The sequence below is a fragment of the Streptomyces sp. NPDC025618 genome, from assembly GCF_055558795.1.
This window is the reverse complement of record NZ_JBVHLW010000048.1, coordinates 1-41,991: the sequence shown is the minus strand read 5'-3', so window position 1 is coordinate 41,991 and position 41,991 is coordinate 1. Positions and strand designations below refer to the sequence as shown.

The 41,991-nt window shown below is 73.2% G+C and carries 33 protein-coding genes; 18 read left to right on the top strand and 15 right to left on the bottom strand.

What is annotated here, in order from left to right; genetic code table 11:
- Positions 1 to 224: 224 nt before the first annotated feature.
- Positions 225 to 2,285: a HelD family protein gene (locus ACZ4A5_RS27795; RefSeq protein WP_467589972.1), complete on the bottom strand. Its 2,061-nt coding sequence runs from the start codon at positions 2,283 to 2,285 to the stop codon at positions 225 to 227.
- Between the two features lie 278 nt (positions 2,286 to 2,563).
- Between ACZ4A5_RS27795 and ACZ4A5_RS27790 the strand changes: the two genes are divergently transcribed.
- Positions 2,564 to 2,698 carry a hypothetical protein gene (locus tag ACZ4A5_RS27790; RefSeq protein WP_467589969.1) on the top strand — a complete coding sequence of 45 codons (135 nt, stop codon included), beginning with the start codon at positions 2,564 to 2,566 and terminating at the stop codon, positions 2,696 to 2,698.
- Positions 2,699 to 2,735: 37 nt separating this feature from the next.
- Here ACZ4A5_RS27790 and ACZ4A5_RS27785 read toward each other — a convergent pair whose 3' ends face one another.
- Positions 2,736 to 4,385 carry a DNA repair helicase XPB gene (locus ACZ4A5_RS27785; protein ID WP_398868143.1) on the bottom strand — a complete coding sequence of 550 codons (1,650 nt, stop codon included), beginning with the start codon at positions 4,383 to 4,385 and terminating at the stop codon, positions 2,736 to 2,738.
- A gap of 461 nt (positions 4,386 to 4,846) precedes the next feature.
- Positions 4,847 to 7,336, bottom strand: coding sequence for a helicase-associated domain-containing protein (locus ACZ4A5_RS27780; RefSeq protein ID WP_467589964.1), 2,490 nt, complete (start codon positions 7,334 to 7,336; stop codon positions 4,847 to 4,849).
- A gap of 397 nt (positions 7,337 to 7,733) precedes the next feature.
- Here ACZ4A5_RS27780 and ACZ4A5_RS27775 point away from each other — a divergent pair, with 397 nt between their 5' ends.
- Complete coding sequence (locus ACZ4A5_RS27775) at positions 7,734 to 8,639, top strand: hypothetical protein (protein WP_467589963.1); 906 nt, start codon at positions 7,734 to 7,736, stop codon at positions 8,637 to 8,639.
- Between the two features lie 2 nt (positions 8,640 to 8,641).
- On the opposite strand, the gene ACZ4A5_RS27770 is transcribed toward ACZ4A5_RS27775, so the two are convergent.
- From ACZ4A5_RS27770 to ACZ4A5_RS27760, 3 genes are read right to left on the bottom strand one after another with little or no spacing between them, the layout of a single operon-like run.
- Positions 8,642 to 9,466, bottom strand: coding sequence for an ABC transporter ATP-binding protein (locus tag ACZ4A5_RS27770; RefSeq protein ID WP_467589960.1), 825 nt, complete (start codon positions 9,464 to 9,466; stop codon positions 8,642 to 8,644).
- The gene (locus ACZ4A5_RS27765; RefSeq protein ID WP_467589957.1) at positions 9,463 to 10,515 is read right to left on the bottom strand and encodes a FecCD family ABC transporter permease; all 1,053 of its coding nucleotides are present in this window, start codon (positions 10,513 to 10,515) and stop codon (positions 9,463 to 9,465) included. The genes ACZ4A5_RS27770 and ACZ4A5_RS27765 overlap by 4 nt, the downstream gene beginning before the upstream one ends.
- A complete protein-coding gene (locus ACZ4A5_RS27760) occupies positions 10,512 to 11,546 on the bottom strand; it encodes a FecCD family ABC transporter permease (RefSeq protein WP_467589954.1) in 1,035 nt (344 codons plus the stop codon). Before ACZ4A5_RS27760 ends, ACZ4A5_RS27765 begins: the two co-directional genes overlap by 4 nt.
- Positions 11,547 to 11,808: 262 nt before the next feature.
- Here ACZ4A5_RS27760 and ACZ4A5_RS27755 point away from each other — a divergent pair, with 262 nt between their 5' ends.
- Positions 11,809 to 12,489 (top strand): HAD family hydrolase, encoded by a 681-nt coding sequence (locus ACZ4A5_RS27755; RefSeq protein WP_467589951.1) that lies wholly within the window; start codon positions 11,809 to 11,811, stop codon positions 12,487 to 12,489.
- On the opposite strand, the gene ACZ4A5_RS27750 is transcribed toward ACZ4A5_RS27755, so the two are convergent.
- Entirely contained in the window at positions 12,432 to 12,704 is a 273-nt protein-coding gene (locus ACZ4A5_RS27750; protein WP_398868137.1) for a hypothetical protein, read from the bottom strand. The genes ACZ4A5_RS27755 and ACZ4A5_RS27750 overlap by 58 nt on opposite strands.
- 209 nt (positions 12,705 to 12,913) lie before the next feature.
- Between ACZ4A5_RS27750 and ACZ4A5_RS27745 the strand changes: the two genes are divergently transcribed.
- Positions 12,914 to 13,297: a cold-shock protein gene (locus ACZ4A5_RS27745; protein WP_046926517.1), complete on the top strand. Its 384-nt coding sequence runs from the start codon at positions 12,914 to 12,916 to the stop codon at positions 13,295 to 13,297.
- 51 nt (positions 13,298 to 13,348) lie between these two features.
- Here the strand turns inward: ACZ4A5_RS27745 and ACZ4A5_RS27740 are convergent, their stop codons facing one another.
- The 4 genes from ACZ4A5_RS27740 to ACZ4A5_RS27725 are packed head-to-tail and all read right to left on the bottom strand — an operon-like array spanning position 13,349 to position 17,026.
- Entirely contained in the window at positions 13,349 to 14,200 is an 852-nt protein-coding gene (locus tag ACZ4A5_RS27740; RefSeq protein WP_467589946.1) for a 1,4-dihydroxy-6-naphthoate synthase, read from the bottom strand.
- Between the two features lie 54 nt (positions 14,201 to 14,254).
- Positions 14,255 to 15,031: a futalosine hydrolase gene (locus tag ACZ4A5_RS27735; RefSeq protein WP_467589944.1), complete on the bottom strand. Its 777-nt coding sequence runs from the start codon at positions 15,029 to 15,031 to the stop codon at positions 14,255 to 14,257.
- Between the two features lie 19 nt (positions 15,032 to 15,050).
- A complete protein-coding gene (locus tag ACZ4A5_RS27730) occupies positions 15,051 to 15,518 on the bottom strand; it encodes a DUF2771 domain-containing protein (RefSeq protein ID WP_398868134.1) in 468 nt (155 codons plus the stop codon).
- 26 nt (positions 15,519 to 15,544) lie between these two features.
- Positions 15,545 to 17,026: an MFS transporter gene (locus ACZ4A5_RS27725; protein WP_467589978.1), complete on the bottom strand. Its 1,482-nt coding sequence runs from the start codon at positions 17,024 to 17,026 to the stop codon at positions 15,545 to 15,547.
- Positions 17,027 to 17,319: 293 nt separating this feature from the next.
- On the opposite strand from ACZ4A5_RS27725, the gene ACZ4A5_RS27720 reads away from it, so the two are divergent.
- From ACZ4A5_RS27720 to ACZ4A5_RS27710, 3 genes are all read left to right on the top strand, one after another.
- Positions 17,320 to 18,231 carry a DUF3027 domain-containing protein gene (locus ACZ4A5_RS27720; protein WP_467589941.1) on the top strand — a complete coding sequence of 304 codons (912 nt, stop codon included), beginning with the start codon at positions 17,320 to 17,322 and terminating at the stop codon, positions 18,229 to 18,231.
- Between the two features lie 559 nt (positions 18,232 to 18,790).
- Entirely contained in the window at positions 18,791 to 21,883 is a 3,093-nt protein-coding gene (locus ACZ4A5_RS27715) for a sacsin N-terminal ATP-binding-like domain-containing protein (RefSeq protein ID WP_467589975.1), read from the top strand.
- 50 nt (positions 21,884 to 21,933) lie between these two features.
- A complete protein-coding gene (locus tag ACZ4A5_RS27710; protein ID WP_467589938.1) occupies positions 21,934 to 22,125 on the top strand; it encodes a DUF1059 domain-containing protein in 192 nt (63 codons plus the stop codon).
- A gap of 130 nt (positions 22,126 to 22,255) precedes the next feature.
- Here the strand turns inward: ACZ4A5_RS27710 and ACZ4A5_RS27705 are convergent, their stop codons facing one another.
- Positions 22,256 to 24,625 carry a cation-translocating P-type ATPase gene (locus tag ACZ4A5_RS27705; protein ID WP_467589935.1) on the bottom strand — a complete coding sequence of 790 codons (2,370 nt, stop codon included), beginning with the start codon at positions 24,623 to 24,625 and terminating at the stop codon, positions 22,256 to 22,258.
- A 606-nt stretch (positions 24,626 to 25,231) separates the two neighbouring features.
- Entirely contained in the window at positions 25,232 to 25,516 is a 285-nt protein-coding gene (locus tag ACZ4A5_RS27700; RefSeq protein WP_467589932.1) for a DUF2530 domain-containing protein, read from the bottom strand.
- Between the two features lie 216 nt (positions 25,517 to 25,732).
- Here ACZ4A5_RS27700 and ACZ4A5_RS27695 point away from each other — a divergent pair, with 216 nt between their 5' ends.
- The 5 genes from ACZ4A5_RS27695 to ACZ4A5_RS27675 all read left to right on the top strand — a co-directional run bounded on the left by ACZ4A5_RS27695 (position 25,733) and on the right by ACZ4A5_RS27675 (position 32,416).
- Positions 25,733 to 27,202 carry an NCS2 family permease gene (locus tag ACZ4A5_RS27695; RefSeq protein ID WP_467589929.1) on the top strand — a complete coding sequence of 490 codons (1,470 nt, stop codon included), beginning with the start codon at positions 25,733 to 25,735 and terminating at the stop codon, positions 27,200 to 27,202.
- Between the two features lie 211 nt (positions 27,203 to 27,413).
- Positions 27,414 to 27,866 (top strand): MarR family winged helix-turn-helix transcriptional regulator, encoded by a 453-nt coding sequence (locus tag ACZ4A5_RS27690; RefSeq protein WP_366006809.1) that lies wholly within the window; start codon positions 27,414 to 27,416, stop codon positions 27,864 to 27,866.
- A 30-nt stretch (positions 27,867 to 27,896) separates the two neighbouring features.
- Positions 27,897 to 29,261, top strand: coding sequence for an MFS transporter (locus ACZ4A5_RS27685; protein WP_467589926.1), 1,365 nt, complete (start codon positions 27,897 to 27,899; stop codon positions 29,259 to 29,261).
- A 165-nt stretch (positions 29,262 to 29,426) separates the two neighbouring features.
- The gene (gene thpR / locus ACZ4A5_RS27680) at positions 29,427 to 30,017 is read left to right on the top strand and encodes an RNA 2',3'-cyclic phosphodiesterase (RefSeq protein WP_467589923.1); all 591 of its coding nucleotides are present in this window, start codon (positions 29,427 to 29,429) and stop codon (positions 30,015 to 30,017) included.
- Positions 30,018 to 30,817: 800 nt separating this feature from the next.
- Positions 30,818 to 32,416, top strand: a complete 1,599-nt coding sequence (locus tag ACZ4A5_RS27675; RefSeq protein ID WP_467589920.1) for a BACON domain-containing protein — start codon at positions 30,818 to 30,820, stop codon at positions 32,414 to 32,416.
- A 422-nt stretch (positions 32,417 to 32,838) separates the two neighbouring features.
- Here ACZ4A5_RS27675 and ACZ4A5_RS27670 read toward each other — a convergent pair whose 3' ends face one another.
- Positions 32,839 to 33,696 carry a DUF3109 family protein gene (locus tag ACZ4A5_RS27670; RefSeq protein ID WP_467589917.1) on the bottom strand — a complete coding sequence of 286 codons (858 nt, stop codon included), beginning with the start codon at positions 33,694 to 33,696 and terminating at the stop codon, positions 32,839 to 32,841.
- A gap of 45 nt (positions 33,697 to 33,741) precedes the next feature.
- Here ACZ4A5_RS27670 and ACZ4A5_RS27665 point away from each other — a divergent pair, with 45 nt between their 5' ends.
- From ACZ4A5_RS27665 to ilvD, 4 genes are all read left to right on the top strand, one after another.
- Positions 33,742 to 34,674: a Ppx/GppA family phosphatase gene (locus ACZ4A5_RS27665; RefSeq protein WP_467589914.1), complete on the top strand. Its 933-nt coding sequence runs from the start codon at positions 33,742 to 33,744 to the stop codon at positions 34,672 to 34,674.
- Between the two features lie 87 nt (positions 34,675 to 34,761).
- Positions 34,762 to 35,586, top strand: a complete 825-nt coding sequence (locus tag ACZ4A5_RS27660; RefSeq protein ID WP_467589911.1) for a sugar phosphate isomerase/epimerase family protein — start codon at positions 34,762 to 34,764, stop codon at positions 35,584 to 35,586.
- Positions 35,583 to 36,215, top strand: coding sequence for a TetR/AcrR family transcriptional regulator (locus ACZ4A5_RS27655; protein WP_467589908.1), 633 nt, complete (start codon positions 35,583 to 35,585; stop codon positions 36,213 to 36,215). The genes ACZ4A5_RS27660 and ACZ4A5_RS27655 overlap by 4 nt, the downstream gene beginning before the upstream one ends.
- A 149-nt stretch (positions 36,216 to 36,364) precedes the next feature.
- On the top strand, positions 36,365 to 38,215 hold the full coding sequence (gene ilvD, locus ACZ4A5_RS27650) for a dihydroxy-acid dehydratase (protein WP_467589905.1): 1,851 nt from the start codon (positions 36,365 to 36,367) through the stop codon (positions 38,213 to 38,215).
- A gap of 314 nt (positions 38,216 to 38,529) precedes the next feature.
- Here the strand turns inward: ilvD and ACZ4A5_RS27645 are convergent, their stop codons facing one another.
- A complete protein-coding gene (locus ACZ4A5_RS27645) occupies positions 38,530 to 40,776 on the bottom strand; it encodes a protein kinase domain-containing protein (protein ID WP_467589902.1) in 2,247 nt (748 codons plus the stop codon).
- A 147-nt stretch (positions 40,777 to 40,923) separates the two neighbouring features.
- On the opposite strand from ACZ4A5_RS27645, the gene ACZ4A5_RS27640 reads away from it, so the two are divergent.
- Complete coding sequence (locus ACZ4A5_RS27640; protein ID WP_467589899.1) at positions 40,924 to 41,259, top strand: SH3 domain-containing protein; 336 nt, start codon at positions 40,924 to 40,926, stop codon at positions 41,257 to 41,259.
- Positions 41,260 to 41,300: 41 nt separating this feature from the next.
- A complete protein-coding gene (locus ACZ4A5_RS27635; RefSeq protein WP_467589896.1) occupies positions 41,301 to 41,783 on the top strand; it encodes a hypothetical protein in 483 nt (160 codons plus the stop codon).
- The last annotated feature ends 208 nt before the right edge of the window (positions 41,784 to 41,991 follow it).

Genomic DNA, 41,991 nt, shown 5'->3' with positions numbered 1-41,991 from the left:
GGGGCACCTCTGGGGGCACCCCCGGACGGAGTCTGGGGGAGGTAGCTGGGGGAGTTTGAGGACAACGCGCGAAGCGTGTTGCGGGGTCTGGGGCGGCAGCCCCAGTTTCGGGAAGGGGCGGGGCTGGGGAAAAAGCCCGCCGCAGGCGCCGGCCGGCCCGCGGCCGGGGACCCGGGGCACGCGCCCCCCCACGCGGCGGAGCCGCACATCAGACGCGGCCGGGCCTACATCAATTCGTTCGGCAGCGGCGCCGCGTGAATGACCGTCAGACCCGACACCGCTCGGGTCAGCGCCACGTAGAGGCGGCGCAGACCCGTCCGTTCGTCCGGTTCTCCTGATACCACCCGCTCCGGCTCGTCCAGGACGACGTAGTCGTACTCCAGGCCCTTCGCGAGCGTCGCCGGGACCAGGGTCAGGCGGGCCTCCGCGCTCGTCTCCTCGCCCGGGGCGAGGTAGGGCAGGCCCGCCTCCTCCAGCGCCGCGGCCAGCGCGGGGACGCGGGAGTCCGCCGCGATCAGGCCGGTCGAGCCCTCGTGGGCCAGGGCCGCCCGGCACGCTTCGATCACCGCTGTGTCCAGTTCGTCCGCGGCGACGGAGCGTACGGAGAAGTCGCCCGCCGCCTCGCGTACGGACGTCGCCTCGCCCAGCTCCGGCGCGATCGCGGGCAGGAGGCGGGACGCGTACGCGATGACCTCGCGGGGGACGCGGAAGCCCTGCGTGAGCTCCTCCACGGTGGCGTCCGGCTTGCCCAGGTGGGTGAGGGCCTCCGTCCAGCTGCGGGTGGCCCACGGGGTCGTGCCCTGCGCCAGGTCGCCGAGGATCGTCGCCGAACCCGTCGTGCAGCGCCGGCCCACTGCTCTGTACTGCATGGGGGAGAGGTCCTGCGCCTCGTCCAGGACCACGTGCCCGAGCGAGGGCGTGCGGGCCACGAGGTCGGCGGCCTCGTCGATCAACACCGCGTCCGCGGCGGTCCACTTGGCGGACTTCACGCTCCGGGCCGGCTTGTCCATGAGGATCTCCGCCTGCTCCTCCGGCGTGAGGAGGCCCTCCGCGTGCTCGGCCAGGAACTCCGCGTCGGTGAGCAGCCGGAGCACCAGCTTCGCCGGATCGACCTGCGGCCAGACCGACTTGACCACCGCCTTCACCGCCGCGTTGCGGGCCACCGCGTCCTGCACGCGGTCGTCGGGCGCCTCGCCCGCCGCCTCCATGCGGACGAGCACGGCGTGCGCGACGCGCTGCGGCAAGGCGTCCCGCGCCGCCCCGTAGCGGATGTCGCGGGCCAGCAGCTCGCGGACGATCTCCTCGATCTCGTACGCCGGGACCCGCCACCGGCGCGAACCGCGCACGACGACGAGCGGCTCCACCGGCATCGTCACCCCGGACCGCACGGCCCGCCGCAGCACCTCGGCCATGCGGGCGTCGCCCTTGACGCACGCCGCGGCGGCGGAGTCCGTGCCGCGGACCTCGACGTGGGCGACGAGGTCGTCGACGGTGGCCTGGGCGACGTTCAACTCGCCCAGCGCGGGCAGGACCTGCTCGATGTAGTGCAGGAACGACCGGTTCGGCCCGACGACCAGTGTGCCGGTGCGGGCGAGGCGCTCGCGGTGCGCGTAGAGCAGATAGGCCACACGGTGCAGGCCGACGGCGGTCTTGCCGGTGCCCGGGGCACCCTGGACGCACACCGTGCCGCCGATGTCCGCGCGGACGATCTCGTCCTGCTCCGGCTGGATCGTGGCGACGATGTCCCGCATCGGGCCGACGCGCGGCCGCTCGATCTCCGTCTGGAGCAGCTGACTCGTCCGCTCGGCGCCCGCCGTGTCGGTGAGGTCCTCGTCCTCGTACGCCGTCAACTCGCCGCCGGTGTAACCGAACCGGCGGCGCGTCGCGACGTCCATCGGGTCCTTCTTCGACGCCCGGTAGAACGGCTGGGAGACCGGCGCGCGCCAGTCGATCACCATCGGGTCGCCGTCCGCGTCGTGCACGTGCCTGCGGCCGATGTAGAACCGCTCGCCCTCCGCGCCCTCCGCCTGATCGGCGCCCGGCGCGTGCAGATAGTCGAGGCGGCCGAAGAAGAGCGGGGTGTGCGCGAGGTCGGCGAGGGCGGTGATGCGGTCGTCGATCTGGCGTTGCAGGACAGCCGCGTTGACCCAGTTCGCGGTCACGTCCTTGATGTCCAGGGACTCGACGTCGGCACGCATCGCGCGCAGCGCCGCCCGGGAGGAGGAGAGATGGGCGCGCTCGCGCTCGAGAGGGGCGTCGGTGTCGGTCACTTGCTGCGCGGGCACGGCATGGCCTCCGGGAGAGTGCTGTGGACGAGCGGGACCCGCCGGTTTCCGACCGGACGGGGGCGCTCCCGGAGCGTGCGGGAGGCGGCAGGACGGGCGATTGTAACCAGCACGCAGAAGGCGCGCGAATGAATTTCCGACGCGCCCCTGGCCCTTCTCAGGGTCGCTCTCCGCCTCCCGTAGGGGACGGCATGGGCCTTGGGTCGTACGGCAGCGCCGCGGGGTTTACACCGGCAGGGCGATGTGCCGAGGGGCGCCCGAAAACCATCATGGACGACATGACCACCGCATCCGCAACCCCGGACACCACGCCCTTCACCTTCACCGCCGCCCTCCGCGCGATCAAGGCATTCGCCGGCGCGGCCGTCAGCGTCGTCCTCCTCGGGCAGTACACCGACGAGCGGCGCGTCTGACCACGCGCCGCCCGGCCCGCTCCCGGACGCCGGTCCGCTACGCGTCCTCGCCCGCGAGCAGGGAATCCGCGTCCACGATGCGGTACGCGTAGCCCTGCTCCGCCAGGAAGCGCTGGCGGTGCGCCGCGAAGTCCTGGTCGACCGTGTCACGCGCCACCACCGAATAGAAGCGCGCCTCGTGGCCGTCCGCCTTCGGCCGCAGGACGCGGCCCAGACGCTGCGCCTCCTCCTGGCGGGAGCCGAAGGTGCCCGACACCTGGATGGCGACCGTCGCCTCCGGCAGGTCGATGGAGAAGTTGGCGACCTTCGAGACCACCAGGACGCTCAGCTCACCCTCGCGGAACGCGCCGAAGAGCTTCTCCCGCTGGGCGTTGGTCGTCTCGCCCTTGATGACCGGCGCGCCCAGGTGCTCGCCCAACTCGTCGAGCTGGTCGATGTACTGGCCGATGACCAGCGTCTGCTCACCCCGGTGCTTGGCGACCAGCGCCTCCGTGACCCGCCGCTTGGTGGCCGTGGTCGCGCAGTAGCGGTACTTCTCCTCCGTCTCGGCCGTCGCGTACGCCAGCCGCTCGCTGTCCGTCAGATTGACGCGGACCTCGACACAGTCGGCGGGCGCGATGTAGCCCTGCGCCTCGATCTCCTTCCAGGGGGCGTCGAAGCGCTTCGGGCCGATGAGCGAGAACACGTCCGACTCGCGGCCGTCCTCGCGCACGAGCGTCGCGGTCAGGCCGAGGCGGCGGCGCGCCTGGAGGTCGGCGGTGAACTTGAAGACCGGCGCGGGCAGCAGGTGCACCTCGTCGTAGACCACCAGACCCCAGTCGCGGGAGTCGAAGAGCTCCAGGTGCGGGTAGATGCCCTTCCGCTTCGTCGTCAGGACCTGGTAGGTGGCGATGGTGACCGGCCGGATCTCCTTCTTCGTGCCGCTGTACTCGCCGATCTCGTCCTCGGTCAGCGACGTCCGCTTGACCAGCTCGTGCTTCCACTGCCGCGCGGAGACCGTGTTGGTGACCAGGATCAGCGTCGTGGCCTTCGCCTGCGCCATCGCGCCCGCGCCCACGAGCGTCTTGCCCGCGCCGCAGGGCAGCACGACGACGCCGGACCCGCCGTGCCAGAAGCCCTCCACGGCCTGTTTCTGGTACGGGCGCAGCGACCAGCCGTCCTCGCGCAGCTCGATGGGGTGCGCCTCGCCGTCGACGTAACCCGCGAGGTCCTCGGCGGGCCAGCCGAGCTTCAGCAGCGTCTGCTTGATCTGACCGCGCTCGGACGGGTGCACGGCCACCGTGTCCGGGTCGAGCCGGGCGCCCACCAGCGGCTGGATCTTCTTCGACCGCAGGATCTCCTCCAGCACCGGCCGGTCCGTGCACTCCAGGACCAGACCGTGCGTGGGGTGCTTCACGAGCTTGAGCCGCCCGTAGCGCGCCATCGTCTCGGCGATGTCCACGAGCAGGGCGTGCGGCACGGGATACCGGGAGTAGGCCACCAGGGCGTCGACGACCTGCTCGGCGTCGTGCCCGGCCGCCCGCGCGTTCCACAGCCCCAGCGGCGTGACCCGGTACGTATGGATGTGCTCCGGCGCGCGCTCCAGCTCCGCGAACGGGGCGATGGCCCGACGACACGCGTCCGCCTGCTCGTGGTCCACTTCCAGCAGCAACGTCTTGTCGCTCTGGACGATCAGGGGTCCGTTCAACGCTTCACCCATTTCTTTCGGCCAAACGTCCAGTGTGCCTGATCGCTGCGCTTGGCTGGGCTTGGTTGGGGGTTCGCCGTTGTCTGGTGCGGGTCCGTTGTGCTTTCTGTGGGGTGGCCTCAAGCGCCGGCCGGGCTGGTTTGTGGTGGGTGCCGGGGGTGGGTCTTCTGGGCTGAGGACCTGGAACGCGGTGCGGGCACCGTGCTTTGTATTGGGTGCCCTGACGACGCACCGCGTTCCAGAACCCCACCCTCCAGCCCCACCCCCTCCCACCGGAGAGCAAGTGCGGGCTGTACTTCAGCCCGTCCGGCGCTTGAGGACAACGCGCGAAGCGTGTTGCGAGGTCTGGGGCGCGCCACGTTGTGGGGGTCTGGGGGCTCGCCCCCAGTTTCGGGAAGGGGCGGGTAGGGGAAAAGCGCCGCAGGCCCACGGACCCGCAGGCGGGGGCTGGGGCGCGGCCCTTACGCCGGGTCGTCCGCCAGCTCCGCCACGCCAGTGATCCGGTGCAAGGGATACGTGCGGATCTCATCCGCCGTGTGGTCGTAAGCGGTCACGAAGCCCCCTTCCACCCGAACCGGCGCGATCACCCGCTGGCTCGCCGAGCCCTCCGCGTTGACGTAGCCGATCCAGACCGGCGTGCCCGTGAGGACCGCGGCCTGGACCGCGGCGAGGGTGTCCGCGGAGGTCGTGCGGGGGAGCCGGCCGGGGGCCGTGTCGGGGAGCGGTTTGCGTTCGGCCGTGGCGGCCAGGTCGCCCGCGCGGATGGCTCGTACCGCCGCGCCGAGGAGCGTCGCGTCGGGCGCGGGCGGGCCCTCGGCGACGGGGGCCGGGGCCGTGCGGGGAGGGGTGCGGTGGGCGTCGGCGCGGGCGATCAGTACGTCGCCCTCGGCGGACTCCGCCGCCGGCGCGTACCCCATGTCGCGCAGCCCCGCGAGGAGCGCGTCCGGTGCCGCCTGCGCGGCCAGCACCGTCGGGGCGAGGCGGCGCAGCCGCAGGGGCGCGGAGCGGCGGTCGGCGAGGATCTCGGCGAGGACGGCCTCGTCGTCGCAGCGGAGGTAGGAGGAGGCGGCGCCCACCCGCAGATGGCCGTGGCGGCGGGCGACGTCGTCGACGAGATAGGCCAGCGGCTGCGGCACGGGCGTGCGCGAGTGGGCGGTGAGGAACGCCTTCAGGTCGTCGGCGGTCCGCCCGGCGTCCAGGGCCCGCCGCACGGAGGCGGGGGTGAAGCGGTAGACCGTGGCCCCGCCCTTGGACTCGATGTCGGCGAGCACGCCCAGCGTCTGGGCCAGCGGCCGGACGAGCGGGCCGGGGGCGACGGCCGTGAGGTCGGCCTGGAGCAGGATGTGGTCGAGCGGCTCCGGCAGCAGCGGGGCGAGGAGGGCCGCGGCCCGTACGCCCGCGGCGCCCAGCTCCGGGTCGGTCGGCGGCCGCCACACGGCGTGCGCCTCGTCGGCGGGCGGGAGCAGGGCGCGGCCGTGGGCGGAGAGGGCGCCGCGGTTGACGACGCCGAGCAGTTCGGCCTCGGTCAGGGCCCAGCGGGCGAGGCGGGTGCGCAGGTCCTCCTCGGCGCCGGTCGTGACGCGCGGCGGGCGCTCCCAGTGCAGCCGGGCCAGGAGCGTGTCCGGGGAGACGGAGGCGCCCGGCGGGAGGGTGGCCAGCAGCGCGAGGACGCGGTGGCGGACCTCGGGGGCCGGGCCGCGGTCGAGGTCGGGGCCGAGCGCGGCGAGCGTACGGGCCTTGGCGTCCCGGCCGCCGACGAGCCCGGCCGCGCGGGTCGCCGCGAGCCAGGCGGTGGCCAGGCGGGCCCAGCGCTGCTCGGCGGGCAGCTTGAGCCAGTCGTCGTAGGCGGGCGTCGGGGCGTACCGCTCGTCGACCTCGCCGTCGGAGGCGAGCAGCCCGGCCGCGTACGCCAGCTCCACCCAGAAGGCCGCCGTCTGTTCAGGGGTGTCGAGGACGGCCGCCGTGCGCTTGAGGTCGCGGACGCTGAGGCCGCCCGCGCGCAGCACCAGCGGGCCGCCGGTCTCCCACTCCTTGAGCAGCTCCTCGACGGTGGCCAGGGCGGTGAACGCCTGGCCGGCCGCCGCCGCGTCCACGGTCCGCTCCGCGTGCCGGGTCACCGGCGCGAGCTCCGGAGCCACCGGCTCGGGTGCGCGGTGCGCTCGCCCGGCGCGCAGGTGGAGGGCGACTTCGCGGGGCAGCACCACATTGCCGGGCCCGGCGGAAAGCAGCAGGCCGCGGTCCAGCAGCCAGCGCAGGTGCGGGGCGGGGTCGGCGGTGACCGTGCCGTACGGCGGGCCCCACAGCAGCTTGCCGAGCACGGCCGTCGCGTCGGCGGGGGCCCCGGCGAGGAGCGCGGCCATGCGCGTACGGTCCTCGAACAGTTCGGTCAATGCCTCGACGGCCGTCACCGGATCGTGTGTCGCGGGCAGTCCGGCCGCCGCGATGATCTGCTGGACGCGGCCCGGGGACATGCCCGCCGTGGCCTCCGCGACGGACGGTCCGAGGCCGGTGGGGGAGGGGTGCGCGGCGCTCGGCGCGAGCAGTTCGCGGGCCGTGCGGACCAGGCGCAGCCGGTCCTCGCCGCCCCAGACCAGGGCCTGGTCGCGCAGCGTCCCCAGGGCGTGCGGCAGTTCGCGGGAGACGCGGGAGTCCGCGGCCTCGTCACCGCTCAGCAGCGCGTCCAGCGTGGCGTACGGACAGGGGTCCGGGGCGACCGCGAGCGCCTCCGCGACCTGCAGGGCGAACCGGTCCAGGCGCTCCAGCGCGCGGGCGACGGAGGCGCGGGTGCCGGCGCGGGTGGCCAGCTGCGTCAGGTCGCCGGGGACGGGGTTGAGCAGGTCGGGCCGGGCGACGAGGAGGGCCGCGAGGGCGTCGTCGGGCCTGCCGCGCAGCTCTTCCGCGAGGGTGCGGGGGGCGCCGGTTCTGTCGGCGGGGCGGCGCGGGGTGGTCATTCTGCTTACGGTACCGGTCCGCTGCGCTTTGCTGCTGATCTGCTCGGGGGTGCGGGTCGCTCGCGCCTGCGGCGCTTTTTCCCCAGCCCGCCCCTTCCCGGCTGCGTCTGATGTGCGGCTCCGCCGCGTGGGGGGGCAAGCCCCCAGCCCCCTGCAACACGGCTTCGCCGCGTTGTCCTCAATCGCCGGACGGGCTGATTTGGCTGAGCTCAGCCATATCCAGCCCGTTGGGGGCACCTCCCAGCGTTAGCTGGGGGAGATCGAGGACGCGGCCGCAGGCCGCTCCCGTCGCAGGCGTAAGCAACCCGCACCCCCGCAACCCACAGAACCCCGAACAACCCCGCCCGCCCCGCAGGGAACCGGTACCGTCAAAGGACGAGCGGTCTTAGGGGATTCGGTGGGGATCGAGAGCGATCAGCTGGTTTTTGACTACCTGAGCCGAGTCGGCGACATCGCGCAACGCACCGCGCTGACCTCCGCCGACCGCATGCGGCTCGTGTCCCGTCTGCGTACGGAGATCGAGCGCCGCAGATCGTCCGAGGGGGCGGACACCCCCGCCGCCGTGCAACGCATCCTGTCCGGGTTCGGCACTCCGGACGAGGCCGTGGCGGACGCGAACGGGTTCGTCACCGCCGAGAGCGGCAGGGTTCCGGCGCAGCGCCGCGAGGACGAGGCCGCCCGGGGCGTGCCCGCCGTGGCGCCGCCGCACCTCGCGCCCGCGGAGGAGCTCGGCCCCGCCGGCGAGGTGCCGGACTGGTGGCGGGTGGACCCGGGGCCGTTCGGCAAGGGGGAGGCGGTGCACGGCTTCGTCGGCGGCATCGAGATCCCCGAGATACTGAAACCACCGTCCCGCGAGCCGGCGGCCGAGGTGCCGGCCGAGGCCGTGGAGGCGGAGGCGGAAGAGGAGGCGGAGGAGGAGACCGGGGAGACCCGGCGCCGCCCCAGCCTGCTGCGCCGCCCGGACGGCGAGCCGGTGAGCGTGCTGCTGCTCCTGGTGGCCCTGGTGCTGCTGGTGGGCGCGGTGCTGGGCAACTGGTTCGTGCTCGCCGCCGGCTGGGCGCTGGCCTATTTCACGCGCAAGCTCTCGCACCACGAGTCACAGTGGGCGGTCATGGGCGTCCCTGGCCTGACGCTCTCGGCCTGGGCGGTCTGGCTGTGGGGCCGTACGGAGGGCCGCTGGGGCGACCCGGTGCCGGAGGGCGGCCTGGGCGCCGCGCTGTCGGACTCCTGGCCCTGGGTCGTGCGCGTGGCGGCCGTCACCTCGGCGCTGTACGTGTTCTGGCGCTCGCGCCGCCCCGGCTGACCTCAGACGGCGGCCCGGTCCGACTCCCACGGCCGGCCCGCCACCACCAGCGGACTGCCCGTCACCGGGTCCGGGACGACGACCGACTCCAGGCCGAAGACGTCGCGTACGAGATCGGCCGTCACGATGTCCGACGGCGCGCCCTGGGCCACGATCCGGCCCGCCCGCATCGCTATCAGGTGGTCGGCGTAGCGGGCCGCCTGGTTGAGGTCGTGGAGGACGGCGACGACGGTGCGGCCGCGCTCGTGGTTGAGGCGGCGGCAGAGGTCGAGGACCTCCACCTGGTGGGATATGTCGAGATAGGTGGTGGGTTCGTCGAGGAGCAGCAGATCCGTCTCCTGGGCGAGGGCCATCGCGATCCACACGCGCTGCCGCTGCCCGCCGGAGAGTTCGTCGACGGAGCGCTCGGCGAGGGCGGCCGTGTCGGTGCGGGCCAGCGCCTCGGTGACGGCGCGCTCGTCGTCGTCGGACCACTGCTGCCACCAGCGCTGGTGCGGCTGGCGGCCGCGGGAGACGAGGTCGGCGACGGTGATGGCCTCGGGGGCGACGGGCGTCTGCGGGAGCAGGCCGAGGGAGCGCGCGATGGTGCGGGTGGGGATGCGGGACAGTTCGGTGCCGTCGAGCAGGACGGAGCCGCGGGCCGGCTTGAGGAGGCGCCCGAGGGCGCGCAGCAGGGTCGACTTGCCGCAGGCGTTGGGGCCGACGATGACGGTGACGGCGCCGTCCGGGATGTCCACGTCGAGTCCGTCGACGACGGTGCGGTCCTCGTAGGCGAGGGTCAGGTCGCGGGCGGTGAGCCGGGCCGTGCGGCCGCTGGTCTCGGTCACGCTTTTCCTCCGGTGCGGCCCCTGATGATGAGCCAGATCAGATAGGGGGCGCCGACGGCGGCGGTCAGAACGCCCACGGGCAGCTGGGTCGGCTCGAAGAGCCTGCGGCCGAGCAGATCCGCGACGATCACGATGACCGCGCCGGTCAGCGCGGAGCAGAGCAGCGGGATCTGGGCCGTACGCGTCATCCGGCGGGCCAGCTGCGGGGCGAGCAGGGCGACGAAGTCGACGGGCCCGGCGGCGCCGGTGGCGATGGAGGCCAGCACGACGCCGAGGACCGCGAGGCCGAGCCGGACCCGGTTCAGGCGGATGCCGAGCGCGGTCGCGGTGTCGTCGTCCAGCGAGACGGTGCGCTGCGCGCGGGCCGCCCAGCAGACGAGGGGCGCGAGCAGGAGCAGCGCCCAGGCCACCGGGACGGCCTCGTCCCAGCCGCGGTCGCCGAGCGACCCGGTCATCCACACCTTGGCCTGCTGGGCGACGAGGTAGTCGCCCTTGGTCATGAAGAGGTTGGTGAGCGACCGCAGCGCGACCGCGAAGCCGATGCCGATGAGGACGAAGCGGGTGGCGTGCAGCCCGCCGCGCCACGCGAAGACGTAGACGAGGGCCGCCGCGAGCAGTCCGCCGATGACGGACAGATAGGGCAGGAAGGCGTACGACGTGACGCCGAAGGTGAGCGCGCCGACGGTCAGCGCGCTCGCGCCCTGGGTCACGCCGATGATGTCGGGGCTGGCCAGGGGATTGCGGGAGACGGTCTGGATGAGCGCCCCGGCCACGCCGAAGGCCGCGCCCACGAGCAGGCCCACGGTCATCCGGGGGAGCCGGAAGGTGCCGACGGTGAGCTCCTCGGGCGACGGCTGTCCGAGGACGACCTTCAGGGCCTCGGCCGGTGACACGAAGGACTGGGCGGCGCAGAGGTACGCCAGGCACGCGGCGGCCAGCAGCGCGGTCAGCGCGAGGGCGACACCGGTGGCCCGCCGGTGGACGAGGAAGGAGGCGCGCCCGGCGCGTACGAGGGTGTATCCGGCGGGGCGGGACACGGCGAGCGTCACGCGGCCACCGCCTTCTTGCGGCGGACGAGCGCGATCAGGAACGGCACCCCGACGAGCGCCGTCATCACCCCGGACGGGACCTCGCTCGGCGGGAAGACGATCCGGCCGACGGTGTCCGCGACCAGCAGCATCACGGGCCCGATGAGCGCGGCCATGGGCAGCAGCCAGCGGTGGTCGGTGCCGACGATCGCGCGGGCGATGTGCGGGACGGCGAGGCCGACGAAGGCGATCGGGCCGGCCGCCGCGACGCCCACGCCGGTGAGCACCGTGGCACCGACGCCGCCGACGATCCGTACGGTCGCGACGTTCTGGCCGAGCCCCTTGGCGACGTCCTCGCCGAGCGCGAGCGCGTCGAGGCCGCGGGCCACGCTCAGCACCAGCACCACGCCGGCCAGCAGGAACGGCCAGATCTGGCCCGCGATCCCGGTGTCCTGGCTCGGCAGCGAGCCGACCTGCCAGAACCGGAAGCGGTCCAGGACGGCGGCGTGGGTGGTGAGGACGCCGTGCACGACGGACAGCAGCAGCGCGTTGATCGCGGCACCGGCCAGCGCCAGCTTCACCGGGGTGGCGCCGCCCCGGCCGCGCGCCGCGACGGCGTAGACGGCGACGGAGGCGAGCGCCGCGCCCGCGAAGGCCCACCACACATAGCCGGACAGCGTCTGCACCCCGGCGAAGGTCATCGCGAGGACCACGCCCAGCGAGGCGCCGTGGCTGATGCCGAGGATGCCGGGGTCGGCGATGGGGTTGCGGGTGATGCCCTGAAGAACCGTTCCCGCGATGGCGAGCGCCGCGCCCACCATCACCCCGACGACCGTGCGGGGCAGCCGCATCTCCCGCACGACGGCGGTGGCCTTGCCGGGGGTGCCGTGCCAGAGCGCGTCGAAGACCTGGGAGGGCGGGGTCGTCCGGGCCCCCACGGCGAGGCTGAACAGCACCGCCGCCAGCAGGGCGACGACCGCGGCCGCCGTCCAGCCGACGCGGCGCCGGACCCGTGGGGACCCTGGGCTGCTGATCGGGACGGCGGCTGACATCGCTTCCACTCATGGCTCGTACGGACATCGGGCGCGGCGGTGCCCTCGATCGCCGGACGGCCCGGGGGCGCCGCGGACCGTCGGTCTCGTGCGGCACACCTGGCCCGCCCCGCGGCCGGGACCACGTCCGCCGGACGGAGTCCGCGGGGGCTCCGCCGCGGGCGCCGGCCGGCACGCGGCTCGGCACACCGGCCCCACCGGCCACGGCCGAGGTTAGGCGACGCTAAGTGTACGGGTCGGGCATCGCGGCAGAATGTGGGGCATGACCTTGCATCCGCGGCCGCCGGCCGACGCCCCGTTCACCGTCGGCTTCGACCTCGACCTGACCCTCATCGACTCCGCGCCGGGCATCCGGGCCGCGTACGAGTCGCTGGCCGCCTCGACGGGCACGCGCATCGACGTCGACCTGGTGTGCAGCAGGCTGGGGCCGCCGCTGGAGCAGGAGCTCGCCAACTGGTTCCCCGCGGACCGCGTCGCCGCGGCCGCCGCCGACTACCGCGCGGTCTACCCCACGCTCGCGATCGCCGCGTCACCCGTGATGCCGGGCGCGCGCGAGGCGCTCGACGCCGTACGGGAGCTGGGCGGCCGGTCGGTCGTCGTCACCGCGAAGTACGAGCGCAACGCACGGCTGCACCTCGACCACCTCGGACTCGCCCCCGACGCGCTCGTCGGCGACCTCTGGGCGGAGGGCAAGGCCACGGCGCTGCGCGCGCACGGCGCGAGCGTCTACGTCGGCGACCACACCGGCGACGTGCGCGGCGCGCGTACGGCGGGTGCGCTGTCCGTAGGGGTCGCGACGGGTCCGTGTGACGAGGAGGAACTGCGCGCCGCCGGGGCCGATGTGCTCCTCGCCGACCTCACGGCCTTTCCTCGCTGGCTGCGCGGCTACCGCGAGGCGGCCGCGCCGTCCGGGACCGCGGCCGGCAGCGAGGCGCGCGCCTGACGGCGCTGCGCCGCGACGGAACGCAGCACTCCGGCGGCCGCGATCAGGAATCCGACCCCCATCAGCATGCAGACGAAGTACGCTGCCGACGGCAGCGGACGGGCGCCCAGGAAGAGGGGCGCGACCGTCGCCAGGGTGGCCACCGCGCCGACGAGGAAGACGATGGCGCCGACGCGTACCAGCAGATCCCCGTCCCGGGGAGTTTCGCTACTCACCTGACCAGGGTAGATCCATAGCCGACGGCGCGGTGGCACCTCTCGCCCCCGGCGCCGTACGGAAAAAGGACGTCTTGTCACCGGGCCCGGGACCATTAGCCTTGGGGGTAGCGGGTCTTACGACCCGCTGTAGTGCTATCAAGAGCTGTTTTTCCGTTGATTGCAGACGTTTTCCGTATTTCCGACGAGACACGAGGACGAGGACAGACGTGCCTACCGGCAAGGTCAAGTGGTTCAACAGTGAGAAGGGCTTCGGCTTTCTCTCCCGCGACGACGGCGGAGACGTCTTCGTCCACTCCTCGGTGCTCCCGGACGGGGTAGACGCCCTCAAGCCCGGACAGCGGGTGGAATTCGGTGTCGTGGCCGGCCAGCGCGGCGACCAGGCGCTCACGGTGACGCTGCTGGACCCCGCCCCGTCGGTCGCGGCCGCCCAGCGCCGCAAGCCCGATGAGCTGGCGTCGATCGTCCAGGACCTCACCACGCTCCTGGAGAACGTCACCCAGCAGCTGGAGCGCGGCCGTTACCCCGACAAGGCCCATGGCGCGAAGATCGCCGGAATGCTGCGGGCGGTGGCCGACCAGCTGGACGTCTGACCACCGCTCCCGCTCGCGAGAGGTGCGGGTGACCGCCCGACGGGCCGACCGTCAGGCGAACTCCAGTGCCTCCGGGCCGAGGGGCGGCACCAGCCCCTCGGCCGCGGCGCGGGTCAGCAGCCCGCGCACCGCGGCGTAGCCGTCCTCGCCGAGGTCGGCGGTGAACTCGTTGACGTAGAGCCCGATGTGCTGGTCGACGACCGCCGGGTCCATCTCCTGGGCGTGCGCCAGGACATACGGCCGGGAGGCGGCCGGGTCCTCCCAGGCCATCCGCACCGACGTCCGTGCCGCCCGCGCCAGTTCACGCAGCCGGGCCGCGCCCAGCGAGCGCTTGGCGATGATGGCGCCGAGCGGGATCGGCAGGCCCGTCGTCGACTCCCAGTGCTGCCCCATGTCGGCCAGGCAGTGCAGCCCGTACTGCCGATACGTGAACCGCGCCTCGTGGATCACGAGTCCGGCGTCCACCTTGCCCTCCCTGACGGCGGGCATGATCTCGTGGAACGGCAGGACGACGACCTCGCCGACCCCGCCCGGCACCTCCGCCGCGGCCCACAGCCGGAACAGCAGATAGGCCGTCGAGCGCTCGCTCGGCACCGCGACCGTCTTCCCGGCCAGCCCGGCGGCCCCGCCCGGCTCGCGGGTCAGCACCAGCGGACCGCAGCCCCGGCCCAGGGCGCCGCCGCACGGCAGCAGCGCGTACTCCTCCAGGACCCAGGGCAGTTCCGCGTACGACACCTTCAGCACGTCGAACTCGCCGCGCTCGGCCATGCCGTTGGTGATGTCGATGTCGGCGAAGGTGACGTCGAGGGCGGGCGCGCCGGGGACGCGGCCGTGCGCCCAGGCGTCGAAGACGAAGGTGTCGTTGGGGCAGGGCGAATAGGCGATCTTGAGCGGTTCACTCATGGGGTCCTCCTCGCGTGCGGTGACGGTGCTGCGGGGACCGGCGCGGGCCGGGCCTTACGGAAGGTCGGTGACGTGCGGGAAGACATCCGCCGCCGCCCCGAGGGCCCCGGGCAGCGCCGCGAACGCGTCCGCGAGGGCGGCGAGGGCGTCGCCGATGCGCCAGGCGGCGCGGTCGCGCGGGCCGACGGGGTTGGAGACCGCGCGGATCTCCAGCACCGGCACCCCGTGCGCCGCGGCGGCCTCGGCCACGCCGAAGCCCTCCATGGCCTCGGCCAGCGCGCCGGGGCGCAGCTTCGCCAGCGCGCGGGCGCGCTCCGCGGAACCCGTCACCGTCGACACGGTCAGCACCTCACCGCGCCGGGCGCCGGTCGCGCCGGCCACGGCCGCCACGAGCGCCTCGGGGGGCCGGTGCTCCACGGTCCCGAAGCCCAGCTCGGTGACGGGGAGGAAGCCCTCGGGCGTCTCGGCGCCCAGATCCGCGGCGACGATCGCGTCGGACACGACGAGGGAACCCACCGGGGCCCCCGCGGGCGCGCCCGTGAAGCCGCCGCCGATGCCCGCCGAGATCACCAGGTCGTACGGGCCGCCGGAGACCGCCGCGGCCGTCAGGGCCGTCGCGGTGCCGGCCGCCGCGGCGGCCGGGCCGACACCGGCGGCCAGCGCGTCGACCACCAGCGGGACGGCACCGGCCGCGGCGGCGCCGACGGTGCGCCGCAGCACGAAGCCCGGCACGGCGAGCTCCGCGGTCTCCGCCGTGCCGCCGGCCCCCGCCGTGCCGCGGGTGACCGCGTCACGCTCCGCCGCGACGGCGGTGACGACGAGTACGCGCATCAGCGGGACCTCCGGGCCGTCAGTCCTTGTCGAGCTCGAGCTTGACGCTCCACACGCCGTTCTTGCTGACGACCGACAGGACCGTGGACTTGTCCAGGGTGCCCATCTGCTGGTTGTAGAAGAGCTGGTCGCCCTCGAGCGAGGTGTACGTCTGCTTCGTCTGGTTCGAGCGCGGCTGGTTGCCGGCCACCACGAACCAGCTCTCGTCGGCGATCTTCGGCTCGACGCCCACGCGGATCTTGTCGCCCTGCTTCACCTTGATGCTCTTGACCGACTTGTCGGCCAGGCACTTCTGGAGGGCCGACTGGTCGAGCGTCTTGCTCTCGTCGAAGCAGGCGGCCTCGGTGGTCACCGTGGTGGAGCCGACGGACACCGTCGCCAGGGGCGTCGGCTTGTCGCAGGCGGAAAGGGCGACGAGGCCGAAGGCGACGGCGCCGACAGCGGCAGCGGCACGTCGGCGCTTGCCCTGGAAAAACGCATCGGTCATGCGCGCAGGCTATCGGGCCCGTCCACTCACGCCACGCGCGGGTGCGGCGAGCCGCGCCGGGCCGCCGTCAGCAGACCCCGCACAGCGGTGGCCACACCCAGCGCCAGCACCCCCGCGGCCACCGACATGCCGAGGGTGCCGTTGAGCGGGAGCACGATGCCGATCGCCCCGCCGGCCACCCAGGACATCTGGAGCAGCGTCTCGGAACGCGCGAACGCCGACGTCCGCACCTCCTCCGGCACGTCCCGCTGGATCAGCGAGTCCAGCGACTGCTTGCCCAGCGCCTGCGCGATGCCCGCCACGGCCGCCACGACCGCCACGAAGAAGGCGCTGAAGAAGGCGGCCGCGGCCACCGTCGCGCCCAGGGACAGCGTCAGCACCAGCGCGATCGTCTTCTCCGGGCCGCGCGAGCGCAGCAGCGCGCCGATCGCCGTGCCCAGCGCGTTGCCCCCGCCCGCCGCGACCGCCACGACACCCAGGGAGAACGCCGGGCTCAGCCCCCCGATCGGGTGTACGCGCAACAGGAAGGCCAGGAAGAAGGTGAGGAAGCCGGAGAGCATGCGCATGGCGCTGTTGGCCTGGAGAGCGTGCAGCACCGAGCTGCCGACGGTGCGCAGGCCCGGCCGGGGCGCCTTGCCGTTCTTCTGCCGCTCCTTCCGGCCGGTCTTCCGCCGTACGGTGCTCCGGTGCCGTTCCAGCGCGGGCCGCAGCGCGGAGCGGTGCTCGCCGGAGACCAGCTGCGCCCTCGCCTCGCCCTTCGCCGAGTCGACCTTGTGCGGCAGCGAGAACGACAGCAGCGTGCCCCCGGCGAACACGACGAACGCCCCGTACAGCGGCCACGCCGGCCCCAGCTGGTGCAGCCCCGCGCCCAGCGGGGCCGCCACACCCGTGGCCAGCAGCCCGCCGAGCGTCACTCTGGAATTGGCCTTCACCAAGGAGATGCGCGGTGGCAGCAGCCGGGGCACGACCGCCGACCGCACCACGCCGTACGCCTTCGACGCCACCAGCACGCCCAGCGCCGCCGGATACAGCTCCAGGCCGCCGCTCGCCACCGCGCCCGACATCGTCAGCGCCAGCAGCGCCCGCGTCAGCATCGCCCCCGCCATCGCCGCCCGGCGGCCGTGCGGCAGCCGGTCCAGCAGCGGCCCGATCACCGGGGCCAGGAGGGTGAACGGCGCCATCGTGACCGCCAGATACAGCGCCACCCGCCCGCGCGCCTGATCCGTGGGCACCGAGAAGAACACCGTCGACGCCAGGGCCACCGTGATCAGCATGTCGCCCGCCGAATTCACGGCGTGCAGCTCGATCAGCTTGCCCAGCCCCGACTCGCCCGCGCCGTGCGCGTGCGTGGCCCTGCGGACGCCCCGCGCCGCCCCCGTGAACGGGCTGCGCAACACGCGGCCGGCGCCCCGGGCCGCACGGCGGAGCGGACCGCCTTCGGCTGACCGGATGGCTCCCACCACGCCATACTGCCCCAACTGCCACCGGGCGTGGCACTTTCCGCCCATCCGTGGGGCGCGCCCGGCGCCCTCTGTGCCCTCCCCGCCCGGGGGCTCGCCGAAGCCCGGGTATCCCCCGGGTGTCCTGGCGGGGTAGCGTGCGTAGCGCGCCACCGGTGGTCGTTCTTGGCCGCGCCCCGAGTCTCCATCCCGCAGAATGGGAGTGACTAGGTGCGCCCGAGGCCGTTCGGGCGCGGACGTCGACGCGGTCCTCCGGTCCGCTCCGTCCGCCGACCCGGCCGTTCGGCTGGCGCACTCGTGAGACGGCGTGGAAGAGAGAATCGATTCTTGTGAGTGCTGCGATGCGAAGCCGTACCCCGGACCGCCTGTGCGCCGAGGCGGTCGAACTCGCCCGTACGGCGGCCGAGGAAGCGGCGCTGCCGGGCATGGTCGGCGACCATGTCGAGGTCGCCGCCGACGGGGACCGCGTCGTCACCCACTACTTCGCCTGCCTGGACCCCGGCTACCGCGGCTGGCGCTGGGCCGTCACCGTCGCCCGCGCCTCCCGCGCCAAGGTCGTCACGCTCGACGAGACCGTCCTGCTGCCCGGCCCCGATGCCCTCCTGGCCCCCGAGTGGGTCCCCTGGAGCGAGCGGCTGCGCCCCGGCGACATGGGCCCCGGCGACCTCCTCCCCACCGAGGCCGACGACCTGCGCCTGGAGCCCGGCTGGACCGGCGAGGACGCCCCGCCGCCGAACTCTGCCCTCGCCGAGGAGATGGACCGCCTCGCCGAGGCCGAGGACGCCGACGTCACCGTCGGTTCCCCTGCCGTCCAGGCCACGCCGCCCGCCCGTGGCTCCATCGCCGCCGTCGCCGAGGAACTCGGCATGCGGCGCGCCCGCGTCCTCTCCCGCTACGGCCTCCACTCCGCCGCCGACCGCTGGGACGACTCCCACGGCGCGAAGACCCCCATGGCCCAGGCGGCCCCCGCGTCCTGCGTCAGCTGCGGCTTCCTCGTGCGCCTCGGCGGCTCCCTCGGGCAGGCGTTCGGCATCTGCGCGAACGAGTTCGGGCCGGCGGACGGGCATGTCGTGTCGCTGTCCTACGGGTGCGGGGGGCACTCCGAGGCGGCGGTCATGCCGAAGGCTCCGCGGCCTTCTCCTCCTGTGATCGACGAGACGTTGGTGGATCCGCTTCAGCTTCATCCGGTGGCGGGGTCGGTTTCGGCTTCGGCTTCGGCTGATGGGCCTGATGAGGAGCTTGGGCACTCCTAGCGTTTGCGGTTTTTTGTCGGGTGCGGGTTGTTTGTGGCCGGGGTTCGGGTGGCCTCAAGCGCCGGCCGGGCTGGGTTGTGGTGGGTGCCGGGGGTGGGTCTTCCGGGCTGGGGACCTGGAACGCGGTGCGGGTGCCCTGATTCTCATCGAGTGCCGTGCCGACGCACCGCGTTCCAGAACCCCACCCTCCAGCCCCACCCCCTCCCACCGGAGGGTGAGTGCGGGAAGTGGGTGCTTGCCCGTGGGCGCGGGTGGGTGAGGGCCCGCCCTTTCGCCGGTGGGTGAGGGTGGGGAGCAGATGTCGTCCGTGCGTGCAGGTGGGTGAAAACCCGGCTTCGGCGCGGCGGGCGGGGTGGGGGTGTGGGGGCTTAGCAGACACTCTTACTAGTGGGGTAATCGGAGTGGCGGCCAAGGGGAGGGCGATCATGGACCCTGATCCGGCACCGCGCAACCGCACCCGACGGACGTTCAGCCATAGCAACCCCAAGGTCAGGGAGTAGACGTGAGCGGCATCCGATCCGCGCCCCGCGAAGCCGATGGAACGGACCCGTTCGGGACCATGCGGCTCCGACGCAACGCGTTGGACGCCTGGATCACCGCACCCGCGCGGTTCCGGGAGGACGCCAACGCCGAGGAGGACCTGGTCCTCGGCGGCTACCGCGACCGCCTCGTCGTCGAGCTCGCACAGAACGCCGCCGACGCCGCCGCACGGGCGGGCGTACGCGGCAGGCTGCGCCTGACCCTGCACCCGGCCACGGCCGGCTCGCCCGCCGTGCTCGCCGCCGCCAACACCGGCGCCCCGCTCGACAACGCCGGCGTCGCGTCGCTGGCCACGCTGCGGGCCTCCGCCAAGCGCGACGAGACGCGGGAGGCCGTCGGCCGCTTCGGCGTGGGCTTCTCCGCCGTGCTGGCCGTCAGCGACGAGCCCGCCGTCATCGGGCGCTCCGGCGGTGTGCGCTGGTCGCTCGCGGAGGCGCAGGCGCTGGCCGCCGGGGCCGCCGCGGGCAACCGCGACCTCGCCGAGGAGATCCGCCGCCGCGACGGCCATGTGCCGCTGCTCCGGCTCCCGCTGCCCGCCGAGGGCTCCGCGCCCGAGGGTTACGAGACCGTCGTCGTCCTCCCGCTGCGCGACGGCGCCGCCGAGGACCTGACCCGCCGTCTGCTGGGCGGGGTCGACGACGCGTTGCTGCTGGCCCTGCCCGGCCTGGCCGAGGTCGTCGTCGAGCTGCCCGGCGAGCCCGTACGCATCCTGGACCGGCGCGACGAGGGGCCGTACGTCCTCGTCCGCGACACCGCGCGCGGCGCCACGACCCGCTGGCGGGTCGAGCGCGCGGTCGGGCGGCTGGAGCCGGAGCTGCTCGCCGACCGGCCGGTGGAGGAGAAGCTGCGCCCCCACTGGTCGCTGGCCTGGGCCGTGCCGGTGGGTCCGGACGGCGCGCCCGCGCGGCCGGAGACGGCGCCCGTGCTGCACGCACCCACGCCCACCGACGAGCCGATGGGGCTGCCCGCCCTGCTCATCGCGACCTTCCCCCTCGAACCCACCCGCCGGCACACCGCCCCCGGCCCGCTGACGGACTTCCTCGTCGAGCGCGCCGCCGAGGCGTACACCGCGCTGCTGCGCGACTGGCAGCCCGTCTCCACCGGCACCCTCGACCTGGTTCCCTCGCCGCTGGCCAGCAGCGCCGTCGACGCCGAGGTGCGGCGGCTGGTGCTGGAGCGGCTGCCGCGCGTGCCCTTCCTGCCGCGCGCCGTGCGGCCCGCGGACGTGCCGGAGGAGGCGCGGGAGGCGTACGCCCAGCCCCTGCGGCCGATCGACGCCGAGGTCGTCGAGGGTGCCGGAGCGGAGACCGCCGCCGTGCTCGGCGAGCTGTTCCCCAACCTGCTGCCCGCCGGGCTGGAGCGCCGCCCCGAGCTGCGCGCGCTCGGCATCACGCGCGTCCCGCTGGGCGAGGTCGTCGACCGGCTCGCGGGTGTCGACCGCGAACCCTCGTGGTGGCGCAGGCTCTACGACAGCCTCTCCGGTGTCGACCCCGACCGGCTCGGCGGCCTGCCCGTGCCCCTCGCCGAGGGCGCGCGCACGGCCATCGGCCCCCGGCAGGTCCTGCTGCCGCCGCCGGGCGGCACGGAGCGGCTGTCCAGGCTCGGGCTCAAGGTCGTCCACCCCGACGCCGCCCACCCGTTGCTGGAGAAGCTCGGCGCCACGCCGGCCTCGCCCCGCGCGATCCTGACGACCCCTCAGGTGCGGGCCGCCGTCGCCGCCTCGCTCGACGCCGACGAGGTCTGGGACGAGGACACCCTCGACAGCGAGGCCCTCGCCGAGACCGTGCTCGCTCTCGTGCGCGACGCCAACCTCGCCCCCGGCGACGAGCCCTGGCTCGCCGCGCTAGCCCTGCCCGACGAGGACGGCGAGCTCGCCCCCGCCGGTGAACTCGTCCTGCCCGGCAGCCCCTTCGAGAGCGTCATCCGCCCCGGCGAGCTCGCCGCCTGCGACGCCGCGCTGGCCGAGCGCTGGGGCGAGCAGCCGCTGACCGCCGTGGGCGTGATGGCCACCTTCGCGCTCGTACGCGCCACGGACGTCGTCCTCGACCCGGACGAACTGGAGCCCCGCGACACCGACTTCGCCGAGCCCGACGACGTCGGCCTGCTCGAAGCCGTCGACGTCTGGTGCGAGGACGTCCTGGACCAGCTGCCCGAGTCGTCCGTGCCGCCCGTCGCCACCGAGATCGTCGCCGTGCGCGACCTCGACCTCGTCGACGACGACGCCTGGCCGCGGGCGCTCGCCATGCTGGCGCGGCCGCCTCTGCGGGACGCGCTGACCGCGCCCGTGCGCGTGCTGCTGCCGGACGGTACGACGGAGTCCGTACGGCCCTACACCGCGTGGTGGCTGCGCGGCCACCCCGTGCTGGACGGCCGCAGGCCCGCCGGGCTGCGCGTCGCGGGCGGCGATCCGCTGCTGCGCGGGCTGTACGAACCGGCGGACGCGGCCGGGCTCGCCGACGACCAGGTGCTGCGCGCGCTGGGCGTACGCACTTCCGTGGCCGCGCTGCTCGACGAGCCGGGCGGCGCCGCGGAGCTGCTCGGGCGGCTCGCCGACGAGGAGCGCGCCGTCGACGCGGCTCAACTCCACGCCGTCTACGGCATCCTGGCCGGGCTCGACCCCGATCAGGTCACCCTGCCGGACGAGCTCCGTGCCGTCGTCGACGGCGAGGTCCGCGTCGTGGACGCCGCCGACGCGCTGGTCGCCGACGCCCCCGACGTCCTCCCGCTCGCGGCCGGGCACCCGCTGCTGCCCGTGCGGCCCGCGCGGGCGGCGGAGCTCGCGGAACTGCTCCAGGTGCGGCGGCTGAGCGAGGTCTTCGCCGTGCGCGTCCCCGACGGGGAGGGCGCGCCGCGGAGCGTGCCGGAGGGGGTGCGCGCGCTGCTGCCGGGCGCGCCGGAGACGTATGTCGAGCACGAGGGGCTCGTGGTCGGCGGTGTCGAGCTGGACTGGTGCCTCGGGCAGGACGGCGTGCTGCACGCCACGACGCTGGAGGGGGTGGCGGCGGGCCTCGCGTGGGCGGCCGGCGCCTGGTCCCGGCGCTTCGAGGCGGCGGCACTGCTGGAGGACCTGTCCCGCACGGCCGAGCTGGCGCGGGCCCGCTGGTTCGACTGACGGCTCCCGCCCGGAACTACCCTGGAATGGAGCCCACTCAGGAGGCCGTCATGACCAGGAAAGTCGCCGACTGCCGCAGGTTCCCCAGCGAGACGAACTGCACGCTGACCATCACCGGCGAAGAGGACGAGGTCCTGGAAGCCGCGACTCAGCACGCGATCTCGGTACACAAGCATCAGGAGGGCCCTGAGCTGCGCGAGCGGATCAGGGAGTTCCTGGAGGACGAGAAGGCCAAGGCTTAGCCGTCGCCTTGCGCGGGTCCGTTGCCGCCCGCGGGTTGCTCGCGCCTTGCGGTGGGGTGGCCTCGAGCGCCGGCCGGGCTGGTGTGTGGCCGGGTCCGGTGGGTGGGGTCGGGGCTGTGGGGTGTGCCGGTCAGGCCGGGAAGCGGCGGCCCACCCAGCGCCAGGTCAGTTCCAGGGCCGCGGCCGCCGCCGCGGCGATCGCGACGCCGGCCCACGGCATGGTCGTACCCACCAGTTTCAGCGCGAAGAAACGCTGGAGCCACGGCACGGCCAGGACGACGAGGAAGCCCAGGCCCATGGCGAGGACGAGGGCGATCCGCCACCACGTGTACGGGCGGGCGATGATCGCCAGGACCCACATCGAGATCAGGAACAGTGTCAGCGTCGCCACGCTGGTCTGGGCGTCGAGGCTGTCCGGCCCGGTGTAGTAGGCGCGCGCGGCCAGATACGCGGCGAAGGTGGCCGCGCCCGCGAGCAGGCCCGCCGGGACGGCGTACCGCATCACTCGGCGTACGAAGTGCGGCTTGGCGCGCTCCGTGTTGGGGGCCAGCGCCAGGAAGAAGGCCGGTACGCCGATGGTCAGCGTCGACAGCAGGGTCAGGTGGCGCGGCAGGAACGGATACGGCACCCGGGAGCAGACGACGAGGATCGCCAGCAGCACGGAGTAGACGGTCTTGGTGAGGAAGAGGGTCGCGACCCGGGTGATGTTGCCGATGACGCGGCGCCCCTCGGCCACGACGGACGGCAGGGTGGCGAAGCTGTTGTCGAGCAGGACGATCTGCGCGACGGCCCGGGTCGCCTCGGAGCCGGAGCCCATGGAGACCCCGATGTCGGCGTCCTTGAGGGCCAGGACGTCGTTGACGCCGTCGCCGGTCATGGCGACGGTGTGCCCGCGGGACTGGAGGGCGGCGACCATGTCGCGCTTCTGCTGCGGGGTGACGCGGCCGAAGACGCTGCCCTTCTCCAGGGCCTTGGCCATGGGTTCCTTCTCGGTGGGCAGGCGGCGCGCGTCCACCGGCGCCTCGGAGCCGGGCAGGCCGAGCTTGGCGGCGACCGCGCCGACGGAGACGGCGTTGTCGCCGGAGATCACCTTGGCGGAGACGCTCTGCTGGGCGAAGTAGCCCAGGGTGTCACCGGCGTCGGGCCGCAGCCGCTGTTCGAGGACGACGAGGGCGGTGGGGCTGACGTCCTCGACGACGCGCGGGTCGTCGAGCTCGCGCTCGGCGCGGGCCAGCAGCAGGACCCGCAGCCCCTGGGCGTTGAGCTGCTCGGTCTCGGAGAGGGCGGGGTGGCCGTCCGGCAGCAGGACGTCGGGGGCGCCGAGGAGCCAGTTGCCGCTCTCGCTGTCGGGGCCGTTGAGGGCGGCGCCGCTGTATTTGCGGGCGGAGGAGAAGGGCAGCGACTCGGTGCAGCGCCAGCCCGCGCCGTCGGGGTAGGCGTCGACGATGGCCTTGAGGCTGGCGTTGGGCCGCGGGTCGGACTCACCGAGCGCGCCGAGCACCTGGCGGACGTACGCCTCGTCCGCGCTTCCCGGCAGCATCCGCAGCTCGCTCACGTCCATGCCGCCCTCGGTGAGGGTGCCGGTCTTGTCGAGGCAGACGGTGTCGACGCGGGCCAGGCCCTCGATCGCCGGCAGCTCCTGGACCAGGCACTGCTTCCGGCCGAGCCGGATCACGCCGATCGCGAAGGCCACGGAGGTCAGCAGCACCAGGCCCTCGGGGACCATCGGCACGATGCCGGCCACCATCCGCCGGACCGCCTCCTTCCAGTCGTGGCCCTGCACGACGAGCTGGCTGATGACGAGGCCGACGGCGGTCGGGAGCATCATCCACGTCACGTACTTGAGGATCCGGCTGATGCCGGTGCGCAGCTCGGAGTGGACGAGCGTGAAGCGGGACGCCTCCTCGGCGAGCTGGACGGCGTACGCCTCGCGGCCGACCTTGGTGGCGGTGTACGAGCCGCCTCCGGCGACGACGAAGGAGCCGGACATGACCTTGTCCCCGGGCCGCTTCAGCACGGGGTCCGCCTCGCCGGTGAGCAGCGACTCGTCGATCTCCAGCCCGTCGGCTTCCCGGATCTCGCCGTCGACCACGCACTTGTCCCCGGGGCCCAGCTCGATGAGGTCGCCCAGCACGATCTCCCCGGTGGGGATCGCCGAGGGCTCCCCGTCCCGGCGGACGGTCGGCTTGGCCTCGCCGATCACCGCGAGGGAGTCGAGGGTCTTCTTCGCGCGCAGCTCCTGGATGATGCCGATCGCGGTGTTGGCGACGATCACGAATCCGAAGAGTCCGTCCTGGATCGGCCCGACGAGCAGGATGATCAGGAAGAGCACTCCGATGATCGCGTTGAACCGGGTGAAGACGTTGGCACGGACGATCTCCGCGGTCGACCGGGAGGAGCGCACGGGTACGTCATTGACCTCACCTCTCGCTACGCGCTCGGCGACTTCGGCTCGGGTGAGGCCGGGGGGCGGGGCCGGGGGGTGTGCCGGTTCGCTCATGGGTCCGACGGTAAGGGGTGCGGGGGGTTTGTGCCTTGTTTGTGGGGCGGGGGGTTTGTGGGGTTCGCTGTTGTCTGGTGCGGGTTGTTTGTGGTTGCGGCGGGTGGCCTCAATCGCCGGCCGGGCTTTGGTGTGGGGGTTCGCCGTTGTCTGGTGCGGCTTGTGTGCGCCTGCGGCGGGCGGCCTCAATCGCCGGCCGGGCTTGGTTTGTGGTGGGTGCCGGGGGTGGGTCTTCCGGGCTGAGGACCTGGAACGCGGTGCGGGCACCGTTTCTCGTATGGAGTGCCGTACCGACGCACCGCGTTCCAGAACCCCACCCTCCAGCCCCACCCCCTCCCACCGGAGGGCAAGTGCGGGTTGTGTTTCAGCCTGTCCGGCGTTTGAGGACAACGCGCGAAGCGTGTTGCGGGGTCTGGGGCGGCAGCCCCAGTTTCGGGAAGGGGCGGGGCTGGGGAAACAAACAGCCCGTCCGGCGTTTGAGGACGCGGCCGCAGGCCGCTCCCGCCGCAGGCGGCAACGGACCCGCAGCGGGGGCTGAGGCGCGAGCCCCCGCGCGGCGCGTATCCGCAGATCAGGCGACAGGGAGCGGCAAGGGCCCGGCCCCGGTCAGCGCGGAGGCGCCGCCGGTTCCCCCCGCCCGGCCACAGACGCCGCATGCCGCCGAATCGCCGCATCCCGCTTCCGGACGTACCAGACCCCGATGAGCCCCAGCCCCCCACCGGCCGCACACGTCCAGACCCACCACAGATGCCCGTGGTCCTGGAACCAGCCGTAGAACGGCAGCTGCACGAGGAAGAGGACGAACCACAGGATCGTGCCGCCGGTGATCGTGGCGACGACGGGCCCTTCGAGGGGCTCCGGTGCCTCGTGCCTGGGTGTCCACTTCGTCATGGGGCGAAGCCTAGTCCGTGCGGCCCGGCGCGCCGGGAGGGAGGCCCTTGTCCTATAGGGGTCTACGCGCGGAGATAGCAATTCCGGGTTTGTTTATTCATACTGAATCGAACCGGATCTGGTGAGATTGTTTCGTTCGATCATCCAATCAAGATCCTTTTTGTTCACCCGCTGTCTCCCACGCCTCCCCCAGGCCCGTACCGACTGAGGTCTCGCATGCCCTCCTCGGCCACCTCCCCGGTCGACGCCCAGCAGCCGCCGTCCCCCGCCTCCGGGGGCTCCGCCCTCGACCGGTTCTTCCGGATCACCGAGCGGGGCTCGTCCGTCTCCGGTGAGCTGCGCGGTGGCCTGGCCACCTTCTTTGCGATGGCGTACATCATCGTGCTGAACCCGATCATCCTCGGGGCCGGTCACGACAAGTTCGGCCACCAGCTCGACAACGGTCAGCTGGTCACGGCCACCGCGCTGATGGCCGGGCTCTCCACCGTGCTCATGGGCGTGATCGGCAATGTGCCGATCGCCTGCGCCGCCGGGCTCGGCATCAACGCCGTCGTCTCGCTCCAGCTCGCGCCCAAGATGAGCTGGCCGGACGCGATGGGCATGGTCGTGCTGGCCGGTCTGGTGCTGATGGTGCTGGTCGCCTCGGGCCTGCGGCAGCGCGTCATGGACGCCATCCCCGGCGGCCTGCGGCGAGCGATCGCGATCGGCATCGGCATGTTCATCTCGCTGATCGGCCTGGTCGACTCCGGCTTCGTCACCCGCAACCCGGACGGCGCGCACACCACCGTGCCGATGGGGCTCGGCCAGGGCGGGCAGCTGCACGGCTGGCCGGTGCTGGTCTTCGCGATCGGGCTCGCGCTGACGTTCATCCTCGTCGTGCGCAAGACGCGGGGTGCGATCCTCATCGGGATCGTCGCGATGACCTTCGTCGCGATCATCATCAACTCGCTGGCCACGATCCCCGACGCCAACTGGGGTCTGAGCGTGCCGCAGGTGCCGGACAACGTCGTCGGCACCCCCGACTTCGGTCTCGTCGGCAACGTCAGCCTCTTCGGCGGCTTCCACGAGGTGGGCTGGCTGACCGGCTGCCTGTTCGTCTTCACCGTGCTGCTGTCCGGCTTCTTCGACGCGATGGGCACGATCATCGGCGTCGGCGAGGAGGCCGGGCTGACCGACGAGCAGGGTCAGCTGCCGAACATGGGCAAGATCCTGATGGTGGACGGCGTCGCCGTCGCCGCGGGCGGCCTCGGCTCGGCCTCCGCCAACACCTGCTTCGTGGAGTCCACGGCCGGCGTCGGCGAGGGCGCCCGGACGGGCCTCGCGAACCTGATGACCGGCGGGCTCTTCCTGCTGGCCCTGGTCTTCACCCCGCTCGCCAAGATCGTCCCCTCGCAGGCGGCCACGCCCGCCCTGCTGGTCGTCGGCTTCCTGATCATGGCGGCCAACGTCAAGGAGATCGACTGGAGCGACTTCACGATCGCGATCCCCGCGTTCCTGACGATCATCTCGATGCCGTTCACGTACTCGATCACCAACGGCATCGGCATCGGCGTCCTCGCCTTCATCCTGCTGCGCATCGCCGACAAGCGGACGCGGGAGATCCCCTGGCTGCTCAACGTGGTCGGGCTCTGCTTCCTCGTCTACTTCATGCTCAACCCGATCGAGCAGATGCTGGGCGTGAAGTAGGGGCGGATCCCGCGTGGGGAGCGGCCGGGTGCGACGCGCACCCGGCCGTTTCGCGTGTACGGGGGGGCGTGCGGCGACGCGTGCGGCCGGAGCGTGCGGGGGCGCGCGGATCCCGCCCCACGGCCCTCTGCCGCCGGACGCCCCCGTCCCGCCCCGAGCGCCCCTGGCGCCCCGCTTTATTTAGCGCGGGTAATGAGTTAACCTAAGGAACATGTCGGACCCAGGCACCCAGGACAACGCCAGCCAGGACGACACCGCGGCAGTGGACTCCCTGCGCTCCGGTGTCATGCGTCTGTCGCGTCGGCTCAAGCACCAGAGGGTCGACGAGTCGCTCAGCCCCACCGAGATGTCGGTGCTGGGCACCCTCGCCCGCTGCGGTCACGCGACCCCCGGCGAGCTCGCCCGCAAGGAGCACGTGCAGCCCCCGTCGATGACCCGCATCGTCGCCCTGCTCGAAGCCAAGGGCCTGGTCCGGCTGGAGCCCCACCCCGAGGACCGCCGCCAGAAGGTGGTCACCCAGACCGAGCGCGCCGAGGCCATGCTCGAGGAGAGCCGGCGCAAGCGCAACGTCTGGCTCAGCGAACTGGTCGGCCGGCTCGACGAGGACGAGTGGGCGACGCTGCGCGCCGCCGCGCCCGTGCTGGAGAAGCTCGCGCATCTGTAACCCCCACACAAGTGAGGAGGCGAACCCACTTTGAGTACGGGACCCGGAGCAGACTCCGCACCCGCACCGAAAACCCCCGACGACATACGCACCACCGCCCTGACCAAGCCCAAGGGCGGCACCTTCAGCTCACTGAGGATCCGTAACTACCGGCTCTTCGCCACCGGCCAGGTGGTCTCCAACACCGGCACCTGGATGCAGCGCATCGCCCAGGACTGGCTGGTCCTCAGCCTCACCGGCTCCTCCACGGCCGTCGGTATCACCACCGCGCTGCAGTTCCTGCCCATGCTGCTCCTCGGGCTCTACGGCGGCGTCATCGCCGACCGGTGCCCCAAGCGGCGGCTGCTCCTCATCACCCAGACCGCGATGGGCGTGACGGGCCTCGCGCTCGCCGTCCTCACCCTCTCCGGGCACGTGCAGGTCTGGCACGTCTACCTCATCGCGCTCGCGCTCGGCCTCGTCACCGTCCTCGACAACCCCGCCCGGCAGGCGTTCGTCGTCGAGATGGTCGGCCCGGCCGACCTGCGCAACGCCGTCAGCCTCAACTCCGCGAACTTCCAGTCCGCCCGCCTCGTCGGCCCCGCCGTCGCCGGTGTGCTGATCACGGCCGTGGGCAGCGGCTGGGCCTTCCTGCTCAACGGCCTGTCCTTCATCGCCCCGATCACCGGGCTGCTGCTGATGCGCACCGCCGAGCTCCACAAGGTCGACCGCGCCCCCCGCGGCAAGGGCCAGCTCCGCGAGGGACTGCGCTATGTCGCCGGGCGCCCGGACCTCATCTGGCCCATCGTCCTCGTCGGCTTCATCGGCACCTTCGGCTTCAACTTCCCGATCTGGCTGACGGCGTACGTCAACGACGTCTTCCACGCCGGCGCCGGCACCTACGGCCTGCTCAACACCCTGATGGCGGCCGGTTCGCTGGCCGGCGCCCTGCTCGCCGCCCGGCGCGGCACCTCGCGGCTGCGCGTGCTCGTCGGCGCCGCGCTGCTCTTCGGCCTGCTGGAGATCACGGCCGCGCTCGCACCCGAGTTCTGGATCTTCGCGGTGCTGCTGGTCCCGATCGGGATGGCCGGCCTGACGATCAACGTCACCGCCAATTCGAGCATCCAGCTCGGCACGGACCCCGCCATGCGGGGCCGCGTCATGAGCCTGTTCATGATGGTCTTCATGGGCGGCACGCCGCTGGGCGCGCCCGTGGTCGGCTGGGTCACCGACGCGTACGGCGCCCGGATCGGCTTCTGCGCAGGCGGCGCGGTCTCCCTGCTGGCCGCTCTCGGCGTCGGCGTGGTCCTCGCCCGCGTCGGCGGACTCCGTCTGAAGATCGGCCTGCGCCACGGCCGTCCGCATGTGGCGTTCGTCCCCAAGGAAGCGGCGCCTGTCCTGACGGCTGCCGCTTGAGCCGTGCCGTTCGCGGTGTGTGTTTCGACGGTCGCTGTTTGAGCCGTGCCGTTCGCGGTGCCTGTCTTGACGGCCGCCGACCCGGACACGCCGTCCACGGCGCCCTCACAACCGGACGGGCTTCTCCTCAGCCCGTCCGGTGACCGGGGGAGGGACACTGACCCCATGCGACTTTTCGCCGCCGTGAACCCGCCGCCGGAGGTCGTCGCCGAACTCGCGGCCGCCGTCGCCCCGCTGCACTCGCTGCCCGGCGCGGCGCATCTCCGGTGGACCGCGCCGGACACCTGGCACTTCACCCTCGCCTTCCTCGGCGAGGTGGACGAGGCGCTGCTCCCGGAGCTCACCGAGCGGCTCGGGCGCGCCGCGCACCGGCATCCGCCGCACGAGCTGCGGTTCGCCCGGGGCGGGCGGTTCGGCGACCGCGTCCTGTGGGTCGGCGCCGACGGCGAGCGCACCGTCCTCCGCGACCTCGCCCGCTCCACCGCCGCCGGGGCGCGCCGCGCCGGGGTCGCCGTCGACAGCACCCACGATTTCCACGCCCACCTCACCCTCGCCCGGGCGTCGGGCCACCCGGTCCATCTGCGCCCGTACGCGGAGGGGCTCGCCGACTTCGCCGGCATGCCGTGGACGGTGGACCGGCTGGAACTCGTCCGCAGCCGGCTGCCGGTTTCCGGCTTGCTGGGGGAGCGGCCGCGTTACGAGACGGTGGGGGTGTGGGAACTGGGCCGTTCCGGAGTGGTTCCGGACGGCGGTTAGGCTCATGGGGTGGACCCGAAGACCAGAAACCGGATCATGAGCGGTGTGCTCGTTGTGATGCTTGTTGTCGTGGTTGTGGTGGCTGCGGTGCGGTGATCTTTGTTGCCGGGTGCGGTTGTTTGTGGCTGGGGTTCGGGTGGCCTCAATCGCCGGCCGGGCTTGGGTTGTGGTGGGTGCCGGGGGTGGGTCTTCCGGGCTGAGGACCTGGAACGCGGTGCGCTGCGGGTCTCCCGCATTGAGTGCCCTGAAAACGCACCGCGTTCCAGAACCTCACCCTCCAGCCCCACCCCCTCCCGCCGGAGGGCATGTGCGGGAGGTGTCCGCTTCAGGGTTCGTATTTCAGCCCGTCCGGCGCTTGAGGACAACGCGCGAAGCGTGTTGCGGGGTCTGGGGCGCAGCCCCAGTTTCGGGAAGGGGCGGGGCTGGGGAACAAGACAGCCTGTCCGGCGTCTGAGGACGCGGCCGCAGGCGGCGAACCGGCCCGCAGGCGGCGAACCGGCCCGCAGGCGGCGAACCGGCCCGCAGCCGGGGGCCTGGGGCGCAGCCCCAGTTCCGGGGCGCGCAATGTTGCGGGTTTGCCCCCCACGCGGCGGAGCCGCACATCAGATACAGCCGGGAAGGGGCGGGGCTGGGGGCGCGAGCCCCCGTGTGGGAGCGCGCCCCGAGGGACAAGGCCGCCGCAGGCGGCAACGCCCCGCCCCCGACGGAGCCTCACCGTTAGAGGGAGAAGCTCACCCGAATGGGTTAATCCTGCGCCCGCAGCAAGAACGAGGGACCGCCACGCGCCTACCGTCGCCGGGATGATGACCAGGAGGCCCGAGCCCCCCACGCACGCCACCGGCGCGCACCGCGCAGGCCGCGGGGCGCCGCGCGCGGCCCGTACGGAGCAGGAGACGCTTGCGCAGCGGCCGCCTCTTCAGTACGACCCCCACCTCGACGGCCTGTTCACCTACTGCCTGTCCGTGCTGTGCGAGCACGACAGCGCGACCGCCGCGCTCGGCGAGGTCCTCGCGATCGCCGAGCGGCGCGCCGACCGGGCGCCCGCCGGTGACGACGTGCGCCGCTCCTGGCTCTACGCCCTCGCCCGCTGGGCCTGTCTGCGGCGGCTCGCGGAGCCGGGCGGCAAGCTGGGGGAGCGCGAGGGCGCGGCCGCCGACGAGCAGCGCCGTACGGAGCTCGCCCAGCTCGCCTGGCCCGAGGCCGCCGGGACCACCGCCGAGCAGCGCGAAGCGCTCGAACTGGCCGTACGCCACGGCCTCTCCGCGCACGAGGTCGCGGCCGTGCTCCGGATGGAGAGCGACGCCGCCCGCACCCTGCTGTCCAGCGCCGCCTGCGAGGTCGAGCGCACCCGGACCGCGCTGGCCGTCGTGGAGTCGGGCCGCTGCCCGGTGGTGGCAGGGTTCGCGGGCGACACCCGGGTGCTGCTGGGCACCGCGCTCCGCCGCGAACTGGTCCGGCACGTCGACGACTGCGCGGACTGCCGCCGTACGGCCGAGCGGGCCACGGCGGGCGAACCCTGGCCCGGCACCTCCGCCTCGTCGGCCGCGCTGCCCGTCATCGAGGCCCCGCGGGCCGCGGTGCACGCGGCCATGCTGGCCGCCGTGAGCGCGCGTACGCAGCGGGGGTCCGCCGCGCCCCCCAACCCCCGCTTCGACCGCCGGGGCTTCCCCGTGGACCCCAAGGACCGCGTCGCGCGCCGGGGCCGCCTCCGCAGCCGGGCGATCACGACCACGGTCGTCGCCACCGTCGTCGCCGCGCCCGTGCTCGCCCTGTGGGCCGCCTACCGCGGTGCCCCGTCGACGGGGGAGGCCCAGAACCCCACCTCCGTCACCGCCGAGGAGGCCGGCGGCCCGGCCGTCTACCCGCCGGGGGAGGCGGGCCCCGCCGACAAGCGGATCGGCTCGCGCAGCGCGACCGGAAGCCCGGTGACCGGTGTGTCGGTCTCGGTGATCGGGCCGGACGGCAGACCCGTGCCCGTACCCGAGGAACAGCCCGGCGGCGTGCCGCCCTCACCCACCGGCAGCGCGGTTCCCCTGCCCGGCCCCCCGCCGTCGCCCGCGCCGGGCCCCGGGCGGCTCACGATCACCGCGCAGCCGAGCGGCAAGGCCACGCTCATCACCCTCACGGCGAGCGGCGGGGAAGCGGTTCCCTGGTCGATGACCACCAGCGCGCCGTGGCTGCGGCTCAGCCGGACCGGTGGGGTGCTGTGGCCCGGGCAGTCCATCACCGTCGTCGTCGACGTCGACACGGCGGAAGAGCCGGCCGGGCCGTGGAGTGCGCGGGTGGCTGTGGCGCCGGGGGGTACGACGGTGACGATCGAGGGGCGGGGGCCGGTGCCGATACCGTCGCCTCGGCTTTCGCCGTCGCCTCAGCCTTCCGGCTCGCCGCCGGTGGGGTGATGGGGGGTGCGTGGTCTGCCGGGTGCGGATCGCTCACGCCTGCGGCGGGCTTTTCCCCAGCCCCGCCCCTTCCCGAACTGGGGCACGCGCCCCAAGGCCCCCGGCTGCGGGTCCGTGGCGTCTGCGGCGGGCTTTTTCCCCTACCCGCCTTCCCGAAACTGGGGCTGCCGCCCCAGACCCCGCAACGCGCTTCGCGCGTTGTCCTCAAACGCCGGACAGGCTGAAATACAAGCCGATGTCACCCCCGGCACCCACCACAAACCAGCCCGGCCGGCGATTGAGGCCACGCCCGAAGGGCGCTCCCGCCGCAGGCGGCAGCGAAACCCGCACCCGGCAACGGCAAGCCCGTAGGGGCGCCCCCGCAGGCCACCCCACCGCAAGGCGCAAGCAACCCGCAGACCAAGAACCAGAAGAACCAGCCGTCACCCATCCGCCGGATGCGGAGCCAACGGCAGCAGCGCCCCCATCCGCTCCTCACAAAGCTCCACCAGCCGCCCGTACGCCTCCTTGCCCATGAGCTCCGTGAGCTCAGGCGCGTACGTCACATACACCGGCTCACCCGCACCATGCGCTGACGTCGCCGACGTGCACCACCAGTGGAGGTCATGGCCGCCGGGGCCCCAGCCGCGGCGGTCGTACTCGCCGATGGAGACCTGGAGGACGCGCGTGTCGTCGGGGCGGTCGATCCAGTCGTACGTGCGGCGGACGGGGAGCTGCCAGCAGACGTCCGGCTTGGTCTCCAGCGGTTCGCGGCCCTCCTTGAGGGCCAGGATGTGCAGGGAGCAGCCGGCGCCGCCCGCGAAGCCGGGGCGGTTCTGGAAGATGCAGGAGCCGTCCCAGCGGCGGGTCTGGCGGTCGCCGTCGTCGTCGACCTGGGTCCAGCCGGTCGACGTGCCGACGTCGTGGAACTGCCAGATGTCCGGAGTCAGCCGCGCCACGTGCCCGGCGACGCGCTGCTCGTCCTCCTCGTCCGAGAAGTGCGCGCCCAGCGTGCAGCAGCCGTCGTCGGCGCGGCCGGCCTGGATGCCCTGGCAGCCGCTGCCGAAGATGCAGCTCCACCGCGAGGTGAGCCAGGTCAGGTCGCAGCGGAAGACCTGTTCGTCGTCGGCCGGATCGGGGAATTCGACCCAGGCGCGGGCAAAGTCGAGCCCGACCTCGTCGGCGACCTTCGCGGGGACCTTCGAGGAGGCCGTCGCAGAAGCCTTCGCGGAGATCTTGGACCGCTTCTTCCCGGCCTTGTCGAGGGATTTGTCAGGCTTGGCCTTCTTCGTCTTTGCCACCCCTCAAGACTATGCGCCCCGGCCGGTCGCAGTAGCGTTCAGGCCATGAGACTCGGTGTCCTCGATGTGGGTTCGAATACGGTCCATCTGCTGGTGGTGGACGCGCATCCGGGCGCCCGTCCCCTGCCCGCCCACTCCCACAAGGCAGAACTGCGCCTCGCGGAGCTCCTCGACGACGAAGGGGCGATCAGTGAGGCGGGGGTCGACCGGCTCGTATCGGTCATTCAGGAGGCGCAGGAGGCCGCCGAGGACAAGGGTGTGGAGGAGGTCCTGCCGTTCGCGACCTCCGCGGTGCGCGAGGCGGCCAACGCCGACACCGTGCTCGCGCGCGTCCGGAAGGAGACCGGGATCACTCTGCCGGTCCTCACCGGCGACGAGGAGGCGCGGCTGACGTTCCTGGCCGCCCGCCGGTGGTTCGGCTGGTCGGCCGGAAAGCTCCTGGTCCTCGACATCGGGGGCGGCTCCCTGGAGATCGCCTTCGGCATGGACGAGGAGCCCGACGTGGCCGTCTCGCTGCCGCTGGGCGCGGGCCGGCTGACCACGGCCTGGCTGCCGGGCGATCCGCCCGACGCCACGGACGTACGGGCCCTGCGGCGGCACGTACGCGCGCAGATCGCCCGCATCGTCGGGGACTTCGCCCGGCACGGCACCCCGGACCACGTCGTCGCCACCTCCAAGACGTTCAAGCAGCTCGCCCGGATCGCCGGAGCGGCCCGCTCCACCGACGGCCTCTACGTCCAGCGCGCGCTCACCCGGCGCTCCCTGGAGGAGTGGGTGCCCAAGCTCGCCGCCATGGCCTCGGCGGAGCGCGCCCGGCTGCCCGGCGTCTCGGAGGGCCGCGCGCCCCAGCTGGTCGCGGGCGCGCTCGTCGCGGAGGCGGCCATGGACCTCCTCGGCGTCGAGGAGCTGGAGATCTGCCCCTGGGCGCTGCGGGAGGGCGTCATCCTCCGGCGGCTCGATCACCTGCCCACTTCCTGACGCGGCTGCCGCGAAGGGCGTACCGCCGGTGCGCCGCACGGCCACCTCCATGCCCGCGGTCCGGGACACGGTCGTACGCTGTCCCTCGTGACAGAGCCTGTGGTGCGCATCCCGGATGCGAAGGTCGCGCTGTCCACGGCCTCGGTCTACCCGGAGTCGACGGCGACGGCCTTCGAGATCGCCGCGCGCCTGGGCTACGACGGCGTCGAGGTCATGGTGTGGACCGACCCGGTCAGCCAGGACATCGAGGCGCTCCGCCGCCTGTCCGACTACCACCAGGTGCCCATCCTGGCCGTCCACGCGCCCTGTCTGCTGATCACGCAGCGCGTCTGGTCGACCGACCCCTGGGTCAAGCTCCAGCGGGCCCGCACGGCCGCCGAGAAGCTGGGCGCCACGACCGTCGTCGTCCACCCGCCGTTCCGCTGGCAGCGCGGTTACGCGCGGGACTTCGTGCAGGGGATCTGGCGGATGGCCGACGAGACGGACGTCCGCTTCGCCGTCGAGAACATGTACCCCTGGCGCTACCGCGACCGCGAGATGCTCGCCTACGCCCCGGACTGGGACGTCACCAAGGACGACTACCGCCACTTCACCGTCGACCTCTCGCACACCGCCACCGCCCGGACGGACGCCCTCCAGATGATCGACCGGATGGGCGACCGGCTGGCGCACATCCACCTCGCCGACGGCAACGGCTCCGCCAAGGACGAGCACCTCGTGCCGGGCCGCGGCAAACAGCCCTGCGCCGAGCTGCTGGAACGCCTCGCCACCACCGGCTTCGCCGGCCACGTGGTGATCGAGGTCAACACCCGGCGCGCCATGTCCGCCGCCGAGCGCGAGGCCGATCTCGCCGAGGCCCTGGCCTTCACCCGGCTGCACCTCGCCTCCCCGACGGGCGCGGCCCGTCCGTGAGCGCCCCCCGTACGGGTGACGGAGCCCCCAGGAAACGCGGCAGGCCCGCCCGCACGGAACTCGGCGGCGGCCCCGGCGCGCGGGAGCGCATCCTCGCGGCGGCGCGCGCCGAGTTCGCCGAGCGCGGCTACGACAAGGCGTCCATCCGGGCCATCGCCAGGGGCGCGGACGTGGACCCCGCCCTCGTCCACCACTACTTCGGGCCCAAGGAACAGATCTTCGCCGCCGCCATCGAGGTGGCCTTCGCGCCCGCCCTCCAGATGCCCCACGTCGTCCTCGAAGGCGGTCCGGACACCGTCGGCGAACGCATGACGCGCTTCTTCCTCGGCCTGTGGGAGAACCCCGTCACCCGCGAGCCGCTGCTCGCGATCGTCCGGTCCGCCGTCGCCAACGAGACCGCGGCCGCGGTCTTCCGCGACCTCGTCTCCACCCGGCTGATGGCCCGCATCGCCGACGAACTGGACGTCGAGAAGCCCCGGCTGCGCGCCGAGCTCGCCGCCGCCCACCTCGTCGGCGTCGCGATGCTGCGCCATGTGATCAAGGTCGAGCCGCTGGCGTCGGCGGACGTGGAGGACGTCATCGCCCAGGTCGCGCCGGCCATCCAGCGCCACCTCACGGAAGCCCCGTAGCCGCGAGACGCCCGTCTCACATACCGGAGACCCTGTCCGGATCTTGGATCACCGGCGTAGGCTCGTAGAACGCGACACCGCGCAGCGCGAAGCCGCCGCCACCAGGCCGCCGCCACCGCGCGCCGACGCCTTTCGAGGAGTGGAGCAGGATGCCCGAGCTGAGGTCCCGCACCGTCACCCACGGCCGCAACATGGCGGGAGCCCGCGCCCTGATGCGCGCCTCGGGCGTAGCGAGCGGGGACATCGGCAAGCCGATCATCGCGGTGGCCAACTCCTTCACCGAGTTCGTCCCCGGCCACACCCACCTCGCCCCGGTCGGCCGGATCGTCTCCGACGCGATCCTGGCGGCGGGCGCGGTGCCCCGCGAGTTCAACACCATCGCCGTCGACGACGGCATCGCGATGGGCCACGCCGGGATGCTCTACTCCCTGCCCTCGCGCGATCTGATCGCCGACTCCGTCGAGTACATGGTCGAGGCGCACTGCGCCGACGCGCTGATCTGCATCTCCAACTGCGACAAGATCACGCCGGGCATGCTGATGGCCGCGCTGCGCCTCAACATCCCCGTCGTCTTCGTCTCCGGCGGCCCGATGGAGGCCGGCCAGGCCACCCTCGTCGACGGCACGGTCCGCAAGCTGGACCTGATCAACGCCATCGTGGACGCGGTCGACGAGAACGTCTCGGACGAGGACGTCCTCCGCATCGAGGAGAACGCCTGCCCGACCTGCGGCTCCTGCTCCGGCATGTTCACCGCGAACTCCATGAACTGCCTCACCGAGGCCATCGGCCTCTCCCTCCCGGGCAACGGCTCCGTCCTCGCCACCCACACCGCCCGCAAGGCGCTGTACGAGAACGCGGCCCGCACGGTCGTCGAGATCACCAAGCGCTACTACGAACAGGACGACGACTCCGTCCTGCCGCGCAACATCGCCACCCGCGCCGCTTTCGACAACGCCATGGCCCTCGACATCGCCATGGGCGGCTCGACCAACACGATCCTCCACCTGCTCGCAGCCGCCCAGGAGGCCGGGCTGGACTACGACCTCAAGGACATCGACGCGGTCTCGCGCCGCGTGCCCTGTCTGGCCAAGGTCGCGCCCAACGTCGCCCCCGGCGGCACGTACTACATGGAGGACGTGCACCGCGCCGGCGGCATCCCCGCGATCCTCGGCGAGCTCTACCGCGCGGGCCTGCTCAATGAGGACGTGCACACCGTCCACTCGCCCGGAATCAAGGACTGGCTGGGCACCTGGGACGTCCGCGGCGGCTCCCCGTCCGCCGAGGCCGTCGAACTCTGGCACGCCGCCCCCGGCTGCGTCCGCTCCGCCACCGCCTTCTCGCAGTCCGAGCGCTGGGAATCCCTCGACACGGACGCCGCCGGCGGCTGCATCCGCGACGCCGCGCACGCCTACTCCAAGGACGGCGGGCTGGCCGTCCTCAAGGGCAACCTCGCCGTCGACGGCTGTGTCGTGAAAACGGCGGGCGTCGACGAATCGATCTGGACGTTCGAAGGACCGGCCGTCGTCTGCGAATCGCAGGAAGAGGCCGTCGACAAGATCCTCCGCAAGGAGATCAAGGAGGGCGACGTCGTCGTCATCCGCTACGAGGGCCCCAAGGGCGGCCCCGGCATGCAGGAGATGCTCTACCCCACGTCCTTCCTGAAGGGCCGCGGCCTCGGCAAGTCCTGCGCCCTGGTCACCGACGGCCGCTTCTCCGGCGGCACGTCCGGCCTCTCCATCGGCCACGCCTCCCCCGAGGCCGCCTCCGGCGGCACGATCGCCCTCGTCGAGGACGGCGACCGCATCCGCATCGACATCCCCGCCCGCTCCATCGAACTCCTCGTCCCCGAAGAGGAACTGACCACCCGCCGCACCGCTCTCGAAGGCCGCTACGCCCCGAAGTCCCGCGAACGCAAGGTCTCTGCGGCGCTTCGGGCTTATGCGGCGATGGCTACGAGCGCGGATCGGGGGGCTGTGCGGGACGTTGGCCGCTTGGGCTGAGCGGGGTTCTTCTGCGGGTTGTGTGTGGTTGCGGTTCGGGTGGCCTCAATCGCCGGCCGGGCTTGGGTTGTGGTCGGTGCCGGGGGCAAGTGCGGGCACGTACGGCTTCGGGGTTCGTAATCAGCCCGTCCGGCGATTGAGGACAACGCGCGAAGCGCGTTGCTGGGGGTCCGAGGTCTCCCCGGTTTCGGGAAGGGGCGGGGCTGGGGAAAAAGCCCGCCGCAGGCGCCACGGACCCGCAGCCGGGGGCCTGGGGCACGTGCCCCAGTGCGGAACGGGCGGGGGCTGGGGAACAAGCTCGCCGCAGGCGCGACCTACCGCCACGACCCAGGATCGTGATCACTGACCGCGAACACCGTCCCATCCGGCGCCGCCCCGAAAACCTTCCCATCCGCCGCCACCGGCGCAGGCAGCAGATCCAGATACCCCCGCCCCGCCCGAGTCAGCCGAGGCGACGTCTGACCGAGCAGAGCACCCCGAGCCGTATCGACGGCCAGCAGCCGCCCGTCCGCAGCGGAGAAGTACAGCCGGTCGTCCGCCAGGACGAGAGCCGACGCGTTGGCCACGGACGTGTCCAGCCGCCACCGCTGCCCTCCGCCCGTTCCGGCCGGATCGACACCCACGGCCGTCAGGCCACCGTCCGAGGACAACAGATAGACCGCGTCACCCCGGGCCGCCGCACTCGTGACGCTCAACGGCGTGCTCAGGGGAACCCGGTGCTCGCTCTGTTCGGCGGGGGAGTAGCGGACGACGGCGGAGACACGGTCGCGGGAGTCGACGGCCGTCAGATACAGCGCGCCACGCGGACCCACGCCCACCGGCGTCAGATCGCCGTCCAGCGTGCGCTGCCACAGCGTCGTGCCGCGCAACGGGTCGAGCGCGAGCAGCTGCGTACGGTGCTGCCCCGGACCGGCCGGGGAAACGGCGTAGACGGGCGCACCGAGGTCGCGCCCGCCGACGACCTGGGGATCGGCGTAGGAACCGGCGTCGGAGTCCGCGAAGGAGGAGAACACCGGCTTCGCGTACCCCGGCAGCTTGTGACTCCAGCGCTCCCTGCCCGACGCACCGTCGACGGCCGTCACTGTTCCGTCGGCCGCGACCAGCAGCAGCGTGTCCCCCGCGTGATAGACCCGCCCGTTGTAGACCGACACGTCCCGCGTCCAGCGCTGCTCGCCCTTGACCGGGTCGAGCGCGAAGAGCCGGTCGCCGTCCGGCGTTATGACGTGCACCAGGCCGCCCGAGACCACCGGCGCGGGCGGAGCGCCCGGTTCCGTCTCCGCGGGGTGGGAGGTGTCGACGGGCCGCCGCCAGACGACCTCGCCGCTCGCGGGGTCGATACGGGCCGCCTGCACGCCCGGCGCGGAGCAGTAGAGCGCGGCCTCCCCGTACGTACAGAACCCGGCCCGCACCCTGCCGTCACCCGCCGCGTCCGGAGGCACGGACGCCTCCCACGGCTGCCAGTCCGCGCCCGCCGCCGCGGACCGTGACTGCGCCGGCCGGTGCGACACGTCGGCCTGGTTCAGCGCCCAGAAGCCGCCCGCCCCCAGCGCCGTCGCCACCACCGCGGCGGCGACGGCCCACAGCGCGCGCCGGGTCCACCGGGCACGGGAGCCGGCCGGTGCCGCCGCGGCGGGCTCCGGCGCCTCGGGCTGCGGGGGCACGCGTACGTGCGTGGGGACGGCGTCACGCGCCGCGCCGTGCTCCGGCGGGGCGGGAAAGCTCACCGGTGCCGACCCGGACACCCGCGGCAGCCGGGCCATGATCGCGTCCGGCGTCGGCCGCTCGGCGGGCTCCTTCGCCAGACAGGCCCGGATAAGCGGAACGAGATCGTCCGGGACCCCGGCGAGATCCGGTTCGTTGTGCACCACCTGATAGGCGACGATGTACGGGCTGTCCGATTCGAACGGCCCCCGCCCCGTCGCCGCGTGCACCAACAGCGACGCCAGCGCGAAGACATCCGCCGCGGGCCCCACTTCACGCGGCCGCTGGAACTGCTCGGGAGCCATGAAAGGCGGCGTCCCGATCAATTTCCCGGTCTCGGTCCGCAGCTCACTGTCGCGAGGGCGGGAAATACCGAAGTCGATGACCTTGGGGCCGTCCTCGGCGAGCAGCACATTGCTCGGCTTGAGATCGCGGTGCACCACCTGGGCGCGATGAATGTCGCGCAGGGCCTCCGCGAGTCCCGCGGCCAGCCGCCGCACCTCGTCGGGCGGCAGCGGCCCGTTCCGCTTCACCCGCTCGGAGAGCGTGGGGCCGGGGATGTAGAGGGTGGCCATCCAGGGGCGCTCGCCGTCGGGGTCGGCGTCCACGACCGGAGCGGTGAAGGCCCCGCTCACCCGCCGCGCGGCCGCGACCTCCTGCCGGAAACGGGCCCTGAACTCCGGGTCCACCGCATACTCGGCGTGCACCACCTTGACCGCGAGACGCAGCCCGGACGGTGAGCGGGCCAGGTGGACGACCCCCATGCCGCCGGACCCGAGACGCCCCTCCAGCCGGTACCGACCGGCATACCCCGGATCCTCCGCTTCCGGGCCCGCCCCGGTCGTGCGCAGCGGCGGCATTCCCCCACCCCCGTGTGTATTCGGCCGCGTACGGCGGCTTCCGGAGCCTAATCGATGGCACCCGGGAACCCCGGGAGGCATGGCCGTGCCTTGCTAGCCTGCGCATGTCATCGAGCAACGCCTCATTACTGCGCGGGGGAGGGCCACATGGCCGTCGGCGAGATCAACGAGAGCAACGACAGCGGCACGCGTGACGAGAGTGCCGGCCTGGCCGTATCGGTGCGGTCCGCGAGCGCTGTCTACTATCCGGTCGCCCCCGGCACCCAGGTCAACGTCCGCCGCGGCCCGAACACCGGCAGCCAGATCGTCCGCGTCCTCCCCGAGGACTCCGAGGTCCAGATCCGCTGCCAGACCCGCGGCGAGACGGTCACCGGCCCCTACGGCACCTCCGACATCTGGGACAGCATCGCGCCGGGCCAGTACGTGTCGGACGCCTATGTGAAGACGGGCAGCAGCGACTTCGTCGCGATCCGCTGCTCCTGAGCCACGACGCCGGCCGCCGGGCCGGTGGCGATAATCGGCGTATGAGCGACGAGCGCGAGCCCACCGGCCCCCGGCCCGAACCGATCCGGTTCTTCGGTACGACATGGGTCGACCACGGCGGCGGCTACGCGCTGCGCCGGGTCGGCGCCGGAATCGGCGCGCTCGTCACAGCGGCAGCCGGCGCCCTGGTGCTGCGCTTCGGCTACGAGGGCCTGACGATCGCCAAGGTCGGCAACCTCGTGAACATGCTCGTGGTCGTCGCCTTCGCCGTGTGCAACGCGCTCGCCTTCCGCCGTACCTGGGAAGGGTTCAGCCGGCGGCCGGCCCCCGCGACGGACGCGAGCGCGGAGCGCTCGACGCAGAGCATGCTGCTGATCGGTTTCATCGGCTCCCTGCTCGCTTACGCGCTGCGCACCCTCACCGAGGCCCCGGGCGAGAAGCTGCGCCGCAAGGAGTACGAGGAGGCGCTGGCCCGCTACGAACGGCGCCGCGCGAAGTCAGGCAAGCGGGGCAAGCGCCGCTAGCCGGCAGCCGGGGCGGAGCACTGCCCGGACTGGTGTAGAGTTCTTCGAGTTGCCACGGCGTCCGCGAGGACGGCGAGGCGGCCACTCACGCCGCACCGGCGGCAATCTCTACTGCATGTTCCCTGAACGGGATGGATTTCGGCGTGCCGAATTCCGGACCGGGCGCCGATTAGGAGCCACCGGGGAAATACGCTAAAGTAGTGATCAC

Excerpts from the sequence above, each read along its gene's own strand:
- ACZ4A5_RS27790 (WP_467589969.1), top strand. The coding sequence starts at position 2,564 with ATGACCACCGCATCCGCAACCCCGGACACCACGCCCTTCACCTTCACC.
- ACZ4A5_RS27780 (WP_467589964.1), bottom strand. The coding sequence starts at position 7,336 with ATGACCACCCCGCGCCGCCCCGCCGACAGAACCGGCGCCCCCCGCACC.
- ACZ4A5_RS27760 (WP_467589954.1), bottom strand. The coding sequence starts at position 11,546 with ATGTCAGCCGCCGTCCCGATCAGCAGCCCAGGGTCCCCACGGGTCCGG.
- ACZ4A5_RS27755 (WP_467589951.1), top strand. The coding sequence starts at position 11,809 with ATGACCTTGCATCCGCGGCCGCCGGCCGACGCCCCGTTCACCGTCGGC.
- ACZ4A5_RS27740 (WP_467589946.1), bottom strand. The coding sequence starts at position 14,200 with ATGAGTGAACCGCTCAAGATCGCCTATTCGCCCTGCCCCAACGACACC.
- ACZ4A5_RS27735 (WP_467589944.1), bottom strand. The coding sequence starts at position 15,031 with ATGCGCGTACTCGTCGTCACCGCCGTCGCGGCGGAGCGTGACGCGGTC.
- ACZ4A5_RS27730 (WP_398868134.1), bottom strand. The coding sequence starts at position 15,518 with ATGACCGATGCGTTTTTCCAGGGCAAGCGCCGACGTGCCGCTGCCGCT.
- ACZ4A5_RS27725 (WP_467589978.1), bottom strand. The coding sequence starts at position 17,026 with ATGGGCGGAAAGTGCCACGCCCGGTGGCAGTTGGGGCAGTATGGCGTG.
- ACZ4A5_RS27720 (WP_467589941.1), top strand. The coding sequence starts at position 17,320 with ATGCGAAGCCGTACCCCGGACCGCCTGTGCGCCGAGGCGGTCGAACTC.
- ACZ4A5_RS27715 (WP_467589975.1), top strand. The coding sequence starts at position 18,791 with ATGCGGCTCCGACGCAACGCGTTGGACGCCTGGATCACCGCACCCGCG.
- ACZ4A5_RS27710 (WP_467589938.1), top strand. The coding sequence starts at position 21,934 with ATGACCAGGAAAGTCGCCGACTGCCGCAGGTTCCCCAGCGAGACGAAC.
- ACZ4A5_RS27705 (WP_467589935.1), bottom strand. The coding sequence starts at position 24,625 with ATGAGCGAACCGGCACACCCCCCGGCCCCGCCCCCCGGCCTCACCCGA.
- ACZ4A5_RS27700 (WP_467589932.1), bottom strand. The coding sequence starts at position 25,516 with ATGACGAAGTGGACACCCAGGCACGAGGCACCGGAGCCCCTCGAAGGG.
- ACZ4A5_RS27695 (WP_467589929.1), top strand. The coding sequence starts at position 25,733 with ATGCCCTCCTCGGCCACCTCCCCGGTCGACGCCCAGCAGCCGCCGTCC.
- ACZ4A5_RS27690 (WP_366006809.1), top strand. The coding sequence starts at position 27,414 with ATGTCGGACCCAGGCACCCAGGACAACGCCAGCCAGGACGACACCGCG.
- thpR (WP_467589923.1), top strand. The coding sequence starts at position 29,427 with ATGCGACTTTTCGCCGCCGTGAACCCGCCGCCGGAGGTCGTCGCCGAA.
- ACZ4A5_RS27675 (WP_467589920.1), top strand. The coding sequence starts at position 30,818 with ATGATGACCAGGAGGCCCGAGCCCCCCACGCACGCCACCGGCGCGCAC.
- ACZ4A5_RS27665 (WP_467589914.1), top strand. The coding sequence starts at position 33,742 with ATGAGACTCGGTGTCCTCGATGTGGGTTCGAATACGGTCCATCTGCTG.
- ilvD (WP_467589905.1), top strand. The coding sequence starts at position 36,365 with ATGCCCGAGCTGAGGTCCCGCACCGTCACCCACGGCCGCAACATGGCG.
- ACZ4A5_RS27645 (WP_467589902.1), bottom strand. The coding sequence starts at position 40,776 with ATGCCGCCGCTGCGCACGACCGGGGCGGGCCCGGAAGCGGAGGATCCG.
- ACZ4A5_RS27640 (WP_467589899.1), top strand. The coding sequence starts at position 40,924 with ATGGCCGTCGGCGAGATCAACGAGAGCAACGACAGCGGCACGCGTGAC.
- ACZ4A5_RS27635 (WP_467589896.1), top strand. The coding sequence starts at position 41,301 with ATGAGCGACGAGCGCGAGCCCACCGGCCCCCGGCCCGAACCGATCCGG.